General features: G+C 55.0%; 51 protein-coding genes and 2 tRNA genes (1 of these 53 running past the window's edge). 31 read left to right on the top strand and 22 right to left on the bottom strand.

Annotation, left to right across the window (positions count from 1 at the left end; genetic code table 11):
• Positions 1 to 656: 656 nt before the first annotated feature.
• A tRNA-Gly gene (locus ACFOWX_RS01500) sits at positions 657 to 731 on the bottom strand.
• 244 nt (positions 732 to 975) lie between these two features.
• Here ACFOWX_RS01500 and trxA point away from each other — a divergent pair.
• From trxA to cobA, 14 genes are all read left to right on the top strand, one after another.
• Positions 976 to 1,356 (top strand): thioredoxin, encoded by a 381-nt coding sequence (trxA, locus tag ACFOWX_RS01505; RefSeq protein ID WP_381420684.1) that lies wholly within the window; start codon positions 976 to 978, stop codon positions 1,354 to 1,356.
• A 70-nt stretch (positions 1,357 to 1,426) separates the two neighbouring features.
• A complete protein-coding gene (locus tag ACFOWX_RS01510) occupies positions 1,427 to 2,332 on the top strand; it encodes a tetratricopeptide repeat protein (protein ID WP_381421051.1) in 906 nt (301 codons plus the stop codon).
• Positions 2,329 to 2,940 (top strand): LON peptidase substrate-binding domain-containing protein, encoded by a 612-nt coding sequence (locus tag ACFOWX_RS01515; RefSeq protein WP_381421053.1) that lies wholly within the window; start codon positions 2,329 to 2,331, stop codon positions 2,938 to 2,940. Before ACFOWX_RS01510 ends, ACFOWX_RS01515 begins: the two co-directional genes overlap by 4 nt.
• Before the next feature lie 18 nt (positions 2,941 to 2,958).
• Positions 2,959 to 3,570 (top strand): molybdenum cofactor guanylyltransferase, encoded by a 612-nt coding sequence (mobA, locus tag ACFOWX_RS01520; RefSeq protein ID WP_381420685.1) that lies wholly within the window; start codon positions 2,959 to 2,961, stop codon positions 3,568 to 3,570.
• Between the two features lie 36 nt (positions 3,571 to 3,606).
• Positions 3,607 to 4,185, top strand: a complete 579-nt coding sequence (locus tag ACFOWX_RS01525; protein ID WP_381420686.1) for an ANTAR domain-containing response regulator — start codon at positions 3,607 to 3,609, stop codon at positions 4,183 to 4,185.
• Positions 4,186 to 4,187: 2 nt separating this feature from the next.
• A complete protein-coding gene (locus tag ACFOWX_RS01530) occupies positions 4,188 to 5,399 on the top strand; it encodes an ABC transporter substrate-binding protein (protein WP_381421055.1) in 1,212 nt (403 codons plus the stop codon).
• Positions 5,400 to 5,665: 266 nt separating this feature from the next.
• Positions 5,666 to 7,072 (top strand): CmpA/NrtA family ABC transporter substrate-binding protein, encoded by a 1,407-nt coding sequence (locus ACFOWX_RS01535; protein WP_381420687.1) that lies wholly within the window; start codon positions 5,666 to 5,668, stop codon positions 7,070 to 7,072.
• 27 nt (positions 7,073 to 7,099) lie between these two features.
• Positions 7,100 to 8,167, top strand: a complete 1,068-nt coding sequence (locus tag ACFOWX_RS01540) for an ABC transporter permease (RefSeq protein ID WP_381420688.1) — start codon at positions 7,100 to 7,102, stop codon at positions 8,165 to 8,167.
• 11 nt (positions 8,168 to 8,178) lie between these two features.
• Entirely contained in the window at positions 8,179 to 9,912 is a 1,734-nt protein-coding gene (locus ACFOWX_RS01545) for an ABC transporter ATP-binding protein (RefSeq protein ID WP_381420689.1), read from the top strand.
• A gap of 50 nt (positions 9,913 to 9,962) precedes the next feature.
• Positions 9,963 to 11,198 carry a porin gene (locus tag ACFOWX_RS01550; protein WP_381420690.1) on the top strand — a complete coding sequence of 412 codons (1,236 nt, stop codon included), beginning with the start codon at positions 9,963 to 9,965 and terminating at the stop codon, positions 11,196 to 11,198.
• Positions 11,199 to 11,217: 19 nt separating this feature from the next.
• Entirely contained in the window at positions 11,218 to 13,719 is a 2,502-nt protein-coding gene (gene nirB, locus ACFOWX_RS01555; protein WP_381420691.1) for a nitrite reductase large subunit NirB, read from the top strand.
• Positions 13,720 to 13,724: 5 nt separating this feature from the next.
• Positions 13,725 to 14,075 (top strand): nitrite reductase small subunit NirD, encoded by a 351-nt coding sequence (gene nirD, locus ACFOWX_RS01560; RefSeq protein ID WP_381420692.1) that lies wholly within the window; start codon positions 13,725 to 13,727, stop codon positions 14,073 to 14,075.
• Positions 14,072 to 16,666 (top strand): molybdopterin-dependent oxidoreductase, encoded by a 2,595-nt coding sequence (locus tag ACFOWX_RS01565; protein ID WP_381420693.1) that lies wholly within the window; start codon positions 14,072 to 14,074, stop codon positions 16,664 to 16,666. Before nirD ends, ACFOWX_RS01565 begins: the two co-directional genes overlap by 4 nt.
• Positions 16,667 to 16,671: 5 nt before the next feature.
• Positions 16,672 to 17,445 (top strand): uroporphyrinogen-III C-methyltransferase, encoded by a 774-nt coding sequence (gene cobA, locus ACFOWX_RS01570; protein WP_381421057.1) that lies wholly within the window; start codon positions 16,672 to 16,674, stop codon positions 17,443 to 17,445.
• Here cobA and ACFOWX_RS01575 read toward each other — a convergent pair.
• From ACFOWX_RS01575 to ACFOWX_RS01600, 6 genes are all read right to left on the bottom strand, one after another.
• On the bottom strand, positions 17,422 to 18,045 hold the full coding sequence (locus ACFOWX_RS01575) for a MarC family protein (RefSeq protein ID WP_381420694.1): 624 nt from the start codon (positions 18,043 to 18,045) through the stop codon (positions 17,422 to 17,424). The two genes, cobA and ACFOWX_RS01575, sit on opposite strands and share 24 nt — an antisense overlap.
• On the bottom strand, positions 18,042 to 18,725 hold the full coding sequence (locus tag ACFOWX_RS01580) for a hypothetical protein (RefSeq protein ID WP_381420695.1): 684 nt from the start codon (positions 18,723 to 18,725) through the stop codon (positions 18,042 to 18,044). Before ACFOWX_RS01580 ends, ACFOWX_RS01575 begins: the two co-directional genes overlap by 4 nt.
• Positions 18,726 to 19,622 (bottom strand): bifunctional methylenetetrahydrofolate dehydrogenase/methenyltetrahydrofolate cyclohydrolase FolD, encoded by an 897-nt coding sequence (folD, locus tag ACFOWX_RS01585; protein WP_381420696.1) that lies wholly within the window; start codon positions 19,620 to 19,622, stop codon positions 18,726 to 18,728.
• Positions 19,619 to 19,921 carry a YggT family protein gene (locus ACFOWX_RS01590; RefSeq protein ID WP_381420697.1) on the bottom strand — a complete coding sequence of 101 codons (303 nt, stop codon included), beginning with the start codon at positions 19,919 to 19,921 and terminating at the stop codon, positions 19,619 to 19,621. Before ACFOWX_RS01590 ends, folD begins: the two co-directional genes overlap by 4 nt.
• 96 nt (positions 19,922 to 20,017) lie before the next feature.
• Complete coding sequence (argB, locus tag ACFOWX_RS01595) at positions 20,018 to 20,917, bottom strand: acetylglutamate kinase (RefSeq protein WP_381420698.1); 900 nt, start codon at positions 20,915 to 20,917, stop codon at positions 20,018 to 20,020.
• A complete protein-coding gene (locus ACFOWX_RS01600) occupies positions 20,914 to 21,570 on the bottom strand; it encodes a queuosine precursor transporter (RefSeq protein WP_381420699.1) in 657 nt (218 codons plus the stop codon). Before ACFOWX_RS01600 ends, argB begins: the two co-directional genes overlap by 4 nt.
• Positions 21,571 to 21,662: 92 nt before the next feature.
• Here ACFOWX_RS01600 and ACFOWX_RS01605 point away from each other — a divergent pair, with 92 nt between their 5' ends.
• On the top strand, positions 21,663 to 22,931 hold the full coding sequence (locus ACFOWX_RS01605; protein WP_381420700.1) for a NupC/NupG family nucleoside CNT transporter: 1,269 nt from the start codon (positions 21,663 to 21,665) through the stop codon (positions 22,929 to 22,931).
• Between the two features lie 40 nt (positions 22,932 to 22,971).
• Here the strand turns inward: ACFOWX_RS01605 and ACFOWX_RS01610 are convergent, their stop codons facing one another.
• Genes ACFOWX_RS01610 through ACFOWX_RS01625 form a run of 4 tightly spaced genes read right to left on the bottom strand, consistent with a single transcriptional unit; the run spans position 22,972 to position 28,040 of the window.
• On the bottom strand, positions 22,972 to 24,057 hold the full coding sequence (locus tag ACFOWX_RS01610) for an LLM class flavin-dependent oxidoreductase (RefSeq protein WP_381420701.1): 1,086 nt from the start codon (positions 24,055 to 24,057) through the stop codon (positions 22,972 to 22,974).
• A complete protein-coding gene (locus tag ACFOWX_RS01615) occupies positions 24,054 to 24,959 on the bottom strand; it encodes an aldo/keto reductase (RefSeq protein ID WP_381420702.1) in 906 nt (301 codons plus the stop codon). Before ACFOWX_RS01615 ends, ACFOWX_RS01610 begins: the two co-directional genes overlap by 4 nt.
• A 19-nt stretch (positions 24,960 to 24,978) precedes the next feature.
• Complete coding sequence (locus ACFOWX_RS01620; protein ID WP_381420703.1) at positions 24,979 to 25,998, bottom strand: LacI family DNA-binding transcriptional regulator; 1,020 nt, start codon at positions 25,996 to 25,998, stop codon at positions 24,979 to 24,981.
• Positions 25,995 to 28,040, bottom strand: coding sequence for an alpha-glucosidase (locus ACFOWX_RS01625; RefSeq protein ID WP_381420704.1), 2,046 nt, complete (start codon positions 28,038 to 28,040; stop codon positions 25,995 to 25,997). Before ACFOWX_RS01625 ends, ACFOWX_RS01620 begins: the two co-directional genes overlap by 4 nt.
• A 159-nt stretch (positions 28,041 to 28,199) precedes the next feature.
• On the opposite strand from ACFOWX_RS01625, the gene ACFOWX_RS01630 reads away from it, so the two are divergent.
• Positions 28,200 to 30,509 carry a TonB-dependent receptor gene (locus tag ACFOWX_RS01630; protein ID WP_381420705.1) on the top strand — a complete coding sequence of 770 codons (2,310 nt, stop codon included), beginning with the start codon at positions 28,200 to 28,202 and terminating at the stop codon, positions 30,507 to 30,509.
• 127 nt (positions 30,510 to 30,636) lie between these two features.
• Here ACFOWX_RS01630 and ACFOWX_RS01635 read toward each other — a convergent pair whose 3' ends face one another.
• Complete coding sequence (locus ACFOWX_RS01635) at positions 30,637 to 31,905, bottom strand: MFS transporter (protein ID WP_381420706.1); 1,269 nt, start codon at positions 31,903 to 31,905, stop codon at positions 30,637 to 30,639.
• Positions 31,906 to 32,100: 195 nt separating this feature from the next.
• On the opposite strand from ACFOWX_RS01635, the gene ACFOWX_RS01640 reads away from it, so the two are divergent.
• Genes ACFOWX_RS01640 through ACFOWX_RS01650 form a run of 3 tightly spaced genes read left to right on the top strand, consistent with a single transcriptional unit; the run spans position 32,101 to position 34,368 of the window.
• A complete protein-coding gene (locus tag ACFOWX_RS01640) occupies positions 32,101 to 32,655 on the top strand; it encodes an NADPH-dependent FMN reductase (RefSeq protein WP_381420707.1) in 555 nt (184 codons plus the stop codon).
• Entirely contained in the window at positions 32,652 to 33,272 is a 621-nt protein-coding gene (locus ACFOWX_RS01645; protein WP_381420708.1) for a 3,4-dihydroxy-2-butanone-4-phosphate synthase, read from the top strand. Before ACFOWX_RS01640 ends, ACFOWX_RS01645 begins: the two co-directional genes overlap by 4 nt.
• Positions 33,265 to 34,368 (top strand): YeiH family protein, encoded by a 1,104-nt coding sequence (locus ACFOWX_RS01650; protein WP_381420709.1) that lies wholly within the window; start codon positions 33,265 to 33,267, stop codon positions 34,366 to 34,368. Before ACFOWX_RS01645 ends, ACFOWX_RS01650 begins: the two co-directional genes overlap by 8 nt.
• A gap of 221 nt (positions 34,369 to 34,589) precedes the next feature.
• Here ACFOWX_RS01650 and ACFOWX_RS01655 read toward each other — a convergent pair whose 3' ends face one another.
• The 3 genes from ACFOWX_RS01655 to ACFOWX_RS01665 all read right to left on the bottom strand — a co-directional run bounded on the left by ACFOWX_RS01655 (position 34,590) and on the right by ACFOWX_RS01665 (position 35,974).
• Positions 34,590 to 34,820 (bottom strand): hypothetical protein, encoded by a 231-nt coding sequence (locus tag ACFOWX_RS01655; RefSeq protein ID WP_381420710.1) that lies wholly within the window; start codon positions 34,818 to 34,820, stop codon positions 34,590 to 34,592.
• A tRNA-Val gene (locus tag ACFOWX_RS01660) sits at positions 34,820 to 34,895 on the bottom strand. Before ACFOWX_RS01660 ends, ACFOWX_RS01655 begins: the two co-directional genes overlap by 1 nt.
• 92 nt (positions 34,896 to 34,987) lie before the next feature.
• Positions 34,988 to 35,974: a hypothetical protein gene (locus tag ACFOWX_RS01665; protein WP_381420711.1), complete on the bottom strand. Its 987-nt coding sequence runs from the start codon at positions 35,972 to 35,974 to the stop codon at positions 34,988 to 34,990.
• Positions 35,975 to 36,206: 232 nt separating this feature from the next.
• Here ACFOWX_RS01665 and ACFOWX_RS01670 point away from each other — a divergent pair, with 232 nt between their 5' ends.
• A complete protein-coding gene (locus ACFOWX_RS01670) occupies positions 36,207 to 38,381 on the top strand; it encodes a M3 family metallopeptidase (protein WP_381421059.1) in 2,175 nt (724 codons plus the stop codon).
• A 138-nt stretch (positions 38,382 to 38,519) separates the two neighbouring features.
• Here the strand turns inward: ACFOWX_RS01670 and ACFOWX_RS01675 are convergent, their stop codons facing one another.
• Positions 38,520 to 38,756, bottom strand: coding sequence for a hypothetical protein (locus ACFOWX_RS01675; protein WP_381420712.1), 237 nt, complete (start codon positions 38,754 to 38,756; stop codon positions 38,520 to 38,522).
• 281 nt (positions 38,757 to 39,037) lie between these two features.
• Positions 39,038 to 42,058, bottom strand: a complete 3,021-nt coding sequence (uvrA, locus tag ACFOWX_RS01680; protein ID WP_381420713.1) for an excinuclease ABC subunit UvrA — start codon at positions 42,056 to 42,058, stop codon at positions 39,038 to 39,040.
• Positions 42,059 to 42,308: 250 nt separating this feature from the next.
• On the opposite strand from uvrA, the gene ACFOWX_RS01685 reads away from it, so the two are divergent.
• Positions 42,309 to 43,112 carry a hypothetical protein gene (locus ACFOWX_RS01685; protein ID WP_381420714.1) on the top strand — a complete coding sequence of 268 codons (804 nt, stop codon included), beginning with the start codon at positions 42,309 to 42,311 and terminating at the stop codon, positions 43,110 to 43,112.
• An 11-nt stretch (positions 43,113 to 43,123) separates the two neighbouring features.
• Here the strand turns inward: ACFOWX_RS01685 and ACFOWX_RS01690 are convergent, their stop codons facing one another.
• Positions 43,124 to 43,714 (bottom strand): DUF4126 domain-containing protein, encoded by a 591-nt coding sequence (locus ACFOWX_RS01690; protein WP_381420715.1) that lies wholly within the window; start codon positions 43,712 to 43,714, stop codon positions 43,124 to 43,126.
• A gap of 166 nt (positions 43,715 to 43,880) precedes the next feature.
• Between ACFOWX_RS01690 and ACFOWX_RS01695 the strand changes: the two genes are divergently transcribed.
• Together ACFOWX_RS01695 and ACFOWX_RS01700 are read left to right on the top strand one after the other, a co-directional pair.
• Entirely contained in the window at positions 43,881 to 44,609 is a 729-nt protein-coding gene (locus ACFOWX_RS01695; RefSeq protein ID WP_381420716.1) for a hypothetical protein, read from the top strand.
• Between the two features lie 136 nt (positions 44,610 to 44,745).
• Positions 44,746 to 45,573, top strand: coding sequence for an NUDIX hydrolase (locus ACFOWX_RS01700; protein WP_381420717.1), 828 nt, complete (start codon positions 44,746 to 44,748; stop codon positions 45,571 to 45,573).
• 3 nt (positions 45,574 to 45,576) lie between these two features.
• Here ACFOWX_RS01700 and ACFOWX_RS01705 read toward each other — a convergent pair whose 3' ends face one another.
• The gene (locus tag ACFOWX_RS01705; RefSeq protein WP_381421061.1) at positions 45,577 to 45,894 is read right to left on the bottom strand and encodes a 2Fe-2S iron-sulfur cluster-binding protein; all 318 of its coding nucleotides are present in this window, start codon (positions 45,892 to 45,894) and stop codon (positions 45,577 to 45,579) included.
• Positions 45,895 to 46,067: 173 nt separating this feature from the next.
• Here ACFOWX_RS01705 and trxB point away from each other — a divergent pair, with 173 nt between their 5' ends.
• A complete protein-coding gene (gene trxB, locus ACFOWX_RS01710) occupies positions 46,068 to 47,036 on the top strand; it encodes a thioredoxin-disulfide reductase (protein ID WP_381420718.1) in 969 nt (322 codons plus the stop codon).
• Positions 47,037 to 47,073: 37 nt separating this feature from the next.
• Positions 47,074 to 47,985: a DUF481 domain-containing protein gene (locus ACFOWX_RS01715; RefSeq protein ID WP_381420719.1), complete on the top strand. Its 912-nt coding sequence runs from the start codon at positions 47,074 to 47,076 to the stop codon at positions 47,983 to 47,985.
• 53 nt (positions 47,986 to 48,038) lie between these two features.
• Here the strand turns inward: ACFOWX_RS01715 and ACFOWX_RS01720 are convergent, their stop codons facing one another.
• A complete protein-coding gene (locus ACFOWX_RS01720; RefSeq protein ID WP_381420720.1) occupies positions 48,039 to 49,928 on the bottom strand; it encodes a DEAD/DEAH box helicase in 1,890 nt (629 codons plus the stop codon).
• Between the two features lie 119 nt (positions 49,929 to 50,047).
• Between ACFOWX_RS01720 and ACFOWX_RS01725 the strand changes: the two genes are divergently transcribed.
• Complete coding sequence (locus ACFOWX_RS01725; RefSeq protein WP_381420721.1) at positions 50,048 to 51,700, top strand: PHA/PHB synthase family protein; 1,653 nt, start codon at positions 50,048 to 50,050, stop codon at positions 51,698 to 51,700.
• A 13-nt stretch (positions 51,701 to 51,713) separates the two neighbouring features.
• On the opposite strand, the gene ACFOWX_RS01730 is transcribed toward ACFOWX_RS01725, so the two are convergent.
• The gene (locus ACFOWX_RS01730; protein ID WP_381420722.1) at positions 51,714 to 52,127 is read right to left on the bottom strand and encodes a hypothetical protein; all 414 of its coding nucleotides are present in this window, start codon (positions 52,125 to 52,127) and stop codon (positions 51,714 to 51,716) included.
• Positions 52,128 to 52,340: 213 nt separating this feature from the next.
• Between ACFOWX_RS01730 and ACFOWX_RS01735 the strand changes: the two genes are divergently transcribed.
• The 5 genes from ACFOWX_RS01735 to clpS all read left to right on the top strand — a co-directional run bounded on the left by ACFOWX_RS01735 (position 52,341) and on the right by clpS (position 56,752).
• On the top strand, positions 52,341 to 53,534 hold the full coding sequence (locus ACFOWX_RS01735; protein ID WP_381420723.1) for an acyl-CoA dehydrogenase family protein: 1,194 nt from the start codon (positions 52,341 to 52,343) through the stop codon (positions 53,532 to 53,534).
• Positions 53,535 to 53,641: 107 nt separating this feature from the next.
• On the top strand, positions 53,642 to 54,781 hold the full coding sequence (locus tag ACFOWX_RS01740) for an acyl-CoA dehydrogenase family protein (RefSeq protein ID WP_381420724.1): 1,140 nt from the start codon (positions 53,642 to 53,644) through the stop codon (positions 54,779 to 54,781).
• 31 nt (positions 54,782 to 54,812) lie between these two features.
• Positions 54,813 to 55,334, top strand: coding sequence for a GNAT family N-acetyltransferase (locus ACFOWX_RS01745; protein ID WP_381420725.1), 522 nt, complete (start codon positions 54,813 to 54,815; stop codon positions 55,332 to 55,334).
• Positions 55,335 to 55,593: 259 nt separating this feature from the next.
• Positions 55,594 to 56,169, top strand: coding sequence for a phasin family protein (locus ACFOWX_RS01750; protein ID WP_381420726.1), 576 nt, complete (start codon positions 55,594 to 55,596; stop codon positions 56,167 to 56,169).
• A gap of 241 nt (positions 56,170 to 56,410) precedes the next feature.
• Positions 56,411 to 56,752 carry an ATP-dependent Clp protease adapter ClpS gene (clpS, locus tag ACFOWX_RS01755; RefSeq protein WP_381421063.1) on the top strand — a complete coding sequence of 114 codons (342 nt, stop codon included), beginning with the start codon at positions 56,411 to 56,413 and terminating at the stop codon, positions 56,750 to 56,752.
• A gap of 44 nt (positions 56,753 to 56,796) precedes the next feature.
• On the opposite strand, the gene ACFOWX_RS01760 is transcribed toward clpS, so the two are convergent.
• A protein-coding gene (locus ACFOWX_RS01760; protein WP_381420727.1) for a glycoside hydrolase family 31 protein crosses the window boundary here: on the bottom strand, positions 56,797 to 57,671 show its end. The gene runs 1,597 nt beyond the window's last position; only the last 875 of its 2,472 coding nucleotides appear in the window; its start codon lies beyond the right edge, outside the window; the stop codon is at positions 56,797 to 56,799.

The following is a 57,671-nucleotide window of genomic DNA, read 5'->3' on the forward strand; positions in this document are numbered from 1 at the left end:
ACACCAAAGGCTCCAATGCCGTTCGCAGACCTCGAAGACAACCATCGGTAATCGGGCAAAAAAACGTCACGAAAGCAGAACAATGCGAATATCAATTAGACAACACAATACTAAATAGGATCGACGAGAACAGGTTTTCAACGGATGCCAACTGCCAGAATGATGTTATGCTTGGCATAAAACTTTGGCGATTGTATACTTTGCTACCCATCTCGTTAGCATTGTCGTCAATTGCATAACACTTTTCATTCTTGCTTTAGACAAATCAAACCCATCTTTTGTTTTGAAATTTTTCAATCTATAGCAGAGTCGAATGGGCTTGTGCAGCATTCTTCTTAAAGAAAATTTCCGACTTGAGTTATGACAGTCTTATGATCTACCGATGTCCCAGACCTCTGAAAAAATGATATTTTTCCAAAATTTTTACATCGCGTATGAGGCTGGTTTTAATAACGGTGAGTGACATAGCGATTTTACCCCCCCCTTCCCCCTAGGGGGTGGCCGCCTGAATTTTGCAAAAATCACCGTCGCCTCAACCCGCTGGGAGGTTTGTGCGGTAAGCGCTTAGGCTGGAAAATATAAGGTATTTAGTCAAGCATTCAGTCGGGTGCAAATTAGCACCCCTCTTGCAATCGACCTGTAAGTGCTTGAAAAACTGGAGCGGGCGAAGGGATTCGAACCCTCGACCCCAACCTTGGCAAGGTTGTGCTCTACCCCTGAGCTACGCCCGCTCTGGCGGTCGGGAGATGCTTGATTCCCGACAGGTGAGGCGCGCGGTTAGCATGGGTTTTTGGGGGCTGCAAGCGCAAATTACCGCGAACTGTGATATTGTGACGATAATCGTGCATTTCCCTTGTTTATCGCTTCATTGGCACAAGCACGGGCATGACAAATTGTAACCAGCGCGTTATCGAGGCCGAACCGCACTTTTATGATAACGAATATGATAACAGACCGATGGGAAAGAGGCACGATATGGCGAGCCCCGCATTGAATGATCAGCAAAAACACGAAGTGATGACGTTTCGGGAGCAGGTGGTTGCGCCGTCGATGGACAAAATTGTCATACTCGATTTTTTTGCCGAATGGTGCGGTCCGTGCAAGCAGCTTATGCCTGTGCTCGAAAAAACATCGCGGGCCTATGCGGCAAAGGGTGTTGAGCTCGTCAAAATAGATGTCGACAAAAATGAGTTTATCGCGTCCCAATTTCAGGTGCGATCCATTCCCACCGTTTATGCGGTGCATAAAGGAAAGCCTGTCGCCGATATGACCGGCGCGCGCACAGAATCGCAAATTGCCGAGTTGATCGAAAAACTAATCGCCCAATATCAGGTAAATCCGGTAGCGACTTCGTGAACCTATCGCGCTATCAAGGCTCCTTGATTCCTTTTATCCGGATTTTGACAGGAGAGTAATTTTGGCGACCATGGGTCTGACCACTGAAGAACAAAAGGCCGTAGACGCGTTTCGCAAGGATATTGTCGAACCGTCGATGGACAAGCTGGTTATCGTTGATTTCTGGGCCGATTGGTGCGGTCCGTGCAAGGAATTGACCCCTATCTTGGAAAAAGTGGCCGCCGACTATGCCGACAAGGGCGTATTGTTGGCCAAGGTCGATGTGGATGAGAATAAGTTTATCGCCTCTCAATTTCAGATCCGGTCGATCCCGACCGTCTATGCCATGTTTCAAGGGCAGCCGGTTGCCGATTTGTCGCCTGCACGGACCGAACCGCAAATCACCGAAATGCTCGACCGCCTGCTGGAACAATTTCCAGTCCAAGGGGCGCCTTTGGACCCGATGGCGGATGTGGAACCGTTAATTGCCGCCGGTGAGGAATTGCTGTCGGCTGACGGCGGGGCGGAAAAAGCCTATGCGTTGTTCACCGATGCGATTGCCGTGGTTCCCGAACATCCAGGGGCGCTATCCGGATTGATCCGCGCTTTGGTATTGCTGGACCGGTTGGAGGAAGCCGCGGCTATTTACGATCACCTGAGCGATGAAGTGAAACGCGAACCGGCGCTGGAACGTGCGCGCGCGGCGGTCACGATTGCGGCAGAAGCAGTTGACCCAAGCGAGCTTGCGGCGATGCAGCACGCGGTCGATACCAATCCCGATGACCATCAAGCGCGGTTTGATCTGGCCAATGCGCATATGGCGGCCGGTAACAGAGATGCCGCCGCTGATGGCCTGTTGCATATCATTGCGTCCGACCGCGAATGGAATGGCGGCGCGGCGCGGGCGAGATTGCTTGAAATATTCGAAATGATTGGCTTGTCCGATCCGTGGGTGTCGGCGACGCGGCGCAAATTATCGGCCATATTGTTCGGATGAGCGCGAAACGCATCTCGATCTTTCCGCTATCTGGCGCGATCCTTTTTCCCGGCATGCAATTGCCGCTGCATATATTTGAACCGCGATACCGCGCTTTGGTCAGCGACGCTATGGCACGGGACCGAAAAATCGGGATGATACAGCCGGTAACGGGCGGCCATGAGCTTTTCAAAATTGGCTGTTTGGGCCGGATAGATGAAGTCGAAGCATTGGAAGATGGCCGCTATAACCTGATATTGGAAGGTCTGCAGCGGTTTGAAATCATCCGTGAGCTGGAAGTGACAACAGAGTTTCGGCAAGTCGAGGCGAATTTGTGGGAAGAAGATGAGCTGGGCGAAGCTTTATCCATTGCAGAGCGCGCCTCATTGGAGATGGAAGCACGCAAATTCGCCGATGCGCAAGGCTATGCCGTTGATTGGAATTCGGTCAGCCAGCTGGATGATTATTCGCTGGTCAACGCCATCGCGCAAATCGCACCATTCGATTTTGCCGCCAAACAAGCCCTGTTAGAAGCAAAAGGTCTGGATCACAGAGCGGACCTGATCGTGCAGATGATGGCATTTTTCGGGCGGCATGACGGTGACGATAACCGGGTTACCTTGCAATAATATAGCAAGGGTGAGCGCATGACCTTTTTACCAGCAACCGCGATCATCGCCGGCGGAACCGGCAGCCGCTTGGGCGGTAATAAGCTGGCAACAAAGCTGGGCAATGTCACGTTATTTGACCATGCCGTCCATTTGGCGCGGGGCTATACGGATATTGTCATAGTGGTGGTTCGCGATGAACAGGCGGATATTCCCGTAAATCCGTTGGAGCGCGTTTATGATGACCCGGCAATTGCAGGACCGCTGGCCGGTATCGCTGCTGCGCTGAATTGGGGGCAGGCCAATGGCAGGACGCATATATTGGCGCTTGCCAGCGATACGCCTTTTTTGCCGGCAAATCTGCTGGACCGATTGCGTCACCATATCAACGGCGACAATATTATTTTCGGTGATTATGACGGCCGCCTGCAGCCTTTGGCCTCGCTATGGCCGGTATCGGCGCTCCGCCATTTGCCCGGCTATTTGGCGAGCGGTAAAAAGTCGGTCATCGGCTTTGGTGAATATATCGGCCTCGTTACCGTGTCATGGCCACTTGGCGAGATAAATCCCTTTTTCAACATCAACGATCCCGGCGACCTGTCTGAAGCGGAGCAGATGTTTATGTTGCACCTGCGAAATAAATCGGTTTAGACGAACAGGCATATACTCTCGTTTCGGAGTCGCCATTTGCGTATCGCTGTCATCGACGAAAATGCTGCTCGTGCGGCCATCATCGAGCAAGGCCTTGCCGAGGCCGGCGAAACCGAAGTCTTTGTGATTTCGGAGCGGCATGGTCTTGCCCGCGCAATCGAAGCGCTCGACCCGGATGTGGTGTTGATCGATCTGGGCAATCCGTCGCGCGATATGTTGGAAGAATATTTTGCGGTCAGCCGCGCCGTGGCCCGCCCGGTGGCGATGTTTGTCGACCAGTCGGATGACGAATCCATCGGTAATGCAATCGAAGCAGGCGTGTCGGCTTATATAGTGGATGGCATGACTTCGGCGCGGATCAAACCGATACTCAATCTGGCCGTTCGGCGTTTTAAGGCTTTTTCGCGACTGCAAAATGAACTGCAACAGGCGCGCAGCGCGCTGGCCGACCGCGATATTATCGAAAAGGCGAAACGGATATTGATGGAAAAACGCGGCATGAGCGAGCCCGATGCCCATAGCATGCTGCGCAAATATGCAATGAACAGTAACAAAAGGCTGGCCGATGTTGCCGATGCTATTGTGATGGCGGAAACCATGTTGGGGGGCGAATGACGATGAATGACCGGCTGACGATCGGATTTTTGCCGCTGGTTGATGCTGCCCTGCCAATATTGGCGCAGGAGCTGGGCTTTGCAGAAGAGCAAGGGCTGACTCTCGAATTTATCCGCGATGTCAGCTGGGCATCGGTACTGGACCGGTTGCTGTATGGGCATAGCGACTTGGCGCATATGCTGGCGCCGCTCGCTATTGCGACGACATTGGGCCGGGGACGTCCGGCAAAGCCGCTCGCTGTGCCCTTTGTGCTCGGGCTGAATGGCAATGCGGTTACGATGTCACTGTCGCTGGCCGATAAGGTGGTAACGGGGGATGGGCTGGGGCAACCCTATCCGGTCGGGGCGAAGCTGAAAGACGAAGCGCTCGCCCGTAAGGCTGCGGGACGCAAGCTGCGCTTTGGCGTGGTTCACCGCTATTCCAGTCATAATTACAAGCTGCGCTATTGGCTTGCCGAATGCGGTATTCACCCGGACGCGGACGTTGAAATAGTTACCATAGCGCCGCCCTTTGCCGCCGATGCGCTGGGCGGGGGAGAGGTGGATGCAATTTGCGTGGGCGAACCGTGGAACAGCGTGGCGGTTGAACGCGGTGCGGGACGAATTGTGCTGGTTACGGCGCAGATATGGCGGCGCGGCGTTGAAAAAGTGCTGGCGACCCCTGCGGAGAAACTAACGGAAAAGCAGGATCAGGTTGAACGGCTTATCCGTGCGTTGCATTATGCCGGGCGCGATTTTATCAATCCCGATCATTTCGACCGCAATGCCGCCATTCTGGCCCGCAGCGAATATTTGGACGGGTCCGGCGCGCTAATCCGCAGGGCCATTTCCGACCATATCATGCTGCGCAGCGCCACAGAGCCATTGCATATTCCCGATTTCATGTTCCAATATCGCGAGGCTGCGAATTTTCCCTGGGTGAGCCAAGCAGCATGGCTTTATTCGCAAATGCTGCGCTGGGATGATTTGCCCTATGATGCGCAGCAGCAAAAACAGGCGGAGGCGGTGTTCCGGCCCGATATATACCGCATGGCACTTGCCGGGCTCGATGCGCCCATGCCATCGGCCAATTCAAAGGTTGAGGGCGGTGTTGATGGCCCGTTGGCGGTTGGCGCATCGCAAGGGACTTTAACGCTAAGCTCCGATCCATTTTTCGACGGCCGGGCTTTTGATCCTGACCAGATGGAGCAATATCTGGTATCGCTGCCCGGTTAAATTGCCTAAAAAATAGGCATTGTGCGATGCAAAAAATCTCTTGCCTTATTTTTAAGCAAAGCTATATCTGATTCGGCAGGGGCAATAGCTCCTCAAATATATCACTGAACTGTCCAATGGGGGGCAGAGGCGGTGGAAAGCAATAGCATGAATAGGCAATGGCGCCGCCCGACAGGTCGATAAGACTGATTGTCGAGGCGGTTTTTTGCGTTTTCACTTGCCTTGTTCTTCCCCGCTTTTGTCACGGCAAAAAAGGAATTTGAGTCATGAAAAGCAACCGGCGTAATTTTCTACTTTTGGCAGCCTGCAGCTTGGCTATTGCAGCTTGCGGCAGCGGCAGTGACAAGCCCGCCGGTGAAAAAGTAACCGCGGCGAAAGTGGATGGTGCCATTGAAAAACCAGCTTTGAAGCTTGGTTTTATCAAACTGACCGATATGGCACCGCTTGCCATTGCCAAAGAAAAAGGATTTTTTGCCGAAGAAGGCTTGAATGTTACGCTGGAGCCGCAAGCCAACTGGAAAGTATTGCTCGACGGCGTGATCGGCGGACAGCTTGATGGCGCGCATATGCTTGCAGGACAGCCGCTGGCGGCGACCATTGGTTATGGCACAAAAGCGGATTTGATTGCACCTTTGTCGCTCGACCTGAACGGCAATGCGATCACGCTGTCTAACGCGGTTTATTCGAAAATTGAGCCGACTTTGAAAAAAGGTGCCGATGGGAAAGTCGAACATCCGATCAGCGCTGCCGCGCTGAAACCAGTCATCGCCGAGTATAAAGCGTCGGGCAAGACATTTAAAATGGGCATGGTATTTCCCGTTTCCACGCACAATTACGAACTGCGCTACTGGCTGGCGGCTGGCGGCGTTAACCCTGGCTATTATACCCCCGGCGATGTCGGCGGCACAGTGGGGGCAGAGGCGCAGTTGTCGGTAACGCCGCCGCCGCAAATGCCCGCCACGATGGAGGCGGGGACGATTGACGGCTACTGCGTGGGCGAACCATGGAATCAGGCCGCAGTGCAAAAGAAAATCGGTGTGCCAGTCATCACCGACGATCAAATCTGGAAGAAGAATCCGGAAAAAGTATTGGGCCTGAAAAAAGAATTTGCCGACAAATATCCGGCGACCACGGCTGCCTTGCTGCGCGCTATTATCAAGGCACAGCAATGGCTTGATGCGGATAACGGCAAAAACCGGGCCGAAGCGGTGAAGATATTGGCGCAGCCAAACTATGTTGGCGCTGATCCTGCAGTAATTGGCGCATCAATGACCGGCAAGTTCACCTTTGCCCCCGGCGATACCCGCGATGCACCGGATTTCAACATCTTCTTCCGCGATTTTGCGGGCTATCCTTACTATTCGGATGCTGTTTGGTATCTGACGCAAATGCGCCGCTGGGGCCAAATCGCCGAGGATAAGGACGATCAGTGGTATTTCGATACTGCAAAGTCAGTATATCGTCCGGACCTGTATCTCGCGGCTGCAAATAAGCTGGCGGCAGATGGCGTTATTCCCAAGGAATCAATCCCTGACACCGATGGATATAAGGGCGAACAGTCCGGCTTTATCGACGGCGTGACCTATAACGGCAAAGCCCCCAACGCCTATCTCGCCAAATTCACCATCGGCCTGAAAAAAGGCCAAACCGTCAGCGCCGCTGGCGTCAAGTAAGCATAAAGATTGAAAAGGAGCGATGGCATGGCAACGGCCATTTTGAAAAATATCGAAGACAGCACAGCGGCGACGTCCGAACCCAATTCGGCCAAAAGCATCGCTGCTGAAGCAGAAGCAAGCAGCAGCGATGCTGCCGAGCCTAGCAAACCATCGTTCCTTCAATCAAAATTTGTCGAAGAATTGGGCCCCCGCATGAAGGCATTTTTAGTGCCCGTGTTCGGGATACTCGCCTTCCTCGCGCTATGGGCAGCGCTTGCCCCTACTGTCGATACCTCGCTCGGCAATTTGCCGGGACCGGTGCAAGTGGGTGAGCAAGGCGTGGCGTTGTATCAGGAATGGTCCGCGACACAGGCCGATAAAGCGGCTTTCTACGAGGCGCAGGAAGCGCGCAATGCCGCCGCAATTGCCGCAGGAACGCCCGTTCAGGAATTTGAATATGCCGGCGCGCCGACTTTTCTGGATCAGATTTGGACATCGCTTAAAACCGTTGCTTTGGGCTTTTTCCTCGCGACATTATTCGCGGTGCCCATCGGCCTCATTTGCGGCCTGTCGAAAACTGTCAACGCAGCGATTAATCCGCTGGTTCAGATTATGAAGCCGGTGAGCCCGCTCGCTTGGCTGCCGATTGTGACGATGGTTATTTCCGCCACGATTACCAGTCCCGATCCCACCTTGCCCAAGGCTTTTGTGATCTCTGCCATCGTGGTGATGCTCTGCTCACTATGGCCAACGCTCATCAATACCACGGTGGGTGCGGCCTCCATCGACCGTGATTTGCTCAATGTCGGCCGCGTTCTTCGCCTTGGCTGGTTTGCGAAGTTGACCCGTTTGATCCTGCCATCGGCGCTACCCTATATTTTCACCGGCATGCGCCTGTCGCTGGGTGTGGGCTGGATGGTGTTGATCGCGGCAGAAATGTTGGCGCAAAATCCCGGCCTTGGCAAATTTGTCTGGGATGAATTTCAAAATGGATCTTCACAGTCGCTTGCCCGGATCATGTTTGCGGTGATCGTGATCGGCCTGATCGGCTTCATGCTCGACCGGATCATGATGTATCTGCAAACGCTGGTCGCCAAGAACCGCACGATTTGATGGAGGCGGCAATGGGTACGAATAACATCCTCTCCCTTTCCAATGTGTCGAAAAGCTTTAACGACGGCAAGTCGGTCAGCCATGTGCTTGACCGGGTGAGCCTTGATGTCGAAGAAGGCGAATTCATTGCGATACTCGGCTTTTCGGGCGCAGGCAAAACCACCTTGATCAATTGCATCGCCGGATTGGAAGAAGCGGACAGCGGAGAGGTGCGGGTGAAGGGTGAGGTCTGCACCGGGCCGGGCAAAGACCGGGGCCTAGTGTTCCAAAGCTATTCGTTATTCCCATGGCTATCGGTTGAGGCAAATGTCGCCATGGCGGTGGAATCTGTCCATAAGGATAAGAGCAAGGACGAACAGGCCGCGCTGATTAAGCAGAAGATTGAACTGGTAGGATTAAGCCATGCCATGGACCGCAAACCGGCACAGCTGTCGGGCGGAATGCGGCAACGTGTGTCTGTGGCACGGGCGCTTGCGATGGAACCCGAAATCCTGTTGATGGATGAGCCTTTGTCGGCATTGGATGCATTGACCCGCGCCAAATTGCAGGATGAGATTGATCGCATCCGGGAAGAGGAAAAACGCACAATCGTTCTGGTGACCAACGACGTCGATGAGGCGCTTTTGCTGGCGGACCGAGTGGCGGTGATGACACCAGCTCCGGCGGCCACAATAGGACAGATTTTTGATGTTAATCTGGCCCGGCCGCGCAGCCGTGCGATGTTCAACGAAAGCGAAGACTATAAAGCGCTGCGCAATAAGATTGTCGGTTATCTTGATGCGCTGAATCAGGGCCAAAAGGCCGAGGCGAGCGACTTTGGCGATTTGCCCAATGTTACCCCGCTGGACCTGTCCGCTGCGCGTAAGTCGAAGCCGAGCGAGAAGCAATTGCCGCAGGCCTATCTGGATGCAGCGCATAGCCCGATTGAGCGCCGCTATCTCGAATTTTTCAACCTGAAGAAAATATATCCCACCCCCAAAGGTCCGCTGACCGTGGTGGAAGACGTGAATATATTGATGGACCGGGGCGAGTTTATATCGCTGATCGGCCATTCGGGTTGCGGCAAATCCACGGTGCTGACGATGGCGGCGGGTTTGAACGAAATTTCCGGCGGCGGCATCGTATTGGATGGCCGTGAAATTGATGTCGCTGGTCCGGACAAAGCCGTTGTATTTCAGGCTCCCTCGCTGATGCCTTGGCTCACCGCACGGGAAAATGTAAGCTTGGGTGTGGAGCGGGTTTATCCGCATGCCAGCCGGGCCGAGCGGCGCGATATTGTCGAATATTATCTCGACCGCGTTGGCCTTGGCGATGCGATGGACAAGCGTGCGGCGGATATGTCGAATGGTATGCGGCAGCGTGTCGGCATCGCCCGCGCCTTTGCCCTATCGCCAAAGCTGCTGCTGCTTGATGAACCTTTTGGCATGCTCGACAGCCTGACCCGTTGGGATTTGCAGGATGTATTGATCGAGGTTTGGAACCGAACGAAGGTGACGGCGGTTATGGTCACGCATGACGTCGATGAGGCGATTTTGCTGGCCGATAAAGTGGTGATGATGACCAACGGCCCGCACGCCACGATTGGTAAAGTGCTGGAGGTCGATCTACCGCGTCCGCGCGACCGCAAGGCGTTGCTCGAACATCCGAAATTTTATGCATATCGGCAGGAAGTGCTCAATTTCCTTGAGGAATATGAACATGGCCATGCTGGCAAAAGCTCTCAAAAGGAGACCGAGGCGGCCTGATGATAATGGCATGAGGGAGGGGAACCACTGCCAAAATGAGGAATAAGCATATGAAAAAAGGGTTTCAGGGAAAAATTCGCGTCATGCTGCTGTCGGGCGTTGTTCTGCTAGTGCCGCAATTGGCTCATGCAAAAACAGGCGACCCGGTCACAATCGGTAAGGGCGTGACGCTGGACCCGATTTTTGACGCAACCTTGCGTTATGAAGCGGTGGACCAACCCACCGTTGATGCCGATGCGTTGACGATCCGCTTGCGGTCGGGATTAGAGATAGCAGCAAGCGGCTTTTCTTTCCTAGCGGAAGCTGAAGGCACGCTGGCTTTGGTGGATGACTATAATGACACCATCCCCGGCAATGGCACGGAACCTTTCGCGGTGGTGGCTGATCCGGAATCAATCGAACTCAACCGGATACAGGTGCAATATGCGAATAAGAATTTCGGCCGCATAACGGTTGGGCGTCAAAAGTTAAACTTGGACGATCAACGCTTTGTTGGCTCGGTCAGTTGGCGTCAGAATGAACAGACATTCGATGCGGTAACCGCGCAAATAACGGCGCTCAAGCCGGTCACATTGGAAGGCACCTATGCGATTTCGCAGCGCACTATTTTTGGCAGCGAAGCCGGACCGCGCGCCGCGTTTGACGGCGACTTTGTCTTTTTGGGCGCATCAGCGGATGTCGGCCCGATTAAGCTCAAGGGCTTTTCCTATCTGATCGATTATGATTTGAGCGAACCGGTGGCAACTTCATCGACGCAAACCTATGGCGCGATGGCATCAGGTAAGATTAAACTGGGCGGCAAAGCTTCACTCGACCTGCGTGCACGTTATGCGATCCAAAAAGATTATGGCGGCAACCCCGGCAACTATTCGGTAGACTATGTTGACGGCAGCATCGGCACCAGCATCGCTGGATTCAGCCTGAGCGTGAATTATGAAAATCTGGGATCGAATGGCGCAGGTGCGCGGTTCCAAACGCCGCTGGCAACGCTGCATAAATTCAATGGCTTTGCCGATTTGTTCCTGTCCACCCCGCCGCAGGGGCTGGAGGATAAATATGCAACCATCGGGTATAAAATCCCGCTGCTGGGCGGCATAACCACGGCAGTGACCTACCATAATTTTGACAGCGACAAAGGCGGCATTTCCTATGGCGACGAATGGAATGCCAGCGCCGCGTTCAAATTGGGGCCGCTAAACGCCCTCGTCAAATATGCCGATTACAATGCCGACCTGTTCGGCGTGGATACCAAGAAGCTGTGGCTGCAATTGGGCTATAGTTTCTAAAAGAAAGTGGACTGACAGCATGAATGCGATCGTAAACATTGATCCGAAAGCCGGTGACAGCAAGACCGAACATCTGGTGGTGATCGGCAATGGTATGGCCGGATGCCGCGCCGTGGAGGAAATCCTTGCGCGGAACCCGGATCGTTATCGGATCACCATTTTCGGGGCCGAACCCCGGGTCAATTATGACCGTATCATGCTGTCCCCCGTCCTTGCCGGGGAAAAGAAATTTGAAGACATCATTATCAATGATCAGGCCTGGTATGATGATAATCAAATCGAACTGGTCAGCGGCGATGCCATAATCGCGATTAAGCGCGGTGCCAAAGAGGTGGTTAGCGCATCGGGGCGCGTCACGCCTTACGATAAATTGTTAATTGCGACTGGATCTGATCCGTTCATCATTCCGGTGCCCGGCAAGGATTTGGATGGCGTGGTAACCTTCCGTGACCTGGACGACGTGGATAAAATGCTCGCTGCGGCCGATGCAGGACAGGCACGGGGCGGCGGACGCGCGGTGGTGATTGGTGGCGGTCTCTTGGGGCTGGAGGCGGCGCATGGATTGAACCTGCGCGGTATGGACGTCACCGTCATCCATTTGATGCCGACATTGATGGAGCGGCAGCTGGACGAAGCGGCTGGGTTCCTTTTGAAAAGCGAATTGGAAAGGCGCGGGCAGACGATCCTGACCGAGGCCAATACCGCTGCGATCATTGATGCAGGCGACGGCAGGGTGGAATCGGTGCAATTGTCCGATGGCCGCGTCATTGCCGCCGATATTGTCGTTATGGCGGTTGGTATCCGGCCCAATGTGCGGTTGGCGCAAGAGGCAGGGCTGGATGTCGAACGCGGTATTTTGGTTGATGATTACATGGTCACCAGCGACCCGTCGATTTTGGCGGTTGGCGAATGCGTACAGCATCGCGGGGCTTGCTATGGACTGGTCGCGCCGCTGTGGGATATGTGCCGGGCGCTGGCCGATGCGGCGACCGGAACCGAAACGGCGGGTTATCAGGGATCGGTAACCTCCACCAAGTTGAAAGTATCGGGCATAAACCTGTTTAGCGCCGGGGATTTTTCGGGCGGCGACGAATGCGAGGATATCGTCATGCGCGATGCGTCGCGCGGCGTCTATAAACGGGTGGTGGTGAAGGATAATAAGCTTATCGGCGCGGTGCTATATGGCGATGTCGCCGATGGTGGTTGGTATTTTGATTTGCTCAAAAAAGAAGAGGATGTTTCCGACATAAGGGAGGCGCTGATATTCGGGCAAGCCTTCGCGTCTGGGGGTGCGCTTGCGGACCCTAATATGGCCGTTGCGGCGCTTTCCGATGATGCGGAAATTTGCGGCTGCAACGGCGTATCCAAAGGACAGGTTGTAGCGTGCATCAATAGCGGCGCAGGAGACTTGGACGCCGTGCGCGCGGGATGCAAGGCATCGGCCAGCTGCGGCCAATGCACCAATTTGGTCGAAAGCCTGCTGGCGATCACGCTGGGCGATGAATTCGCCCGTGAGCGCAAGGTAAAAACCATGTGTAAATGCACCAGCTTTGGCCATAGTGATGTGCGCCGCTTGATCCTTGAAAAGCAGCTGACCAGCATTCCCCATGTGATGCAGGAGCTGCATTGGACGACGCCCGATGGCTGTTCCTCCTGCCGTCCGGCGCTCAATTATTATTTGCTCTGCGCGCTGCCCGGCAAATATGTCGACGATCAGCAAAGCCGGTTCGTGAATGAACGGCTCCACGCCAATATCCAAAAGGACGGCACCTATTCGGTAGTGCCGCGTATGTGGGGCGGCGTCACAAATCCGCGCGAGTTGCGCGCCATTGCCGATGCAGCCGAAAAATATAATGCTGGCATGGTGAAAGTAACCGGCGGACAGCGGCTTGATATATTCGGTATCAAGAAAGAGGATTTGCCCTCCATCTGGGCGGATTTGAATGCGGCTGGCATGGTATCGGGTCATGCCTATGGCAAGTCTTTGCGCACCGTCAAAACCTGTGTTGGTAGTGAATGGTGCCGCTTTGGCACGCAAGATTCAACAGGGCTCGGGATCAAGCTCGAACGGATGAGTTGGGGGAGCTGGATGCCGCATAAATTTAAGATGGCGGTATCGGGATGCCCGCGCAATTGTGCAGAGGCCACGATCAAGGATTTCGGAGTGATCTGCGTCGATAGCGGCTATGAACTGCATATTGGCGGCAATGGCGGCATCCATTTGCGCGGCACAGATTTGCTGTGCAAGGTGGAGACCGAGCGCGAGGCGCTGGAATATGCGGCGGCCTTTGTCCAATATTACCGCGAAGACGCATGGTATCTGGAACGCACCGCGCCCTGGGTCGAACGGGTCGGGCTCGACCTGATCAAACAGAAAATTGTTGAGGATGCGGATAACCGCGCTGATTTGGCGCAGCGTTTCTATTTCAGCCAAAATTATAGCCAGCATGATCCTTGGGAAAAACGGGCGAAAGGCGAAGACGCGCATCTCCATGCCCCCTTATTGGCCGAAGTGGATTGAGTATTATGGAAGATAATTGGATCGAAATCGGCCGGATCACCGATATCCCTCGCCAAGGTGCGCGTACGGTGGGCCGCAAAAATGGACCTGATATCGGCGTGTTCCGCACCTTGGATGACCGGATATTTGCGCTGGAAAACCGCTGCCCACATAAACATGGCCCGCTGAGCCAGGGTATCGTCCACGGCAATGCTGTGGCCTGTCCGCTGCATAATTGGCGGATCAGTCTGGAAACCGGACAGGCGCTGGGCGAAGATAAGGGCTGCACGCCTGTCATTCCTGTTAAAATCGTCGGCGACATCATCCACATCAACCTGCCCAAAGCGGATGCCGCCGGGGCGAAAGCCGCCGCATGACAGTTGTACGCACAACCTGCCCCTATTGCGGGGTCGGCTGTGGTATTAAGGCGCAGGTCACCGGCCCGCGCGATGTCACCATAAAAGGCGACGATGCGCATCCGGCTAATGCCGGGCGTCTGTGTTCCAAAGGCACACATTTGGGCGAAACGGTCGGGCTGGAGGGCCGCTTGCTCTATCCCCAAATTGGGAATGAACAGGCAGAATGGGATGAAGCGCTAACGCTTATCGCTTCTCGTTTTTCAGATGCGGTGCGGGACCACGGACCGGATAGCGTCGCTTTCTATGTGTCGGGGCAGATCCTGACTGAAGATTATTATGTCGCCAACAAGCTGATGAAAGGTTTCATCGGCAGCGCCAATATCGACACCAATAGCCGCCTGTGTATGGCGAGCGCCGTGGCCGCCCATAACAGAGCCTTTGGCGAAGATGTTGTGCCGGTAAGTTACGGCGACTTGGAACAGGCAGAGCTCATCCTTCTGGTCGGCTCCAACACCGCATGGTGCCATCCGGTGATTTGGCAGCGGATTGAGGCAGCGCGTACGAAAACAGGCGCGAAGCTGGTCGTTATCGATCCGCGCCGCACGGAAACGGCGGAGTGCGCGGACCTGCATGTGCCGGTGGCAGCGGACGGCGATGTGGCTTTGTTCAACGCGTTGCTGATGGATATGCAGACACGGGGTTTAGTGGATGCCAATTATCTGGCGCAGCATGTCGACGTCCCAGAGGGATTTTGGAATAGTTTGAGCGGAAGCGCAGCGGCTGCCGGGATTTCAGAAGCTGACTTCGCCGCCCTTACAGACTTAGTCGCCGCCCATCCTAAAATGGTCACGCTATTCTCTATGGGTGTGAACCAATCAACGTCTGGCACAGACAAAGCAAACGCCATCATTAACCTGCATCTCGCCACCGGACGCATTGGCAAGGTGGGTGCTGGTCCTTTCAGCATGACGGGGCAGCCCAATGCGATGGGTGGGCGCGAAGTGGGCGGGCTTGCCTCCATGCTCGCGGTCCATATGGGCTTCAGCGATGAAGAATGCGCCGCTGCGCAGCATTATTGGCAAAGCCCCACGATCGCGCGCGCGCCGGGTTTGAAAGCGGTCGATATGTTCCGCGCGGTGCATGATGGCCGGATCAAGGCGCTATGGGTGATGGGCACCAACCCCGCAGTATCAATGCCCGATGCAGGCTTTGTACGTGAGGCGCTGGATAAATGCGAATTTCTGGTGGTGAGCGAAGTGATGGCCGAAGGTGATACCGCAGCTTATGCCGATGTCAAACTCCCTGCTCTGGCCTGGGGCGAAAAAGCCGGGATGGTCACCAACAGCGAACGCTTGATGAGCCGCCAGCGCAGCCTGTTTGACGCGCCGGGTGAAGCAAAGCCCGATTGGTGGGCGCTGGCTGAAGTTGGGAAGCGTATGGGCTATCGCGCCGCCTTTGACTTTGATGGTCCCGCAGCGGTCTTTCGCGAATATGCCGGGCAAACCGCCTTTCGCAATGATGGACGGCGCAAATTGGATCTGGGCGCATGGGCAGAGATCAGCGATGGCGAATATCACGAGTGGCAACCTGCGCAATGGGGCGGTGCCTCCCCTTTTGCAGATGCCACGTTCACGCATAACGGCGGCAAGGCCAAATTGGTGGCTGTGCGCCCGCCAGAGACGCGGCCAATGAATGCAGCGCAGCCGCTCACCCTCAACACGGGACGTTACCGCGACCAATGGCATACGATGACGCGCACCGGCCTAAGCCCGCGTTTGTCGCAGCACCGGCGGGAGGCTCTGATCGAGATACATCCCGCTGACGCCGCGATTTACGGTGTTACTGATGGCGGTCTTGCCCGCGTCCATTCGGCGGCAGGAGAAGCGGTTTTCCGTGTCTATATTACGGACGCTCAGCGGCGCGGCGAGATATTTGCACCGATGCATTGGACCGACCAATTTGCAGGCGGCGGACGCTGCAACCGCATAGTGGACAGCGCCATTGACCCGGTATCGCACCAACCTGGTTTTAAAAATAATGCTGCGGCCATTGCGCCTGTGGCACCTGAATGGCGCGCTTTCCTCGTCAGCCGCGAAGCGCCGATTTTACCCGCCTTGCTCTATTGGAGCAAATCGCGCGTTGCCGGCGGCTGGCTTACCGAAATGGCGGGCGCAGACAATATCGATCTGGACCGGATGTTGCCAGTAGGTGAGCGAATGGAAGCGGTCGATATGAAGCGCGGGATGCGCCGGATCGCTGTTCAAGACGCCGACGGGCGGTTGAGCGCAGCGCTATTTTTGACGCGCAGCGGCAGCCTGCCGCCGCGTGACTGGATCGCAGCGCAATTGGTGAGCGGCGATGACAGCGATGCGCCCTCATTGCTTGCGGCGCGTCCGCGAACCCCCGCGCCGGACAAAGGCCCGATTGTCTGCGTATGTTTCGACGTCGGCACGAAACAGATTTTGCAGGCCGTGACGCAGCAGCAGGCTTGCACGGTCGAGGCCGTCGGCCGGGCGCTCAATGCCGGGACAAATTGCGGCAGCTGCCGTCCGGCAATCGCCAAGCTGATTGCCTCATGCGAGGCTGAGATTCAGGAGGCAGCTGAATGAGTGACATGACGATAGCGCCGGGAACCGTCTGGCTCGTAGGTGCTGGCCCCGGCGATCCTGATTTATTGACGCGCAAAGCCGAAAAGCTGATCCGCGCTGCCAGCGTGGTTTTTTACGATGCCTTGGTAGGCGAAGGCGTGCTGGATTTAATCCCGCCGCATATTGCTCGGATTAGCGTGGGCAAGCGTTCGGGCCGCCATAGCAAGGATCAAGGAAGCATCAACAATCTGCTGGTCGAAGCGGCGCTGGGAGGCGAGCGAGTGGTGCGGTTAAAGGGCGGCGATCCATCTATTTTTGGCCGTATGGCAGAGGAAATAGACAGCTGCCGTGAACAGGGTATACCGGTTTACATCTGTCCCGGCATTACCGCTGCATCGGCGGCGGCGGCCAGTATCGGCAAATCGCTGACCTTACGCGGCATGGCCCGCAAGCTCAGCCTCGTGACCGCCCACGCGAAGGCGAATGAGGCTCTGTCCATCGACTGGTCGGCGCTGGCCGATCCCGAGGCGACGTTGGCGGTCTATATGGGTAAATCCTCGGCAGATATGGTTGCCCGCAAATTGATCGCCGCTGGGCTGGCCGCTGACACGCCGGTATGCCTCGTGGAAAATGCCAGCTTGCCCAGCGAACAGCAATTTTTTACGCGGCTGGACCTGTTGCCGTTGACCGCCAAAACTGCTTTGGGAAGCGGCCCGGCATTGCTGCTGATCGGGCAAGCCATGGCCCACCGGGACGCGCAGCCGGCGCAGGCAAAGCTAGCCCGTAAAACTCGCGCGTAAGCCGTCGATCACAAATTGAGCGGCCAGCGCAGCGAGCAGCACGCCCAATACCCGGGTTATCACCGCCTCAATTTTTGCGCCCAGCAATTTCATCAGCGGTCCTGCAGCCAGCAACGCGGTGAGCGTCAATAACAATACCAATCCCAACGCGCCAAAAATGACCAACGACCGGTCGAGCCCGTCGTTTTTGCTCATCAACAGCATGAGCGTGGCGATGGACCCCGGACCTGCAATCATCGGCATCGCCATTGGAAAGACGGATACATCCTCAACCTCTGGCGTTTCGATAATCTCTTGCGCCCGCGCTTCACGCCGTTCGGTGCGTTTTTCAAATACCATTTCCAGCGCGATGAGGAACAGCATGATCCCGCCAGCGATACGGAAGCTGTCCAAACTAATCCCCAGCGCTTTCAGCAATTGTTCGCCGAACAAACCAAAAATCAGCAGGATAACCGTCGCCACGAAAACCGCGCGCAATGCCATGGACCGGCGCTGCGCCTTGTCCGCATCGCTGGTCAAGCTGGCATAAATCGGGGCGCAGCCAGGCGGGTCAATCACCACAAAAAAAGTGATAAAAGCAGAGAGAAATAGCTCCATCATTTTGCCGCGACTTCATCCTGCAAAACGGTGTTATTTTTCTCCCCGTCCCAAGTCGCGATAGTCAGGCTGCGTGATTTATCGGGCCGATATTGCCAGGTCCAGCTGAGCGACTGGTCACGCGACAGGCCTTGCTTCATCTGCACGCCTTCGGGCGGAGCGACCAGATTGGCGGGCGCTTTCCCCTTGCAGCTCGCGGTTTCGGTCTGGATAAAATCAGGCACCTTGCGCGGTTTTTTCAGCCGGTCATCATGTGTCAGAACCCAGCGCCATTCGCCGCTGCCATCGCGCTTTTCGTATCTTTGCCATACGGTGGTGAAATAGCCATAATGGTCATCCGAAGCCGTCCATGCCCCCGTTGTAACGCCGGTTTTACCGTCGCAGGACATAATCACGCGGTGCACGTCCCAGTCAATCGGGGGCAGGTTTTTGTTCGATTTCAACCAGACTGGCGCGACAACCAAATCGGGCACAAATAGCACTGCATCAGGCGCGGCATAATATCGCAGGCCTTCGCTTCGGCCTTTTTCATTGCCCAATTGTTCCATGGCAATTTCGAGGGCCAATAAGGCGCTTGGATTGGCATCGAGCTTTAACGGTCTTTTGGGTCCGCGTTGCTGCGGTCCGGCGCAGGCCGATAACATCATCGAAGACAGCAGTGCTACTACGAGCAGTTTTTTCATTCAAACCCCCTTGGGATCGGGCAGGCCCGCACGGCGGTGCGCCGCAACGAGTGTGTTGCGCAAAAGGCAGGCGATTGTCATCGGCCCGACGCCGCCGGGCACTGGCGTGATTGCACGGACATGGGGTTCAGCGCTGCCATAATCGACATCGCCGACCAACCGGCCCTTTGTTTCTTCCCCTGCAGGAGCCAGCCGGTTAATGCCGACGTCAATCACGACTGCGCCGGGTTTCAACCAATCACCCTTCACCATTTCTGCTCGGCCAACTGCCGCCACCACAATATCGGCGCGGCGCACAATATCGGGCAAATCGCGGGTCCGGCTATGCGCCAACGTCACCGTGCAATTGGCGCCAAGCAGCAGCTGCGCCATCGGTTTACCGACCAAGATTGACCGGCCAATCACCACGGCCTCCAGGCCCGACAAATCGCCAAGCTGGTCCTGAAGCAACATCAAGCTGCCGAGCGGGGTGCAGGGGACGAGCCCGTCGATGCCCAATGCCAGCCTGCCTGTGCTCACTGGCGTCAATCCGTCCACATCCTTATTGGGATCAATGGTGCCGACGGCGGCTTGTTCGTCCAAATGCGATGGCAAAGGCAATTGCAGCAATATGCCATCAACCTTTTCATCGGCATTTAATTGTTTCAGCAACGCTTCGACGTCCTCTTGGGCGGCATCAGCGGGCAAGCGATATTCGAAGCTTTCCATACCCGCCGCAATCGTTGCTTTGCCTTTTGACCCCACATAGACGGCGCTCGCCGGATCATCGCCGACAAGGACAACCGCAAGGCCGGGCGCACGTCCGGTCGCCGCTTGATAATCGGGGACCGCCGCCGCGATCCGGTCGCGCAAGGCCGCAGCAAAGGCTTTGCCGTCAATAACCGCAGCTGCTGTCATATGCCCGCCTGCGCCATATCCATTGCTAAACCGCTCAGCAGCATCTGTAGCACGCGCAAGGCGACGATCAGCACTATCGGCGAAAAGTCAATCATACCGGTATCGGGCAATATCTTGCGGATAGGATTCAACAGCGGGTCCAATATCATATTCAGACTTTGATATATGGCCGCAACATAGGGGTTTGTCATGCTTACAATGTTGAAGGTAATGGCCAGGCTGAGGACGAATTGAACGATCACTACCGTAACCACAATCATTGAAAGATAGCTGATAATATTGATGAGCGCGAAAAGCATTATATTCTCCAAATGAGCGTTGCCGTTGGATTAGCTTAGCTGCTAAGCTGTATCAACCCAATATAACAGTAAATGACCTGCTGCGTAAATGCCGCCTCATTTGTGGATCAGCGTGCCCGCGCCGCTATTCGTGAACATTTCGATCAGCATGGCATGCGGCACGCGCCCGTCCAAAATAACGGCGGCGTCGACCTTCGCCTGGACTGCCGCAACACAGGTCTCCAGCTTGGGGATCATCCCGCCGCTGATCGTGCCGTCATCTTGCAGCGCGGCGATCTTTGCCGGGTCCAAATCGGTGAGCAGCTGACCCGACTTGTCGAGTACCCCGGCCACATCGGTGAGCAGCAACAGCCGCGCCGCGCCAAGCGCCGCCGCAACCGCGCCTGCCATGGTATCGGCGTTGATATTATAGGTATGGCCATCCTCGCCCACGCCAATCGGTGCGATAACGGGGATCATTCCCGATGCGCTGATGGTGTCGATGATGGTGCGGTCAACGGTTTCGGGTTCGCCAACAAAGCCCAGATCGATGATCCGTTCGATATTGCTGTCGGGGTCTTTCTTTGTGCGGCGCAGTTTGGCTGCTTTGACAAAGCCGCCATCCTTACCCGAAATGCCCACGGCCCGTCCGCCCGCGGCATTGATCCATCCGACCAGTTCCTTGTTAATCGCGCCGGACAGGACCATTTCGGCTATCTCAGCGGTCTCTTTGGTGGTGACGCGCAGGCCGTCGATAAAATCGCTCTCCACGCCCACACGTTTCAACATCGCGCCAATTTGCGGGCCGCCGCCATGGACGACAACGGGATTGATGCCCACTGCTTTTAACAGCACAATATCAGCGGCAAAATCCCGCGCCAGTGCGGCATCCCCCATGGCATGACCGCCATATTTAACAACAAAGGTTTTGCCCGCGTAACGCTGCAAATAAGGCAAGGCTTCGGTTAGCGTTTCGGCTTTGGCGAGCATAGCGGGATCGATGGCATGGCCGGTCATGCGGTATCTCCATCCAGCCAGCGGCCGAGCTTTACGAAAATCACAATCATCAATGGCACGATAATGACTGCCAAGACGACCTTGGCCAGCATCTGCCCCAACAGCAGATCAGTGATCGGGAAAACGCCGTAAAAAGACACGGTGATGAAAATGAGCGTATCAACAATTTGCGAGAGTACCCCGGCAATCACGCCGCGAACTGCCACGAATTTGCCGGTCGCGGCGGTCAGTTTTGAAAAGATATAGACATTCAAAAACTGACCCACGCCGTAAGCTAATATGCCCGCGGCCCAGATACGCGGCGTAGCCCACATCATAATATTAAATGCATCCAACCGAGCCGCTTGTTCTGCGGGCATATTGGCAGGCGCTGGTAAGATCAGCACAAATAACGTCAAAAATATCGAAAAAATCAGCGGCGCAAAACCAAAAGCCACGAGCCGGTTCGCGACCGCCCGGCCATGCAATTCGGCCACCGCGCTTGATAGCATGACCAGCAGGATGAAGGCAAAAATCCCAGCCTCCACCTCCAGCCCGAAAAAGGCGACCTGTTTATTGGCGAGTATGCCAGCAAGGCATACCATGCCGCCATAAAAGACGGAAAAGGCGAATAGTGAGCGCGGAATGCGGGACGCAGGGCTGTTATCGGTCATGCCCATTCTGTTAGCGTCTATTTTTATTGGCGCAAGAGCCGCGATGACGCTACCAATGGCAAAAGCCGCAATTGCCCAGGGGAATCTAAACCATGTCTATCCTAATGAGCCTTTTGGGCATGGCGTTGATCGTCCTGATTGCCTTGGCGCTATCTTCGAACCGCCGCGCCATTCGGCCGCGCGTGGTGCTGGCCGCTTTTGGCTTACAAGCCGGTTTGGCCGCGCTTGTCCTGTATGTGCCCTGGGGCAAAGCGATATTGAACGGGGCGTCGCAGGGCGTCTCTAGCCTGCTGGGCTATAGCAAGGCGGGGACTGATTTCATCTTTGGCCCGCTGGCCAGTCCAGAGGTTGGCGGTAACAGTTTTGCCATCGCGGCCTTGCCGGTCATCATATTCTTCGCAGCGCTTATTTCGATCCTCTATTATCTCGGCATTATGCAATATGTGATCCGCTGGGTTGGCGGCGGATTGCAGAAAATCACCGGCATTTCAAAGGTGGAAAGCCTATGCGCGGCGGCGAATATTTTTGTCGGCCAATCGGAATCGCCTTTGGTGATCCGGCCTTATTTGGCGGCATTGAAGCCCTCGCAGCTATTTTGTGTGATGAGCGTTGGTATGGCGGGCGTCGCGGGTACAATATTGGCGGCTTATGCCAGCATGGGTATACGCATCGACTATCTGCTTGCTGCTGCTTTCATGTCGGCGCCGGGCGGGATATTGATGGCTAAGCTGATCATGCCCGACGATCCGCCACCCCCCGCCGGGGAGAGCGACCCCGCGCTCACCAACCCACATCCTGATAGCGGCGCAGGCGAGCCGGAATTGGCCTTTGAAGATGGCGAACGGCCAGCCAATGTCATTATGGCGGCGGCGCAAGGGGCGCAAACAGGTGTGAAGCTCGCGGTCATGGTCGGGGCGATGCTGCTGGCTTTTGTTGCATTGGTGGCCATGGCCAATGGCATATTGGGCGGCATTGGCGGTTGGCTTGGCGTGCCCGAGCTTAGCTTCCAACAAATTGTCGGCTATATTTTTGCGCCAGTTATGTTCTTGCTCGGTGTGCCATGGGATCAGGCATTGGAAGCAGGCGGTTTGTTCGGCACCAAAGTGGTACTCAACGAATTTGTCGCCTTCATCGGCTTGGGCGCATCGACGACATTATCGCCAGCGAGCGTTGCGATTGTCACCTTCGCACTATGCGGCTTTGCCAATTTTGCATCGATTGCCATCCAGTTAGCGGTAACGGGCAGCCTAGCCCCAAACCAAAAGCCAATGATTGCCAAATTGGGGTTGAAAGCATTGGCCGCCGGGTCACTCTCCAACCTCATGAGCGCGGCGCTAGCCGGACTGTTTTTGAGCATCTAGGTCCTGACTCTCTGTCCTGAGTCTGGGCCCAGCGCCACTTTTACAGCTGCAATGGCCCATGGTTGATATGCGGCAGGACATGACGTGCAAACAGGTCGCATTCTGCGGCATGCGGATATCCAGATAGGATGAATGCATCCATTCCCGCATCTTGATAGGCGCGGATTTTCGCCAGTACCTGATCGGGATCACCCACAATCGCTGCGCCGCATCCGGATCGTGCGCGGCCAATGCCCGTCCATAGATTATCCTCGACAAAACCGTCATCCTGCGCCGATGCGCGCAACTCATTTTGTCGGCCCACACCGGCTGTATTGGTATCAAGCGATTTGTTGCGGATCGCCTCGCCAGCGCCTTCGTCCAATTTCGACAATAGCCGCTGTGCGTAGGCGCGGGCCTCTGCCTCGGTTTCGCGGACGATCACATGGGCGCGATATCCGAACTTCAACTTGCGCCCCTTGGCCTCGGCGCGCGCGGTCAAATCGGATACCACCTCGCGCACCTTGTCCATTGTATCGGGCCACATCAGATAGACATCAGCGGCTTCCGCTGCCGCATCCCGCGCCGCCGGGCTCAATCCCCCGAAATATAGCGGCGGACATTTGCCCGACACGGTTTTCATGCGCGGCGGATCAAGCTGCAATTGATAAAACTCACCCTGATGGTCCAGCGGATCACCGTTCAGCATGGTCTTCAGTATCTTCATCACTTCGACCGTACGGGCATAGCGCGGTTCGCTGTCCATTTGCTGCCCAGGCAAATCAGAGGATATGATATTCACCGTCATTCGTCCGCCCAAAATCTGGTCCAGCGTGGCGATGCGCCGGGCAAGCTGTGGCGGCCAATCTTCGCCAATCCGCACAGCCATCAACAAACGCATCCGTTCCAAAAATGGCGCAATAGCGGCGGCGAAAACGGTGGTGTCTAATCCCAGCTGATACCCAGAGGGCAGGAGTATATTGTCAAATCCACCTTTTTCCGCAGTCAACACGATATTGCGGCAATGTTCCCAGCTGGATTGCAGCATCGGATCGGGCCGCCCCAAAAATTCGTAATCATCATCGCACAAAGCAGAAAACCAGCTCACCTCGCATGGTTTTCCAGCGGCGTTGGGGGCGTCGGTCATGGTAAATCCTCTCCTCTTGCCGCGACCAGAACGGCGTACCAATCCTGACGGCTCCATTTTATATTATAGACTTCGGCGGCTTCGGCGATGCGGGCCGGATTTTGCGTGCCGACGATCGGGATTGCGCCCGCCGGATGCGCCATGATCCAGCTATAAGCCGCCGATGCCCTTGCCACGCCCTGTTCCTGCGCCACTTTGTCTAGCGCTGCAGCAACGGCCTTGTCTCGCGCGCTTTCGGGCTTGGCAATGCGCCCTCCGCCCAGCGGCGACCATGCAAAGACGGTGCGGCGATGCTGTATCGCATGGTCCAGCTGTCCATCGTTAATTGTATCAATACATAGCGGCGAAAATTCTGGCTGAGTGCTGACAATCGGCACGGATAAATAACTTTGCAATGCGTCTATTTGCGCAGGAGTGAAATTGGATACGCCAATCGCACGCACCTTACCTGCGGCAATCGCTTTTTCCAGCGTCGCGGCTATTTCCTGCGGATGCGTCAAAATATCGGGACGGTGGATTTGCCACAGGTCCAGATGGTCCGTGTTCAAGCGCCGCAGCGACGCATCAATCGCGCCGGTCAGATATGCAGCGCTGCTGTCATACGGGGTTGGCGGGGTAATTCCGCCCTTGGATGCCAAAACAATTTTGCCGCGCAAGCCAGGTTCGGCGGCAAAAACCTGCCCCAATAAGCTTTCGGCATCACCAAAACCGTCAGGGCCGCTATATCCGTAAATATCCGCCGTATCGAGCAAGGTGATACCGCTATCAATTGCGGCATGCACAAGATCCGCATGACCATCGGTCACATCGGTAAAGCGCCACATTCCCCATGCGAGAGAGGAAATTTCGATGTCGGTCCCGCCCAATTTGCGGGAACGGGGAGGCTGGGGAAGAATGCTCATATTATTTCCAATATACAGGTTAATCAGTTTCCGATGCCGCGCCAATTTTGGCTACGGAATCGCGTTCAATCAATTTATGTTCCAACCGTTTATGAACCAGCGTTTGACCGCTCAGCAGCAGATCGGTCGCGGTTTTGGCAAGTTCAAATGTCGGTTGGCGGATGGTGGTGAGGGGCGGCCAAACCATCCGCGCCAATGTTGTATCGTCAAAACCAGCAACCGAAATTTCTTCCGGAATGTCGAGCCCCGCTTTATGTACGGCGGCCTGCACTCCGGCGGCCATATCGTCGTTGCTCGCAAAAATCGCTGTTGGCCGTTCAGGCAGCGCAAGAAATTTTTCGGCAGCGGCAAATCCGCTGTCAAAATCAAATTCCCCATCAGCATACCAGCGCGGGTCGAAAGGCAGGCCGGCCCGGTCCAAAGCGCGGCGGTATCCATATAAGCGCTCATCCGACGCCATATGATTGGGGTGCCCCTTAATGAAGGCGATGCGCCGGTGCCCGCAATTGATCAAATGGGTGGTCATGTCATCGGCGGCCTGTGCATCGTCCATATAAACTGACGAGGTCATTGCGTGATTGGTACCGGGCGAAATACGGACAAAGGGAATGCCCATACTTTCCAACGTCCGCAGGACCGGATCGCAATCGGTCACTGGAGAGGATAGCACGATACCGTCGACATGGGTTTCATTGATCAACCCGCGCACTTGCTCTCCAATATCGGGGTCCGCCACATCGACGGGCTGCCCCAATAAACGCACGCCATCTTGGTGGCAGCGCTCCCAACAACCTGATTGAATCAGGTTGATATAATAGGGAGAGTGATTGTCATAAATCAGGGCAATCTGAGCCGATTTGGTGCCTGCCAAAATCCGGGCCGCGACGCTGGGCCGGAAATCCAGCTCTTTCATGGCAGCGTTGACCTTTGCCCGCATGGCGTCGCTGACATAGGGGTGGTTGTTTAACACCCGGCTGACGGTCTTTACGGAAACGCCTGCGCGTTTGGACACATCGCTGATATTGCTCCTTTGGCTCATGGGGTTACGTTGCCCCTAATGCCCGGCGCAACGATATCGGGGCCAATGAAATCCGGCAATGTCCGGAATAATGGTGCGAAGGCGCTGTCTGCACGGAAGAATACCGGCGGCGCGCCAATGGGTGCGGCGATGTTGTTCATTCCGGGCGGCACCGGCATTCCTGTCCACATGTTAATCCAGTCATTGTCCTGCGGTATCATAACATGCCGGCTTATTGAACCTTCCTCTATCACTGGCGCGATAATCATGTCAGCGCCCAGCATATATTGGTCCTGACAATCGGCAAATTCAGGCTCAACGGGATAATGCAAGAACATGGGCCGTTGCAGGGGCAGGCCATTTTGCTGCGCCTCATCTGCGAGGCTGCGGAAATAAGGGGCGAGTGCGGCATGCAGCTGGCTCATGGCGGCGAAGTGGCGCAATATTTCGGGGCTGCTATCAACCTGTAAATTGTCATCAGGACGATTGCCTTCATGCGTCCGCATGACCGGCGAAAAAGCCGCCATTTCGGCCCAGCGCATGAACAGCTCCGATGTCCTGACCACGCCATGCAGCGACGTATATCCGCCGGTATCACTATGGCTGACGGCATTGCCCACAAGGCCGGCTGACAAAGCGGCGGTGATCACTGTGCCGATGCCGTCATGGCGCGAAAAATCGACGCATTGGTCGCCCGCCCATAATAACGGGCAATGCGCTTGGACGCCCGAAAAACCAGCGCGCATGAAGAACATGGCTTCATCGGTTTGGCCACGCCCCGCAATCGCGTCGGCATTTACCTTCGCCCACAGGACGGGCCATAAATTATGCGCATCCATACCATCTGTGCCGTCAGATAATCGCACATCGGTGGGCAGATATTCACCAAAATCCGCCATCCAGCCCGATAGGCCAAAATCCAGCATTTCCTGCCCAATGATCCGGTCGGCAAACCACCGTGCTGCGCCGGCGTTGGTGAAGTCAACAATGCCGCAGTCAAATTCGCCAAAATCCACCACATAGGGTTCATCACTATCGAGGCGTAATGCGAGATACCCTAGCTGCGCCGCTTCCTGATATTGACTGCCATCAACCGCCAAATAAGGGTTAACATAGCCCAAAAAGCGGATGCCTTTTTCTTTCAACGCAGTTATCTGTGCGGGCAAATTGGGGTAGCGATCGGCCGACCAGCGCCAGTCCCAGAATAATCGGCGGCCAAAGGTGGTCTGCCGGATGCCAACCCAATCTTCGCACCATAGGCCCGTGACCGCCGTGCCCGCCGCGAGGATGTTATTCAGCCTGTCAAAGCTGCGCTCCCCATCTTTTAACCCAATGATTGCGCCGTCAAAAACCCAATCGGGCAAGCGCGCAGGCTTGCCAAAATGATCCGATAATGTGCCAACAAGCTGGGGTAAATTATCGGCGAAAAAGAAATGGAAGCAGGCCTTGTTTTGCCATATTTCAAAGCCATGCTGCTGCGGGTCGGAAAAATCCATAACGCTATAGCATGTGCCATCAAAATGGCAGGCATAATGGTGGGAGGAGACAAAAGTGGGCTGCGGATAGTTGGTGGTCCAATAATCGCCGCCTGCCATGCCCTCTGCGTCCATAATTTGCGTCAATTTGCGGCTCTTGTCGCGGCCAACGCCTGGCTCGCTGGTCCATATGGGAAAACGGCGGCCATTGAGCTTCAAATAACTCATCTGCTCACCGCCGCCCCAAATATGCTCATCTACCTGCGCCGCAAGCTTTAGGAATATCCGGTCGCAGGGCGCGGATGCCGACAGCTTCAAGGTGAAGCCCTGCGGTGTATGCTCCAATTGGACGAGCAATTGAACTAAGCCATCATCGCCGCGAAACTCGATTCGGGTGGGCGTTATAATTGACGCGGCGGCAAGACTGATGGGCGTGCAACTGTCCTCAATCCGGTAATTTCCGCGGTACATTTCTATTGCCGGATCCCCCCGGCCAAGCGCAAACGCAGGCTGATCGGTGCGGTGGCGGATCAGTGCCAAGCCATTCACAATCAGATCAAATCCGTCTTTGCTGGCGGTAAATTGCACCTAAATCCCCAAGCTTATTGTCGATAATCCCATACAAAGAATGCTATATGACAGCGCTTGACAATGCAATTATTTTATTTAACTGTTGGGGAGATAATAGGCCGGAAAACGCGCGGAAAATGCCGCCACATGGTTTGTCTATTTTGGGAGGAAATCTTTATGAAACAATCTATTAAAGCAGTCATTTCAACGCGCCCTTTGCTCGCGGGAAGCAGCCTTGCCATGCTGGCTTTGGCGATGGCGACCCCGGCCCATGCGCAGGTTGAGGAAATTGTTGTTACCGCGCAAAAGGTTGAAGAAAATGTGCAGGATATTCCCATCGCGATAACCGCGATCACGGGTGATAAGCTTGCTGAAACCGGCACCGTCAGCCTTGAAAATATCGGCAAGCTGGTGCCATCAGTTACATTCCGTAAGGGTACGACCAGCGCAAACAGTGCCATTATCATGCGCGGCGTTGGCACCATCACTTTCTCCGTAGCAGCCGAGCCCAGCGTATCGACGGTGGTTGACGGTATCGTGCTGAGCCGTTCCGGGCAGGCTTTCTCCGATCTGCTCGATCTGGAACGCATTGAGGTGCTGCGCGGACCACAAGGCACATTGTTCGGCAAAAACGCGTCTGCAGGCCTAGTCAACATGGTGTCAAAGGGCGGCACAGACAGTTTGGAAGCAGACTTGCGCGCCGAATATTATGAAGGCGATGAATATCGTGCCAAGGCGTCGATTTCCGGACCAATCGCCCAGGACCTATCAGCGCGTTTGACCGGTTTTTATGGCAGCTATGATGGTAATATCAATAACACCTTCTTCGATACGCAGGTCAATGGCTATGAACATTATGGCGCACGCGGCATCGTGGATTATGACGGTGATGGCGCGCGGCTGCGGATCATCGCCGACTTTTTCAAAGCCAATGATGATTGCTGCGCCGACGTAACGGGTGTCAGCCGGGGTGCGGTGCTCGACGCTGAACTGGGCTTTCCAGTCGCATTGGGCATTGAACAGCGGACTGTGAACCACAATTTGATCACCGAAACCCGCGACCGGCAATGGAGCCTGACCAGCAATTTGGACGTGGATATTTTGAACGACCACGTGCTGAGCGTCATTTTGGGTTATCGCAATTGGCAAAATACCGAAATTCGGGAAGGCGATTTCCTGCCTCGGGCGATTGTCGGGACGGCACAGCTGCATGACGAAGGCTTTGTTACAACCGACCAAATGTCGGCAGAAATCCGCTTGGCATCGGATCAGGCAAAACCGTTTTTCTATCAGGTGGGCGCCTTTATCTGGCATTCCGATAACAAGCAGGATTTCACCCGCCGCGACATCGTTTGCGCCTCGTCTACGCTACCCCTTGCGGCATCGGGCGCACGGCCATGCAATTTAGCGGACAATGTGAACACGACCCGCCCAACCGCTACTTCGGCCAGCGATGTGAACAGCTCCAACCTCGCCTTTTTTGGTCAGGCGACTTATCGCTTCACCGATCAGCTTAGTGTAACAGGCGGCCTGCGCTGGACTCGTGATGTGCTCAGCTACACCCACACGCGGGCACCAGGCGTGAATGCTGTTACAGGCTTGCCGCTGTCTGGTCCCGGTGTTTCGGGCAACCCGGCGGGCGGCACTATCGCCAATGGCGGCAACGGCACCAACACTTCGTTTGGCAACAGCAGCAACAATAATATTTCCGGCAAAGTATCGGCGCAATTTGAACCCAATGATGACCTGCTATTCTATGGCAGCTTCACCCGGGGTTATAAGGGGCCGGCATTCAACGTATTCTTTAACCATACGGCGCCCAACAATGCCGTTCCGATTGATGAGGAGCTGTCCGACGCATTTGAGGTCGGCATGAAATCTCAATTTTGGGACCGTAAAATTCAAGTGAACACCGCGTTGTTCCAAGCGACATATGATGGTTTTCAGGCGAATAACTTTATCTTGTTGAACAATCAGCTCATCACCAATTTGACAAATGCTGGAACCGTGCGGACCAAAGGTTTTGAAGTCGACGCACTTTTTGCGCCGATCGAAGGGCTGAGCCTGAACGGCAGCGTCGCTTATGCTGATGCACGCGTGCTGCGTTTCAATCCTAATCCGCGCAATAACGATCCCGATGCCCGAAATGGAACGCGGCTACCGCTGGCGCCGAAATGGAGTTGGAATGTCGGCGGAGAATATGAGGCTGATCTCGGCGCATTGAAGCTATATCTGGCATCTGCGTTCAACCATGTGGGTTCGCAATTTTCCGACCTAGGTGAAGGCGGCCCGCTGCCCAGCTATGGCATTTGGAATGCCAGCGTGGGCGTCGGCGATGCTGACGACAAATATCGGCTGACCTTCCACGCACGGAACATTGGAGACACCAGCTATGCCTTGCTGAATGTCAGCAATGGGCAGCGGTATCAAATTCCCCGCGATGCCGACCGTTATTTCGGTGTCACGTTGAGCGCAAAAATTCGCTAATCCCCAAAGGGTCGCAAGCGGCAATGGGCGTGGGTGCTATACGGCACCTACGCCCCTTTTTTTGGGCCGCGCCCAATAGGCGGGGCAGGATGGCGCGTATGTTTGCCTCGCTCTGTCAAGGCGCGCCTTAATCCTCACCATCGGTGTTGACGACAACCAGCTGCGGCTGCATCGTATGTATCCATGCCAGCGCGAGCAGATAGGCGCTGGCGGACATCAGGAACATGGGCGTATAGCCAAGCCCGCTGTCGAGCGCCCATCCGGTAAATTCCAGCATGGCCGCGCCAGACAAATTACCTGCCAGCGCACCCATGGCGATCACACTGCCCACTTGGCGGGCGGGTACAATGTCGGCGGTCATGCCGAATATGTTGGTGGAAAAACCCTGATGCGCGAATAATGCCAAACCGATGACCAGCGCCGCCACCCATTGATCGGGCGCATAGAGCGCGAGCGGCAGCGGCAAAATCAGCAGGGCATAGGCAAACATCGAGGTTTTGCGGGCTTTGTTTGCGGTAAAGCCCCGGCCCAGCAGCGCCGGGAATAAAAATCCGCTGGATAATGCGCCGACCGCCGCCATCACATATACGATGGCGGTGGGGTAGCCAATATCGGCTTGGCCCAGATTATATTGCCGCGCGAAGAAATCCGGAGCCCAAAATAGCACAAACCACCAAACCAGATCGGTCAGCGTTTTTGCGCCAATGACCGCCAAGGTCCGCCGGTCCTTAATCAATTCCCCCCATGGCGGCGACCCTTCGGCCTTTTGTGCGCTTGCCGCCGCTTCAATGGATTTGACCGGCTCCAATTTGGCGGTCCCCCACCACCAGAAAGCGAGCCAAACAAAACCCAATGCACCGGTAATCAGAAAGGCCGCGTGCCAGCCGAGTGCCAGCGCGATCGCGGGCACGGCAAGCGGCGCCAATATTGCGCCAATATTGGATGCGCTGTTGATGACGCCCAGGCCAACCGAGCGTTCCTTCACCGGCAGATAGGTTGCCGCTGCCTTAATCGCAGCAGGCGTGTTGACCGCCTCGGCTACTGCTAAAGAGACGCGGGCCATGACAAATTGCTGCACCGTTGTTGCGGCGGCGTGGGCCATGCCGGCAAGGCTCCAAACCGCAACGGCGAGGCCATAGCCAAAGCGCACGCCCACCTTGTCGATGAACCAGCCAACACCCAGTAAGGCAAAGGCGGCGGCCAATTGAAACGAGCTGCCAAAATGAGCAAATTCTCGGTCGGTCCATTGGAAATCCGCCTGCAACATCGGTTTGAGCAGGGCCAGTACCTGCCGATCGAGATAATTGAGAGCGGTGCCAAAAAAGATCAGCGCGATCAACCCGTATCTGATCCATTTTTGCGAACGCGCTGCGCCGCTGCTTTCTGCCTGTGCCATGCTCCAACTCCCTCTCTCTCGCCTCTATCTGCCTTGCGCGATACGAATTGGCAATTGATTAGAATTTTGCCCTTGCCAATGGCGAAGCCGATCGCGTAATCATAATTATGACAGCGCTAGACATAAACCGTGCGAGATATAATGCAAGAGGTTGAAGCTTCTGCCTCGCTGATATTACTACTGGGAGAATGAGCAATGACATTGATCGTCGCATTGGGCGGCACGCCGCGACCCAATTCATCGACGGAAAAGGCGCTTGCTATTTCCTGCCGCTCCGCAGAAGAGCTGGGCGCAGAAATCCGCCGGTATGATGGAAGCTATATGGCAAACCTGCCTTTTTATGGCGGTCCAGGCCATAGCAAAGAGGCGGGGGCCGATATGGTGGAGGATCTGCGGCGGGCCGATGGGATATTGATTGCATCGCCCGGCTATCATGGCAGCATATCCGGTTTGGTCAAAAATGCGCTCGATTATGCCGAGGATTTGGCCAACGATGAACGCCCTTATTTCCATGGCCGTCCGGTCGGCTTGATCGCGACGGCATTCGGGCATCAAGCGACGATGAGCACATTATTGACGCTGCGCACAATTACCCATGCGCTGCGCGGATGGCCAACCCCTATTGGTGCGGCCATTCGCACGACGCCGGAAACCTTTGACGAGCAGGGCGAGATACGCGATGTTGGCGCGCGGATGCAATTGGAGCTCGTCGGTCAACAAGTGCTTGGCGCAGCAGGGATATTCAAATGACGGAAAATTCCGTGACCTCATCTTCCCCCAAATGGCGGGGTGATTTGGCGGCCCATTTGCGGGAGGGCGGCATGATTATCCTGTCGGGCGATCAATATCGGGACGGCGACCTTGATTTTGCCATGGCGGCGAGCAAGGTCACGCCCCAAGCGATAAATTTTATGGCGCAGCATGGTCGCGGGCTTATCTGTTTGGGGATCAGCCAACAGCGCGCTTGGCATTTGGGCATCGGTCGTCAGGATGCGGGCAGCCACGCCAGCAGCGGCCGCCCTTTCGGCGTATCCATCGAAGCGCGGCACGGTGTTGATACCGGCATTTCCGCTTATGACCGGGCGCACACAATTTCCGTCGCTGTTGCGCCCGATGCGCGCGCCGCTGATTTAGTTACCCCCGGCCATGTCTTTCCCTTGATCGCTGATCCCGGCGGGCTTGCGGCGCGTAAATCGACGCTAGAGGCAGGGCTGGAGCTTTGCCGCCGCTATGATCTGGGCGAGGGAATAATATTATGCGCGATCATGCGGAGCGATGGCAGCATGGCCCGGGCAGAGGATATGCAGGAATTTGCCGCCACTCATAATGTGCCGGTGATCGATATCGGCGATATTACAAATGGTTGAACGGGGGCCAAGCCTCAACGCCATTGTTCAGGGCGATTTATATGGCGAGATATGGCTTGCCGAACAGGATAAAAGCCCAGTTAAGGCGCGGACCCGGATCAGTGCCTACTTCCCCGGCCTTGCCATATGCGGTGTTGTCGCAGCCGCGGCGACATGGCTGTCAGAACATTATGGTATACCGGCCATTGTTGCCGGTCTGTTGCTTGGTCTTGCGCTCAACTTTATTTCGGCCAGTGACAAAACGGTAAAGGGTTTCCATCTCTGCAGCACCAGCTTGCTGCGGTGGGGTATCGTGCTGCTCGGAACGCAGATAACGCTGTGGCAGATAGCGGCCATGGGGCCAATTTCCCTGCTCGGATTGATCGGCATCATGGCGTTGGTGATAATGGCCGGGATATTGGCCGCGAAATGGAGCGGACAGGGCAGTCTGATCGGCCTGCTGGCGGGCGGCGCGACGGCGATATGCGGGGCGTCTGCGGCGCTGGCCATTTATGCTATTATCGGCCGGGAACGGCTGGAATATGACCGTTTCACATTCACTTTGGTGGGCATCACCGTGGCGAGCGCGACGGCGCTTTCCGTATATCCGATTATTGCCGACTATCTGCATTTCACCGACCGTCAGGCGGGGTTTTTGATGGGCGCAGCGATCCATGATGTGGCGCAATCGCTGGGCGCGGGCTTTGGCTATTCGCAGGAGGCGGGGCAAACGGCGACGATTGTGAAGCTGACGCGGGTGGCGTTGCTGGCCCCGGTGGTGGCGATTATCGGTATCACCATCAGCGCATCGGCATCAGCCGCCGACGGCGGTGCAGCTGGTAAAAAACGCATCCGTGACTATTTGCATTTCCCATGGTTCATCATCGCCTTTTTCGCGGTCGTTGCGGTCAATTCGCTATTCGCTGCGCCCACCATTATCGCGGAAACCGGGCTTATCATTTCAAAGACATTTTTGCTGCTGGCGGTGATTGCAACGGCGATGAATTCTAGACTCGATGCGATTATGTCCTATCGGTGGCGCGCATTGATGCCCGTCGCCGCTGCCACACTAACCGCATTTGCGGCGAGTATAAGCTTCGCCTATTTCATATTATAAGGGGTTAGCGGCTTACTCCCTAACAGTAGGTCGCCGATTCGTTAAAAGGCCTATCAATACGATCTTGCGGCAGATACCGATGGGTGGCGCGGCGGCGTAAACGCAAACTAGGTTACATCAAAATCCGGCAGCTGCGGCATGGTTCGCGCTTTGGTGTCGTTTTCGAATTTTGCTTTGTGGTGGTTTCTTTGCGTTTTTCAACAGGCTGACTATCGTCATCGCTATTGTTTTCGGTTGACGCTTTGGAATTCCCACTGGAAGTTATTGCAAATGCCGGCGCTGCGGAAATACCAAAACAAAATGCTGCTACGACAACAGATTTTTTCAACAAACGCATATACGGCCTCACCCTCTATCGCTCTCAACAGCGCCGCATAACGCTGCGCTTCATCCCCGACAAAGCACGCAATATCAGTAAAGTCAAGCAAAACAGGGATTTCGAGGGAGGTCATGGTGGGCGCTAACGGGCTCGAACCGCTGACCCTCTCGGTGTAAACGAGATGCTCTACCAACTGAGCTAAGCGCCCTAAAAAGGCCATGACGCGCAGAATCAATCTGCGATGCTGGGGCCAATGCCAAAGCCGTTCGGAATTGGCAAGCCTTTTCGCGTTTGTAACCGCTAAATAACCGAACCTCTCGCCAATTGAACCTCGTCAAAATATTTCATCATCTTATCTGCGGTGTCGTCTGATAGCTCGATGAAAACACGCCGCGCATCTTTGGGATCCATCCGGCGCAGCAAGAGCCCGGTTTCGGTCATCCCGGTAATCCACCTCAGCGCGGTTGTTGCAGGGACAGCAGCGGCGATACATAGGCTCGATACCGAAACCGATTTGCCTTCAATTCTTGCGACCAGCAAATCGAGCAATATGTCCCATGCCGGATCAGCAAATAGCTCGCTATCAAAATAAGCGTCGCGGCGCCGTCGATATCGGATGATTTCACGGATATAGGATGCCTTCACCGGCGAGGCGGTCTCATCAGCTGCCGCCCTTTTTGTTTCTATAAAAGGTTGGATGATGCTGCTGGGCGCGGGCCGGAATGACATCGGCTTTTCGGCCAACTGGTTGCTGCTTTTCACATCGCCTTGATCGGCCAATCGCGCCAGAGTGCGCGCAAAATCGGCAAGCTCATCGCTTATTTTATGCAGCGCGCCAATACCTGCATCGCGGCTGTTATCATGCAGCTGTTCCATCTTACTTCCCCGCCTGATTGCCCCAGACATAATGAGTAAAGCTTCAAGGTCGCTTCCTTGGATCAGGAAATGGCATTGGGAAATTGGCATATCGGCATATGCCCGGTCCAAACTCTCCATATCCGTCCAAATCAGCGCCTCCCCGCCATTGCTTGTTAAGTATCGAGATATGTTGGAGATTTCTTGCAAAGGCCGCTCCGAAATGGAGGTAAAATCTGCGATTAGCAGATCAAATTCTGGGAAATCATCGGGCTGGGGTCCGATTTGGGCGATATCGCAGCGGTCGATAATCAGACATCCTGCGCGCTGTGCTATCGCCGCCAGTTTCGCCCGTTCGGCTTGGTTTGGGCTGCAAATCGCGGCCGTGCGCTGCGGCAATTGTGCGCTTGTCAGGTCGTTGTAGGTCGGCATGCACCTCATCCTCTGTTTTTTAGGCGGGCATAAAAACCAGTGCCAGTTGTTCACGGCAAGTCTGGGCCCTTGGAGTGTTTTCAAATAGCCTCCAAAATGGATTCAACCATGCCCAGCGTTTCTTGTATGAGCCGCTAGTATATAAAATTTGGCTAGATGCTGGTCTTTTTGGTCAGCGCAACCTATCTATTGTCCATGATATTTAAGAGAGGAATGATAGGTCGTGCGAAAAATGAAGATGATATTGGCGTTAACCGCCTTGCCGATGATTGCGACGCCAATGGTTGAAATTGCTCAGGCTGCACCCGCGCCCAAAACAGTGCCTATGCTGCTACAAAAATGGCAGGGTCCCTATGATGGTGTGCCGGCATGGGATAAGGTGAAGCCAACGGATTTTCCCGCCGCTTTTGAAGCCGGTATGAAGGTGACGAAAGCCGAATATGAGCGCATATTAAACAATCCCGAACCAATCACCTTTGAAAATACTATCACCGCGACGGAACTGGCTGGTAAAGAATTGAGCCGCCTGTTTCCGGTTTGGGGCGTGCACACCTCCAATTTGTCGAATGATCAAATCCGTCAATATGAAGCAGAATATGGCCCAAAGCTGAGCCAGTTTTTCACCGAACTGACCTTGGACGCTCGCTATTTTCAGCGGATCCAATATCTGTATCAACAACGCGATAAGCTGGGGCTTGATGCGAAGCAGATGCGTCTTTTGACGCAAACCTACGATAACCTTGTTCGCGATGGTGCGTTGCTCAATGCCGAACAGCAGAAACGGGCGATTGCAATCGAATCTGAGCTTGCGAAAAGCTTTTCGACTTTTTCATCGAAAGTATTGGCCGACGAAGAAACCTATATTTTGATCGAAAATGAGGCTGATCTGGCGGGGCTTCCGGATAGTTACATTGCCTCGATTGCCGATGCGGCGAAGGATAAGGGCAAAAAAGGCTGGGCCGTGGCCAACACGCGCAGCGCCGTTCAACCTTTTTTGGAAAATAGCACCAACCGCGCCTTGCGGCAGAAAGTGTGGACCGCCTTCACTAAGCGCGGCGATAATGGCGATGGCAATGATACGAATGAAGTCATCGCACAAATATTGAAATTGCGGCAGGAGCGTGCGGAATTACTGGGCTTTGAAACTCATGCCCATTACCGGATGGCCAATACGATGGCGAAAGACCCGGAACGCGCGATGGATTTGATGATGAAAGTGTGGCCGGCCGCTGTTGCCCGCGTGGGTGAAGAGGTCGCCGATATGCAAGCCATAGCGGATGCCGACGGAATTACCATCGAGCCATGGGACTACCGTTTTTACGCCGAAAAAGTGCGGAAGGCTAAATATGATCTCGACCAGAATGAGATTAAACCTTATTTCCAACTTGATAATATGATGGCCGCCATGTTTGATGCGGCGGGCCGGTTATATGATTTTAAATTTATGGAAAACACAGGCACTGTTCCTGTCTTCCACCCCGATATCCGCACATTTGAAGTGACCCGCAATGGGCAGATTGTCGGCCTGTTTTATCTCGACAATTTTGCGCGGCCGGGCAAACGGTCGGGCGCGTGGATGACCACTTACCGCGATCAGCATAAGCTGGGCGGTGAGAATAACATTGTACTGGCGTCGAATAACAATAATTTTGTGAAGGGTGCGGGCGGTGAACCGACATTGATCAGCATTGATGATGCCTCGACGCTGTTCCACGAATTTGGCCATGCGCTGCATTATCTGAATTATGATATCACATGGCCTGGTCTGGCCGGAACGCCGCGCGATTTCGTGGAATATCCAAGCCAAGTGAATGAAAATTGGCTGCTGACCCCGTATATCCTGAACACCTATGCCAAGCATTATAAAACCGGCGAACCCATTCCCAAAGAGCTGGTAGAAAAGATAGAAAAGAGCAGCAGCTTTAACGAAGGTTTTGCCACGGTGGAATATCTGTCCAGCGCGATATTGGACATGAAACTGCATAACCGGACCGACCCAGTGGCAGACCCGGCGGCATTTGAAAAAGCCACGCTGGCGCAAATTGGGATGCCAAAGGAAATGGTGATGCGGCACCGGTTGCCGCAATTTAATCACCTCTTCTCCTCCGACGCTTATTCTGCAGGCTATTATAGCTATTTGTGGTCGGAAACGATGGATGCCGACACTTGGGCGGCGTTCGAAGAATCGGGTGATGTGTGGAATAAGGAAATAGCCGATAAATTCCGCAAGATATTGCTATCCACGGGCGGCGAAACCGACCGGATTGAGGCTTACCGCGAATTTCGTGGCCGCGATCCCGACGTGAATGCCTTGCTGAAACGGCGCGGATTTCCGGTTGCGTCCAAAGGTCCGGGCGACGCACCACCCATCATGGAGGAAGCTGCATCCGGCGGTATCGGTAATTAACACCCGGGGGCTGGGTCACGGCACGTTGCGGGTCAATGGCGGTGCGCCTATCACCGCCGGTTGATATGCGCGGTTTGCGCGATGATTGGTCCGCCGGTGGCCGCTTTCATGCTGCCGCCAATATCTGAGCCGTTCGATTTAGGCAGAGGCCAACGTCTCGCTGCCCCGGAACCAGAATAACGGTTCGGCGGGCTGCTGTGACGAGGACGCCAACGGCAGTGCGGTTTCGCAAAAGGCGCATTCCGCCGTTGTCCGTCCAATATGCCAATGGGTCCGGGTGCAGGACGGACAATGATTGACCGATTCGGCGTAATAAAGCGGGATAAATGTCCGCTGTTGCGCCGAACCCCGGAAATCCTTTATATTCATATACATCGACTTCTCCTTCGCTATCGTGAGCCCCCACATTTGCGACCAGCCGTTTTATACTATCGATAAACTGCATCCTATCATATGAATAGCTTATGAACAATGCGGCGAAGCGATTACGGCTCGTCGCGCCTCGTGCACGGGTCGGTTGACCTATTTTGGCACATGACTTTGCGGCCCACTTGGGCCCGCAAAATGGTCTCAAAACTCCAAGACGGATTGAATAGGTCCTGACCCTAAAACCGATACTCCTGCCGATCAACCAGTTGGCTTATCAGCTTTTATTCCTAACGGCCGAGCATCGGTTTCAAATACCCACCCGTGTAACTGGCCGCAACTTTTGCCACTTGTTCCGGTGTGCCTTGCGCCACGATCTCTCCGCCTTTTACACCGCCTTCGGGGCCGAGGTCGATGACCCAGTCGGCGGTTTTTATGACGTCGAGATTATGTTCGATCACCACCACGCTATTACCCTGTTCGACGAGCCGGTGGAGCACTTCGAGCAATTTTCGCACATCTTCAAAATGCAAGCCGGTCGTCGGTTCATCAAGGATATAGAGCGTTTGCCCGGTGGAACGTTTGCTCAGCTCCTTGGCGAGCTTTACCCGCTGCGCCTCCCCGCCCGACAGGGTGGTGGCCTGCTGCCCCACCTTGATATAGCCCAGACCCACTTCGGCCAGCATCGCCATTTTATCCCGGATCGGCGGCACGGCCTTAAATGTTTCGACTGCATCCTCTATTGTCATGTCCAGGACATCGGCGATCGACAGGCCTTTCCACTTCACCTCCAATGTCTCGCGGTTGTAACGCCGTCCATTGCACTCCTCACAGGTGACATAGACATCGGGCAGGAAATGCATTTCAATCTTGATCAGGCCATCACCGCTACATTTTTCGCAGCGCCCGCCCTTTACATTGAAACTGAAGCGCCCGGGCTTATATCCCCTTGCCTCGCTTTCGGGCAGGCCCGCGAACCAATCGCGGATATTGGTAAAGGCTCCGGTGTAAGTGGCGGGGTTGCTGCGCGGTGTCCGGCCAATCGGGCTTTGATCAATATCGATCACCTTGTCGCAATGTTGTAAGCCGGTAATTTTGTCATGCGGACCGGCGATCACGCGGGCACCATTCAATGACCGAGCGGCGGCGGCATAAAGCGTGTCGATAGTGAAGCTGGATTTGCCAGATCCCGAAACACCAGTGATGCAGGTGAAGGTGCCGAGCGGAATCGATGCGGTGACATCGCGCAAATTATTGGCCCGCGCCCCGTGCACGGTTAACTTCTTGCCATTGCCCTTGCGCCGTTTTTTGGGCACCGCGATTTCCCGCGTGCCGTTGAGATAATCGGCGGTCAGCGACCCTTTTGCCTTTATGATTTTTTTCAGCGGCCCTTCGGCCATCACGCGCCCGCCATGCACGCCCGCACCCGGACCAAGATCGACCACCCAATCTGCGGTGCGGATCGCATCTTCATCATGCTCGACAACGATCACCGTATTGCCCAAATCGCGCAGCCGCCGCAACGTAGCGAGCAGGCGGTCATTGTCTTTTTGATGCAGGCCGATGCTCGGTTCATCGAGCACGTAAAGCACACCGGACAGGCCGGAGCCAATTTGACTGGCAAGGCGGATACGCTGGCTTTCTCCGCCTGATAATGTGCCGGATGTACGGTCAAGGTTCAAATAATCGAGCCCGACATTGTTCAGGAAGCCCAGCCTTTCGTTGATTTCCTTCAATATCGCTTTGGCAATCTGACTCTGCTGCTTGGTCAGGCTTTGGTCTACTTCGGCAAACCAGACCAAGGCGTCGCTCACGCTCATCCGGGTCGGCGTGGCAATATCGGCGCCCGCAATTTTGACGCAGAGCGCCTCAGGCCGCAGCCGCGCCCCATGACAGGTTTCACAAGGCTGCGATGTTTGAAATTTGCCGAGCTCTTCGCGCATCCACGCACTGTCGGTTTGCAGCAGACGGCGGTGGAGATTGCCGACCACGCCTTCAAAGGCTTTGGTCACCGTATATTCTTTACGCCCATCCTTGAAAGTCAGCTGCACCGGCATCCCATTTGTGCCGTGCAGGATGATCATCCGCTGATCGGGCTCCAATTGATTCCAAGGAGTCTCCAGGCTGAAATCATACGCCCGCGCGAGGCTGGATAATACCTGCATATAATAAGGGCTCGGCGGGTTGGATTTGGCCCATGGCACGACCGCGCCTTGCTTCAAAGTCAAAGCCTCATTGGGTACCACCAGCTGTTCATCAAATTCCAACCGTTCGCCAAGGCCATCGCAATCGGGGCAAGCCCCTTGCGGCGCGTTGAACGAGAATAGCCGGGGCGCGATTTCGGCGATGGTAAAACCCGATACGGGACAGGCAAATTTTTCACTAAACACAATGCGATTGGGCGGCAGGCCAGTGCCCTTCATCGACCCACTGGTGATGTTTGCTAGAGCCCTCTCCCCTTCAGGGCGGAGGTTTGGGATGGGGGGCTGTATTTGAAACTCAGCCCTAACCTCGCGGACAGTCGGCTCCCCCTCTCGTAACTGCTCCCCTGAAGGGGAGAGGGACTGAGCCATCGCTTCTGCCACCGTCCCATCCGCCAAATCCACGAAGGCCAGCCCATCGGCCAGCTTCAGCGCGGTTTCGAAACTATCGGCCAGCCTTGTTTCAATGCCCGGTTTGATGACGATACGGTCGACCACAACCTCAATGTCATGCTTATATTTTTTATCCAGCGCTGGCGCTTCTTCAATCGGGTAAAAATCGCCATCGATGCGCACGCGGGTAAATCCATCCTTTTGCCATTGCGCGAGTTCTTTGCGATATTCGCCCTTGCGCCCCTGCACCACCGGCGCGAGCAGATAGGCCCGCGTCCCTTCTGCCAAGGCCATGGTTCGGTCCACCATTTGCGTGACCGTCTGCGCAGTGATGGGCAAGCCGGTTGCGGGCGAATAAGGCACGCCCACCCGCGCCCATAATAACCGCATATAATCATAAATTTCGGTGACCGTCGCCACGGTGGAGCGCGGATTGCGTGACGTGGTTTTCTGCTCAATGGAAATGGCGGGCGATAGACCTTCGATATGTTCCACATCCGGCTTTTGCATCATCTCCAAAAACTGCCGCGCATAGGCCGACAGGCTTTCCACATACCGCCTTTGTCCCTCGGCATAGATGGTGTCAAAGGCGAGCGACGATTTGCCGCTGCCCGACAAGCCGGTGATAACGATCAGCTTGTCACGCGGCAGGTCGATATCAATGCCCTGCAAATTATGTTCGCGCGCACCGCGCACCTTGATGTGGGTCAGGCTCATGAGAATAATTGTTCCATTTTTGTTCTATATACGCAAGTGCGAATTTTCACTCAGACCGGCGATGCGGCACCGCAGACCGAATTGAAATACAGGCTTTACAAGGCATATTTTTTCCTGTCATCTGCCCAAGTGGGTCAAAACTAAATCTATTCGTATAGATGGGAAATTTATGTCCAAATGTTTTGTCCGCGCGCGCCCGGCCCGCATCGCTGCCACTGCGTCCGGATGGCGCGCTTCTCTTTCAAATCACATGCGTGTTGTTAAAACCGCTTCTGCGCTGATCGGGGTTGCCATCGCCTCTACTTATGGCGGTGCCCCGGTATGGGCGCAGGGCGCTTCAAACGAAGCAATGGCTTGCACCGCACAGAAGACATTCAGCGGGCAAGAGCTTGGCATCGCGGATCCGGCCCAAATGCAAATGATGATGAGCGCGTCAGCCATTGGCGACAAAAATAGCAAGCTGCTGCGTACCAGCGGGCGAATGAATTTCTCTCGGCCAGTGGACCCGTCGCTGGGCAGTGCCAGCCCAATATTCCGCTTCGTCATTGAATATTTTGATGCAGGCTATGGTGCGTCCTCAGAATATTACCAACCGCCGCTCGTTGAAAATATCATTGCCGCGCTGCAGGTTAAAACCCCCGAACTTCCCAATGAAGAACGGCCCGTCAAAATGCTGTTCAAAACACAAAATTCGGATGGCAGCGGAAGGGTGTTCCAAATGCCCGGGAAATTGCAGAAACAATATGGCGAAAATCCGCTGCGAACGGCGTTTTTCAATCCGAAATTCACGCCCTTACCCGGTAAAAATGGAGATCAGACGATCGATTATTTGGAATCGCTGTCAAACGCCATTCGCGAAGCAGAGAAAATTGAGGTGAGCTTCATTGACGAGAAAAGCGGTCTAACTATCGGCTATTCATCAATGCCAATCCCGCTGATGGTGGTCGAGAATTTCAATCTCTCCCCCATGGCGGATCAGCTGCGCGAACAATTGGCGGCGCGTAAATGCCCCCCATTGGTCCCGGTTTCGCCGCTATGGATGCTCGGCGGATAGCCTGCCTGACCCTAAGCCTGTTTTTTCGGAAAAAATTTGCGATATTTGCGGTAGGCCCAGCTCAGCAGCCATATCGTAAGCAGCAGCAAGATGACCGCGATCACCGCCGCCGCGACCGGATTGGCAAAGATCAGGAATAACAACCCGCCCGCCGCGACATCCTCGCCCGTGGACAGCATGATGTTGCTGACCGGTTCGGGTGATGTGTTCACCACCGCCCGCGCCGACGCCTTCGTCGCATGGCTGGCAAAGGCCGCGCCGCCGCCCAATAGGAAGATGATAACCTGCCACGCCGGATCACCGCTGTCGACGAGCGCGAGCGCAAGCATCGCCCCGCCCAGCGGCCGGATGATGGTATGCAGCCCATCCCATATGCTATCGAGCCACATTACCTTGTCAGCGAAAAATTCGGCCAGCGCGCCCAATGCTGCAATCCCGATCACCCACGGATTGCCCAGCGCCTCCAACATGACAAGATTTTCCGGCAGCGGCACAATGTCAAAACGCATGGCAAGCCCGGTTGCAAATATCGTCAAATAAAGCCGCCATCCCGACAGCAGGCTGACACTGGCCGCAAGGCCCAACAATTCCACAATCCCCATACCCGCCTCTCCCCGCCTGCAATGGGCGAAACATGGCACGAAAAGCCCGGTGGCGCAATTGCGCGGATTTGCGGCGGTGTCGCTTAACTGATTTTTAGTTATACTTGCGCCAATGGATATTATGATAAGATATATTTGACCGGTTGGCTGATATAGGGGGTAATATATGTTGCATTTTATGATGTCGTTGATGATGGTTTGCGCGCTAGCCAGCTGCAAGACCGCTGATCGCAGTGATGACGGTGCAGGGGCTGCGGGGACACGGCAAAGCAGCAGCATCTATTACAAATCGCAATCCGCCGCCGATGCCGCGCTAGCGGCCTTTGATAAGGATAACCCCACGTGCCAGCTCTGGACCAACTGGCAGAAAATGTGCTCGCGTGCAAATCCCGATGCTCGTTCATTGTGTGTTACGCAAAAGCATAATTCGGTTGCTCCTTCTGCGCCGTTTTGCGTAGCCTCTGTTTACAAGGATAGTAAAGTAACAAATATATCGTCATCAGACACTCGGACGCTTTTATCGATAGCGAGATTCTGCGACGGAAAGACGTCGCTTGAGACCAACCCCGAATGGGATATTCATACCGCTGTTGGGTTTTGTGCGTATCAAGAAAATCGTCCGTTCGTATTGAAACAACCATTCACGATGAATGAATTAGCGAGCCAATGGATAATTGACAACTTCGATGAAAGTCAGATGTCTGAACATTCTATATTGGAAAGTTACGATGAACATAGAAGTAACTGGTGTAATGATTTTGACGTTCTAGGAATGTACGAGCAGGAAGAGTTCGGGGGAGATGGTGTCATTATGCCCACGCTCCGTATAAAAAACATTGAACCCGTATTTGGAATTTTCTGTAGATCACAGAAACGCATTTCAGCAGCACCATAATAATTGGTAATGCCTTCGAATATTTTGCCGTCATTCGAAATAACCCGTTCCAGTTGCAAAAACCCATCATCCCCTTCTGTCCATCGCCAGTGATTTAGCGGTGGCGCTTTACGCTTATCCATGCTTGATATAGCGCATGACATCCGATCAGAATGAGCGCGTTTCTGAACGCGGGGGCGGGAGTGAAAATCCGCTTGCTGTGCCTGCGGCGACTATGGTGATTATGCACCGCGATCCGGCGGGCGGTGCGCCGAAAATATTGATGATGGAGCGGGTCAAAAGCATGGCTTTTGCCGGCGGTGCAGCGGTTTTCCCCGGCGGCAAGGTGGATCAGGCGGATTTTGACTTTGCCGCCGCATTGCCGCGCGATGTGACATTGGGGCTGGACGTGCCAGAGGTGGCGGCGCGGCTGGCGGTGATCCGCGAAACGATTGAGGAGGCGGGGTTGGCGCTCGGCCTGCATGGTGTGGAGGATCCCGCCAATTGCGATGAAGCGCGCCGCGCGCTGCATGATGGCGAGATATTGGGGGAGGTTCTGTCGGCGCAGGGTTGGACCCCCGACCTTCAAAAACTGGTCCCTTGGGCGCGGTGGCGTCCGCCCACGTTTGAGCGCGTGTCGCGGGTATTTGATACGCGTTTCTATCTGGTTGATGCCGGCGGGGCGCAGTTAAATGCAGTCGTTGATGCGACCGAGAATAAACGGTTATTCTGGGCCAGCGCCGCCGAAACGCTGCGGCTGGCGGATGAGGGTAAGGTAAAAATCATATTCCCCACCCGCCGCAATTTGGAACGGCTGGCGCAATTTGACAGCTTTGACCGCGCCGCCGCCCATGCCGCCGAATATCCCGTCGAAACCGTCCTCACATTTATCGACGAACGGCCCGATGGGCGCTATTTATGTATCGAAGGTCGGCATGGCTATCCGGTAACCGAAGAAGCGCTTGATACCGCTCTTCGGGGATAGGTATCAATCCTCTTGCGCGATGGTGACAATCAATCCGTCGAGATCATCGGTAACCGGTATCTGACACGATAGCCGCGATTGGGCGGTGCGGTGGTCGGTGCTTTCGAGCAGGTCATTTTCATCTTCGCCCATTGCGGGCAATTTATCGGCATAGGCCGGGTCGATATGGACATGGCAAGTCGCGCAGGAACAGCATCCACCGCATAGCGCCAGCAATTCGTCAAAGCCATTGTCACGGATCACCTCCATCAGGCTTAGGTCATTATCCGCGTCAACATCGCGGGATTCGCCAGTGCGGGTGATAACGGTAATCTTCGGCATGAACGGCTCCAATAGTAGGATATATTTGGCCTGTGACATAATCGGCGCCTGACGGGGAAGGCAAGCCCCTATTTTGACTGTATGTTTATACGGGTAAAGACAAGATGCTTGGACATCGGCTTGTTGGTCCTTATGTCACCATCCAACAGATTCGTTCATTTACAGGAATTACCATGCCGCACGATCGCCACGCCCCCGTCATCATCATCGGTTCCGGCCCCGCTGGTTACAGCGCCGCTGTCTATGCCGCGCGCGCCAATTTGTCGCCAATGATCGTGACTGGCGTTGAAATTGGCGGGCAGTTGATGACCACCACCGATGTTGATAATTGGCCCGGCGATGATCAAGGTGTGCTTGGCCCCGAGCTGATGGACCGGATGCGCAAACATGCCGAACGGTTCGGCACGCGTATCGAAAATGACCATATTGAGCGCGTCGATTTCAGACAGCGTCCGTTCCGCCTGTATGGCGGCGCGGGTGAATATAGCGCCGATGCGGTGATTATCGCAACCGGTGCCAGCGCACAATATCTGGGCCTGCCGTCGGAACAGGCTTTTATGGGAAAGGGCGTATCGGCCTGCGCCACATGTGACGGCTTTTTCTACCGCAATAAACCGGTCGCAGTGATTGGCGGCGGCAATACAGCGGTGGAGGAGGCGCTTTACCTCGCCAATATCGCCAGCCACGTGACGCTGGTTCACCGCCGCGACAGCCTGCGCGCGGAAAAGATTTTGCAGGACCGATTATTCGCCAAGGAAAAAGAAGGCAAGATCACGATCAAATGGCATCATACGCTGGATGAAGTGCTGGGCGATGCCACGGGCGTCACGGGAATGCGGATCAAGGCCACGGACAATTCCCCCAATCCCGGCGCGACCGAGGATATTGAGCTGCACGGGGTATTCATTGCGATTGGCCACAAACCCAATACTGGCCTGTTTGAAGGCCATTTGGACATGGCAGGCGGCTATATCAAAGTCCGCTCCGGCCTAGAAGGACAAGCGACAGAGACCAGCGTGCCCGGCGTCTTTGCCTGCGGCGATGTTATGGACCATATTTACCGGCAGGCAATAACGAGCGCAGGCACAGGCTGTATGGCGGCGCTGGACGCGGAACGCTTTATCGATGCGGGCGGCGCATAACGCCCGCCTGCGACCTTAACCGACCAAAGGGGTTACCATGAATAATTTCGCAAAAGCCGCCATATTGGCGGGCCTTTCGGCCGCGTCACCCGCGCTTGCCCAAGCTTCGGCAGAACAGGCGCTAGACGCCGCCATCGCGGCCGATGATACCGCCGCCGTCGAAGCGATTGCCAAATATGCGCTGCAAGCAGATCCGGAAAATGCCGCGAATATCACCCGAAAAACGGAGGCCTATAAAACCAAAATTGCCGCCGCCGATGCTGCTGCAAAGGCTGCACAGATCGAGGAGCAGCGCAACGCGAGTCTCTTTGATAATTGGTCCGGCCGGGGGGAATTGGGCGCATTTCGGTCAAGCGGGAATAGCAGCAATACGGGATTGACCGCTGGCTTGGCTCTCGAACGGGACGGGATTAAATGGCGGTATAAACTCAGCGCCTTGGCCGATTATCAACGCAGCGGCGGGACCACCACGCGCGAACAATTTACAGGCGGGTTCGAGGCCAATTATAAAATCAATAAACGGCTCTTTGGCTATGGCCTCGGCCAATATGAGCGCGACCGGTTTCAAGGCTATTCGGCGCGATATTCCGTGTCCGCTGGCCTGGGCTATCAGGTGATTGATACCGATAAGATGAAGCTGGATGTTAAGGGCGGGCCAGCGTGGCGGCAAACCGAATTTGTGGCTGGCGGATCGCAGTCCAGTTTGGCTGGTCTCACCAATGCCAATTTCGCTTGGAATATATCGCCCACCATCACATTGCGCCAAAATGCATCGGCCTATCTGGAATCGGCCAACAGCAGCCTGACGTCGCTTACCGCGCTTGAGGCGAAGATAAACAGCGCTCTGACCGCACGGCTTTCGTATCAGGTGGAACGCGACAGCAATCCACCAGCGGGCCTTGAAAATACTGATACGCTGTCACGCGTCACGATCATTTATGACTTTTAAGTCAATGATTTTTCGACATATTTAGCCAAAAACACTTACCTAGATCAAGATTATTACCGCGGGCGGTTGCCTTTCGCTTTATGCTTTACGCCATGTTTGGAAGGTACGCCTTCTTTTTTGCGAAAGGGACGCTTGCCGTCTTTCTTGAAATCGCCTTGCGGTTTGTCACCGCCAAAGTTGGCGCCCAGCGTTGGGCGGGCCTTGTTGCCGCCTTCGCCTGAAGCACCCTCTTTTTTGCCGCGATATCCGCCGCCTTTTCCGCCGCGATATTCGCCACCTTTTCCGCCGCCGCCTCGGCCCTGATAACCCGATTTGCCGCGCTTCTTATTCTCTCGCGCCATATCACGAGGCGGGCCATCGGACGGAACAATTTCGACATCGGCATCTTCATCGCGGCCCGGTTTTTGGGCCGCTTTGGCAAATGCTTTAGCACTATTTGCGGCGATACCGACAAAGCTTTCATTGGCGGCAATACGGATCGCGCCGACATCATTTTTGGTTACCCCGCCCCGGCGGCAGATCAGCGGCAGCAGCCATTTGGGATCGGCGTTATTCTTGCGCCCGACATTGATCCGGAACCAGACGGCATCGTCAAATCCATCACGGTGGGATTCCTGCGCCCGTTCGGCTCGTTGTCCATCGTCCAGCAATTCTTCGGCCACTGGCATTTCGGCGCGGTGCATCGCCACCAGCTTTGCCGCAATATCTTCGGGGCTCATTGTTTCGAGCAAGGTCGCACCCAGCACGCGGTCGCCATCGTCAATATCGGTTGGCGCAAGCAGCTTTTCGAGCAGCCGTTCATGGTCCTTCGCCTTAATTTCTTCGGCGGTCGGGACCTTCATCCACTCGGCGTTGATCTTCGCACCGCGCAGCATGGATTCGACCCGCTTGCGCCGTTGATAGGGAACAACCAGAACCGCCGTGCCCTTTTTACCTGCCCGTCCGGTCCGGCCGGAACGATGCTGCAATGCTTCGGCATCGCGGGGAATTTCGACATGGATAACCAGCGTCACGGTGGGCAAGTCAATGCCCCGCGCCGCGACATCGGTGGCAACACAAATGCGGGCGCGTTTGTTACGCAGCGATTGCAGCGCGGCATTGCGTTCCTGTTGGCTATGCTCACCCGACAGGGCCACGGCGTTAAATCCGCGATTATTCAGCTTTGCGTGCAAATGGCGCACGCTTTCCCGCGTCGCGCAAAATAGGATCGCGGTTTCCGCTTCATGCAGGCGGAGCAAATTCACGACGGCATTTTCAATGTCCGGCGGCGCGACGGTTACCGCCTGATAGGCAATATCGCCGTGACCGCGATCTTCGCCCACCGTGCTGATCCGCAGCGCATCATTTTGATAGCGTTTGGCGAGCGCGACAATCTGTTTCGGCATGGTCGCCGAAAACATCAATGTCCGGCGTTCTTTGGGGCTAGCGTTCAGCAATTCTTCCAGCTCTTCACGAAAGCCCATGTCGAGCATTTCATCGGCTTCATCCAGAATAGCGACTTTCAGTTCCGACAGATCGAGCGCGCCGCGTTCCAAATGGTCGCGCAAACGGCCCGGCGTGCCGACAACAATCTGCGCCCCGTTTTTTAGGTTCCGGCGTTCTTTACTGGCATCCATACCGCCGACGCAGGTGGCTATACGCACCTGCGCTCCGGCATAGAGCCAGCTAAGTTCGCGTGCGACCTGTAGCGCCAATTCGCGGGTCGGCGCGATAATCAGCGCAGCCGGAAGCCCGGCCAGGCTGACCAATCCGCCGTCCAAAATTTGCGGTGCCATGGCAAGACCAAAAGCAACGGTCTTGCCCGATCCGGTTTGCGCCGAAACCACGAGGTCACGTCCTGCCGCTTCGGGAACGATAACTGCCGATTGAACAGGGGTAAGCGTGCTATATTCACGCGCGGTAAGCGCCTCGCCAAGCAGCGGAGGGATATTGTCAAATGCCATGATGATTCCTTGGATAAGCGCGCCCTTTGCGCCTTATTTGCGGCAATGTCCATGCTGCGCCGCAAAATAGTGATTTTTGCCCTTCGACATCAGCGCCGCTTAACGCTATTCGTGGGGCTATGACCGACTCTCCAAAATTTCCGCCCTTCCTCGATCCTGAAGTGATGAAAGCCTTTACGGCGCAAATGGATGGCGGCGGCCTTCCCGATGGGGCCGATCCTATGACGGGGTATAAGCATGCAATGGATGCATGGGGTCAAGTGCTGGAACCGCTGGCCAAGGCGGGGCGCAGCAAGGTAGACCCTGCCGACCGCCGGTTTAAGGGCGAGCAATGGGACCATCCGGTTTTTGACCTGATGCGTCAGGGTTATAGCGTGATGAGCGAATATATGACCCAAGCCGCGCAGCAGGTTGCCGGCATTGACGACGCGCAAAAGGCAAAGCTGAATTTCGCGGTCAAACAAGTGGTCGATGCGATGAGCCCGGCCAATAATGCCTTCACCAATCCCATGGCATTGGAAAAAGCGATTGAGACAAAGGGTGCCAGCCTGATGAAGGGTATGGCCCATATGATGGCCGATTTACAGCGCGGACAAATGACGCATACCGACCCGGCGGCATTCCGGCTCGGCGAAAATATTGCCGCCACGCCTGGTAAAGTGGTGCATGAAACGCCGCTTTATCAACTTGTTCAATATGCGCCGACGACCGACAAGGTCCTAAAAACGCCGCTGGTGATATTCCCGCCCTGGATCAACCGTTTCTATATACTCGACCTAACCGCCGAAAAAAGCTTTATCAAATGGTGCGCGGATCAGGGTATTACCGTTTTCATCGCCAGCTGGAAATCAGCCGACAGCAGCATGAAAAATGTGGTGTGGGATGATTATATCGCCGCCGAAATTGATGCGATCGACACCATCCGCGACCTGCTGGACGTAAAATCGGTCCACGCCATCGGCTATTGCGTTGCCGGCACCACGCTTGCTGCGGCGCTTGCCGTGTTGGCGGCGAAAGGCGAGGCAGCGAAAGTCAAGTCCGCCACCTTCTTCACCGCGCAAGTGGATTTTAGCGAGGCTGGCGAATTGCTCAGCTTCATCGACGATCATCAGCTCAAAATGATTGAGGCGCTGTCGGGTGAAGGATATTTGGATGGCCGTTTCCTTGCGCTGACCTTCAACCTGCTGCGCGGCAATGACCTGATTTGGTCAACGGTGGTGAAAAACTATCTGCTCGGCGATGATTATCCGGCCTTTGACCTGCTGCATTGGAATGGCGATGTCACCAACCTGCCGGCGCGCTGGCACAAGGATTATCTATGCGATCTGTACCGTGACAATATGCTGGTAGAACCGGGCCGCTTATCGGCGCTGGGCGTACCGATTGATCTGAGCAAAGTTGAAACGCCAAGCTATATTCAGGCCGGGCGAGAAGATCATATTGCGCCTGCCAAAAGTGTATGGAAAATCCGCGATCATTTTAAAGGGCCTTTGAAATTTGTCCTCGCCGGAAGCGGGCATATAGCGGGCGTAGTGAATCCGCCGGTCCTGCAAAAATATCAATATTGGCTGAATAACGACCCACAAGTGAATACGCTGGAAGCGTTTATCGAAGGCGCGACAGAGATTAAGGGTAGCTGGTGGCCGGACTGGATAGAGTGGCTGCAAACTCATGGCGACAAAATGGTGAAAGCCGAAGGCGCGCGTATTCCGGGCGAGGGCAAGCTGAAAGCCATAGAGGATGCGCCGGGCCGTTATGTGAAGTCACGATAACAGGTTCGGGGTTCTACCGGACACCATCTTCGCGGCGCTCCGCAAACCATTCGCGTAGCGCCTTTGCCTGACATCCGGTAAAGCCATTACTGCCGACCGCAGAACAGCTGCTGGGGCGGGCCAGACGTGCTACGTCGTCCAAGCTCTCGGTCGCAGCGGCAAGGCTTCTGTCGCCGGTATGCGGCAATTTTGGCTTCTGATAGACATTGGCCGGTATGCGGTAGCGTTCGGCTTCGGGCCGCTCTGCGCAGACAACAATTTCGTCGTCGGCTGCTTGCGGGCAATTTTCATCGCCATAAGTGATTAAAAAGGACCAGCGCTCTGTCGCCCTTTCTGGCTCTGCTTTTGACTTTGCATCCGCCTGCGCCGCGATTGCCGATATAGCGCATAACCCCGATAGCGCGGAAAGCTTCAATAATCTGGTCATATGCTGTCCTTCGTCATTTAAGGCCATGGGGTTACACTGGTCCGCGATTACCGCCTATCGGCGCCGTCTATCGTCCACATACACTGTCTAGCGACAAAAGATGGAGCAAAAATCGATGCGGATATTTTTTCACGGGGTTAGGGAAAAAACCTACCCTTTACGTAAACGTAAACTATCGCTATAACCAAGTGATACAATTTGAGGAGAATCGCCATGGATATGGAATTTAGCGCCGAAAACATTGCTTTCCGCGAAGAAGTGCGCAGCTTCATTCAGGACAATTACCCCGACTCGCTGCGCGCCGCGCAAGAAGAAGGAGAGGAAATGTCGAAGGAGAATTTCCTCACTTGGCACCGTATATTGGCGAAAAAAGGTTGGGTCGCGCCCGCATGGCCGGTGGAATATGGCGGCCCCGGCTGGACTCCGACACAGCGCTTCATCTTTTCAGAAGAGATCGCTGCGGCTGATTGCGTAGCGATCATGCCCTTTGGCATCAATATGGTCGGTCCCGTGATTTATACCTTCGGCACGCCGGAGCAGAAAGCGCAATTCCTACCCCGGATATTATCGGGCGAGGATTGGTGGTGTCAGGGTTATTCCGAACCAGGCGCGGGCAGCGACCTTGCATCGCTGCGCACCACGGCGGTTCGCGACGGCGATGATTATATTGTCAACGGGCAAAAAACATGGACCACCATGGCGCAGCATGCCGATTGGGGTTTCTTCCTCGTCAAAACCGATAAGGAAGCAAAGGCGCAGGAGTCTATTTCCTTTCTGCTAATTGATATGAAGTCGCCCGGCGTCACCGTGCGCCCCATCATCACGTTGGGCGGCGAGCATGAAGTGAATGAAGTTTGGCTGGAGGATGTCCGCGTTCCCGTATCAAACCGGGTTTATGAGGAAAATAAAGGCTGGACCTGCGCCAAATTTCTGCTTGCACATGAACGCACGGGGATTGCGGGTGTCGCCCGTTCAAAGCGCGGCGTGGAGAAGATCAAGTCGATCGCGCGCAGCGAAGTGGACGGCGACCGGCCCTTGCTGCAAAATCCCTTTTTCAAACGCAAAGTGTCGGAGCTGGAGATTGACCTCACGGCGCTCGAATTTACCGAACTACGCTCGCTGGCGGGCGAAGCAGCGGGCAAAGGGCCGGGGCCCGAATCCAGCCTCCTGAAAATTAAAGGGTCGGAAATACAGCAGCGGATCACCGAGCTCGCGCTGGAAGCGGTTGGCCATTATGGCGCGCCTTATTTCCGGGGATTTGGTGAAGGCGACAATGCCCATCCCATCGGCCCTGATTATGCACACCGCGCCGCGCCAACTTACTTCAACACGCGCAAGACCACCATTTATGGCGGATCGAATGAAATACAGCGCAACATTATCGCCAAAATGGTGCTGGGACTATAACATAAAATATAACGTCAAACGGGCGGCCAATGGCAAGCGGAGCAGCAACTAGCCGCAACCGATACCGCCGCCGCCATATTGACGGATAAGAGGGTAAGGAACAACAGATGGATTTCACCTATACTGAAACGCAGGACATGATCCGCGATACGCTGGCCCGCTTTTTGGCCGATACATATGATTTCGACAAACGCCGTGCGATGATCGACAGCGATTTGGGCCGCGATCCTGGCATCTGGACCGCATTGGCACAGGAGCTGGGGATGCTGGGCGCAGCCTTTAGCGAGGATCATGGCGGTTTGGGCGGCGGCCATTTGGAAAATGCCATCATTATGGAAGAATTGGGCAAGGTCATGGCGATCGAGCCCTATTTGCAAACTGTGGTGCTCGGCGGCGGCGCATTGAAAGCGGTGGGCGGCGCGGCCGCTGATGCAGTTATCCCCGAAATTATCGGCGGCAATGTGATTATCGGATTTGCCTATGCCGAACCGCAAGGGCGCTATAACCTCGCCAATTTGCAGACGAGCGCGAAAAAAGATGGCGCCGGCTATGTGCTGAACGGTCATAAATCGGTCGTCTATGCCGCGCCATGGGCCACTCATTTGCTGGTCACAGCACGCACCGGCGGCGGGCAGAGCGAGCGCGAGGGCATCTCCTTATTCCTGATCGAGGCGAACACGCCGGGCGTCGTACGCCGCGATTATCCCACGGTGGACGGTTTTCGCGCGTCGGAAATCTATTTTGAAAATGCCAGCATCCCAGCCGATGCGCTGCTCGGTGAAGAGGGCGGCGCATTGCCGGTCATCGAACAGATAGTCGATGAAGCAACCGTCGCCATATGTTCAGAAGCCGTTGGCGTGACGGCCAAGCTGCATGAAGGCACGCTGGATTATGCGAAACAACGCAAACAATTTGGTCAGGAAATTGCCCGGTTCCAAGTGCTGCAACACCGCATGGTGGATATGTTCATGGAAGTGGAGCAGGCCAAATCAATGACGATTATGGCGACGCTGCATCTCGATAAACCAGCTGAGCAGCGGATGGCAGCGGTCAGCGCGGCCAAGGCGCGGATTAGCCGGGGCGCAAATTTCGTAGGCCAAAATGCGATCCAGACACATGGCGGTATCGGTATCACGCAGGAGCTTGCCATCGGCCATTATTTCAAACGCGCGACCATGATTGAAAATCAATTTGGTAGTGCGGATCATCATTTTGATCGTTATGAGGCATTGACCCTGGCCGCGTAAAAACGGCGCAGATAGCCCTGAAGAGACGTTCATGCCGATATTTTACCGATCACCTGTTGCCGCCGATGTGGAAGCTTTGGCGGCGCTGGGCCGTGAAACATTTTGCGATACATTCGCCCATCTTTATGCCGCCGAAGATTTGACCGCTTTCTTGGAGCAGGCTTATTCTGTGCCTTCGGTGCAAGCGGATTTTGACAATCCCCGGCTCTATTATCAAGTGGCAGAGGATAATGGGCAGCTGGTTGGCTATTGCAAAATTGGCGACGGTGTCACGCTTGACTATGATCCGCAGGGCCGCCGCGTGGTGGAGTTGAAACAGCTCTATCTGCGGGCCGATTATTTTGGCCAGGCAGTGGCCGGTCGCCTGATGGATTGGGCGCTGGAAAAAGCAGCCGCGCTCAATGCAGATGATATGTTGTTAAGCGTATTTAGCGAAAATCCCCGGGCGCAGCGCTTCTATCAAAAATATGGCTTCGCACATGTAGCAGACACTATTTTCATGGTTGGCAACCATGAGGACCATGAATTTCTGTATCTTAAAAAATTGAAATAAAGCGATAAATTTGAAATCCCTAAAAATTATTGTGCGCCGCACAAAAAACCCTTGACGCTGCGCTGCAGCATATATATATTGCACTGCAACACAACAATGATGGTGCAATTTAATGACTGACGTAAAAACCACAGCAGCAAAGCCGGTAGCCAAAACAGCCGCCCCTAAAACTGCGAAAGGTGCAAAGCCAGCTGTTAAAGCAAAATCGGCCCCGAAAAAGCCTGCTCCTGCAAAAGTAGCGGTTGAAGCCCCGGCGGCTGTGGTTCCTGCAAAAGCTGTTGAGGCAGCTCCTAAGGCCGCAGTAGCTCAGGTGGCGAAGGATCAGCTGGTTAGCAAAATTGTCACTGTTGAAGAAACATCGATTATCAAGAGTGGAGTAGAAAAAATGACTAAGACCGCAGAAACAACAGCCGAAAAAGTAACCGCAACCGCGAAAGGCTTTTTTGCCGACATGCAAGTTCGTGCCGCTGAAGCAGCCGAAAAAGGTAAGAAATTGGCAATGGACACTGTTGAGTTCCAAAAAGCCAACTTTGCCGCAATCGTGGAAGCTGGCAAGATTGTTGCCAAGGGCGCACAAGACATGGGCAAAACCAATGTTGAATTTGCCAAAGCGAATTTCGCCGACATGCAAGCAGCTGTAAAAGAAATGATTGCTGTTCGCACGCCAACCGATTTCGTAAAAGTTCAAACCGAACTGACGAAAAAAGCTTTCGACACTGCCGTATCGCAGGGTTCGAAGAACACCGAAGCTGTCGTTAAACTCGCCAGCGAAATGTTCCAGCCGATTTCGAACCGCATCGCGGTTACGACTGACCTTTTCAAAAAAGCCGCCTAAGCCGCTTTTTTTGAACACGCTGACCGGCGTGTAGCTAGCACCTGCCGCCTCTCTCTCTCCTCCTCCCAGCGGCAGGAAGCAGTGGCACCCCGGTTATGCTGATAGAGAAGCCGTCCTTTTGCATCATGCGAAAGGGCGGCTTTCCTTTTTGTCCGCGAAGTGAATTTCACGTTGCGGGGCGTTCGCCGATTTTATGTTATACGCTCTTGCGGGGCGGCACGGCTTATCCTATTTTGGACAGATGATCGTTCCAACCAATCAGAATGAAGATGACGGCAATAGCGGCCGCCCCGGCGTTGGCCTTGCCACGCGCACCCGGCCCAAAACGAAAAAGCCGAGCCTGTATAAAGTATTGCTGCTCAACGACGATTATACGCCCATGGAATTTGTCGTTCATGTGCTGAAAGCTTTCTTTCAGATGGATACCGATCAAGCGACCCAGGTGATGCTGCATGTGCATCAAAAGGGCGTCGGGGTCTGCGGCATATTCCCCTATGAGGTCGCCGAGACAAAAGTGACGCAGGTAATGGATTTCGCCAAAAAGGCGCAGCATCCGCTGCAATGCACATTGGAAAAAGCGTAGCCGTTATGCCGGGCTGTGATCCGGCCGGTTCAATCGTTGCCGCACTAGTTAGCGGCTGAACCCGACCGGACCGCTATATTCGCTTTGTCTCCGCGCCAGGGGAAGTTGATGGTCAATGTCCTACCGGATGCTGAGTAAGCAACACCCGCCTTGTCCCCGCCATTCAAACCGCCTTTGTTCACGACCATTTTTTTGCCATCGACCATAACCCGGCGCGGCGCTTTATCGATATTGTGAACAATCACCTGCATCTGGCGCTGTGCAGGCTGCCCGGCATAGGCTTTATGGCGTTCGCGGGTCAGGCCGATCAGCAAGGTGTCTTTGACATAGGCCGATTGGAAATTGAGCAATTCATACAAGCCCTTTTCCTGCGAAGCGGGCGTTATGCCATCATCATCATATATTTGGCTGGTCGACGCGGTCACGCTGCCATCATGATAATAATGAAGCTTCAGCCTATCGGTCCGATAATCGCGCAATGTATCAATATCGCCGATGGCCGGGATGAAGGCACCGGCGCGAACGAAGACCGGTATGTCTTTGATTGCAACGGGCACAGATACGGTTTGCCCTCCGAAAAATTTCGCGCCCGTCCAATAATCAAACCATATCCCGGCGGGTAAGGGCACCGATTTACTGGTCGCGGCTTTTTGCGTTACCGGCGCAACCAACAGGTCATTGCCCCACAAAAAAGCAGACTGGTCGGTAAACATCGCCGGATCGTCGCTGGCAAAGGCGAGCGGGCGGGTCATTGGCATGCCCGTGCGGCTATTTTGCCAAGCGGCGGTGTAGAGATATGGCATCAAGCGGTAGCGGGTGCGAATATAGCGGCGGACAATATCCTTTGTCTGCTCATCCTGAAACACCGGTTCAGCCGGAATTTGCTCTTGGCTATGCGGACGGAAAACGGGCTGAAAAG

The organism is Sphingorhabdus arenilitoris, assembly GCF_042651485.1.
Taxonomy (GTDB): Bacteria; Pseudomonadota; Alphaproteobacteria; order Sphingomonadales; family Sphingomonadaceae; genus Sphingorhabdus_B; species Sphingorhabdus_B arenilitoris.

Excerpts from the sequence above, each read along its gene's own strand:
- ACFOWX_RS01550 (WP_381420690.1), top strand. The coding sequence starts at position 9,963 with ATGAAAAAAGGGTTTCAGGGAAAAATTCGCGTCATGCTGCTGTCGGGC.
- nirB (WP_381420691.1), top strand. The coding sequence starts at position 11,218 with ATGAATGCGATCGTAAACATTGATCCGAAAGCCGGTGACAGCAAGACC.
- trxB (WP_381420718.1), top strand. The coding sequence starts at position 46,068 with ATGCCGCACGATCGCCACGCCCCCGTCATCATCATCGGTTCCGGCCCC.
- ACFOWX_RS01670 (WP_381421059.1), top strand. The coding sequence starts at position 36,207 with ATGAAGATGATATTGGCGTTAACCGCCTTGCCGATGATTGCGACGCCA.
- ACFOWX_RS01640 (WP_381420707.1), top strand. The coding sequence starts at position 32,101 with ATGACATTGATCGTCGCATTGGGCGGCACGCCGCGACCCAATTCATCG.
- ACFOWX_RS01665 (WP_381420711.1), bottom strand. The coding sequence starts at position 35,974 with ATGCCGACCTACAACGACCTGACAAGCGCACAATTGCCGCAGCGCACG.
- ACFOWX_RS01565 (WP_381420693.1), top strand. The coding sequence starts at position 14,072 with ATGACAGTTGTACGCACAACCTGCCCCTATTGCGGGGTCGGCTGTGGT.
- cobA (WP_381421057.1), top strand. The coding sequence starts at position 16,672 with ATGACGATAGCGCCGGGAACCGTCTGGCTCGTAGGTGCTGGCCCCGGC.
- ACFOWX_RS01540 (WP_381420688.1), top strand. The coding sequence starts at position 7,100 with ATGGCAACGGCCATTTTGAAAAATATCGAAGACAGCACAGCGGCGACG.
- ACFOWX_RS01700 (WP_381420717.1), top strand. The coding sequence starts at position 44,746 with ATGACATCCGATCAGAATGAGCGCGTTTCTGAACGCGGGGGCGGGAGT.
- ACFOWX_RS01675 (WP_381420712.1), bottom strand. The coding sequence starts at position 38,756 with ATGTATATGAATATAAAGGATTTCCGGGGTTCGGCGCAACAGCGGACA.
- ACFOWX_RS01620 (WP_381420703.1), bottom strand. The coding sequence starts at position 25,998 with ATGAGCCAAAGGAGCAATATCAGCGATGTGTCCAAACGCGCAGGCGTT.
- ACFOWX_RS01645 (WP_381420708.1), top strand. The coding sequence starts at position 32,652 with ATGACGGAAAATTCCGTGACCTCATCTTCCCCCAAATGGCGGGGTGAT.
- ACFOWX_RS01730 (WP_381420722.1), bottom strand. The coding sequence starts at position 52,127 with ATGACCAGATTATTGAAGCTTTCCGCGCTATCGGGGTTATGCGCTATA.
- ACFOWX_RS01535 (WP_381420687.1), top strand. The coding sequence starts at position 5,666 with ATGAAAAGCAACCGGCGTAATTTTCTACTTTTGGCAGCCTGCAGCTTG.
- ACFOWX_RS01530 (WP_381421055.1), top strand. The coding sequence starts at position 4,188 with ATGAATGACCGGCTGACGATCGGATTTTTGCCGCTGGTTGATGCTGCC.
- ACFOWX_RS01705 (WP_381421061.1), bottom strand. The coding sequence starts at position 45,894 with ATGCCGAAGATTACCGTTATCACCCGCACTGGCGAATCCCGCGATGTT.
- ACFOWX_RS01600 (WP_381420699.1), bottom strand. The coding sequence starts at position 21,570 with ATGACCGATAACAGCCCTGCGTCCCGCATTCCGCGCTCACTATTCGCC.
- ACFOWX_RS01685 (WP_381420714.1), top strand. The coding sequence starts at position 42,309 with ATGCGTGTTGTTAAAACCGCTTCTGCGCTGATCGGGGTTGCCATCGCC.
- trxA (WP_381420684.1), top strand. The coding sequence starts at position 976 with ATGGCGAGCCCCGCATTGAATGATCAGCAAAAACACGAAGTGATGACG.
- ACFOWX_RS01650 (WP_381420709.1), top strand. The coding sequence starts at position 33,265 with ATGGTTGAACGGGGGCCAAGCCTCAACGCCATTGTTCAGGGCGATTTA.
- ACFOWX_RS01545 (WP_381420689.1), top strand. The coding sequence starts at position 8,179 with ATGGGTACGAATAACATCCTCTCCCTTTCCAATGTGTCGAAAAGCTTT.
- ACFOWX_RS01690 (WP_381420715.1), bottom strand. The coding sequence starts at position 43,714 with ATGGGGATTGTGGAATTGTTGGGCCTTGCGGCCAGTGTCAGCCTGCTG.
- mobA (WP_381420685.1), top strand. The coding sequence starts at position 2,959 with ATGACCTTTTTACCAGCAACCGCGATCATCGCCGGCGGAACCGGCAGC.
- ACFOWX_RS01605 (WP_381420700.1), top strand. The coding sequence starts at position 21,663 with ATGTCTATCCTAATGAGCCTTTTGGGCATGGCGTTGATCGTCCTGATT.
- folD (WP_381420696.1), bottom strand. The coding sequence starts at position 19,622 with ATGACAGCAGCTGCGGTTATTGACGGCAAAGCCTTTGCTGCGGCCTTG.
- ACFOWX_RS01735 (WP_381420723.1), top strand. The coding sequence starts at position 52,341 with ATGGATATGGAATTTAGCGCCGAAAACATTGCTTTCCGCGAAGAAGTG.
- ACFOWX_RS01695 (WP_381420716.1), top strand. The coding sequence starts at position 43,881 with ATGTTGCATTTTATGATGTCGTTGATGATGGTTTGCGCGCTAGCCAGC.
- argB (WP_381420698.1), bottom strand. The coding sequence starts at position 20,917 with ATGACCGGCCATGCCATCGATCCCGCTATGCTCGCCAAAGCCGAAACG.
- ACFOWX_RS01510 (WP_381421051.1), top strand. The coding sequence starts at position 1,427 with ATGGGTCTGACCACTGAAGAACAAAAGGCCGTAGACGCGTTTCGCAAG.
- uvrA (WP_381420713.1), bottom strand. The coding sequence starts at position 42,058 with ATGAGCCTGACCCACATCAAGGTGCGCGGTGCGCGCGAACATAATTTG.
- ACFOWX_RS01515 (WP_381421053.1), top strand. The coding sequence starts at position 2,329 with ATGAGCGCGAAACGCATCTCGATCTTTCCGCTATCTGGCGCGATCCTT.
- ACFOWX_RS01630 (WP_381420705.1), top strand. The coding sequence starts at position 28,200 with ATGAAACAATCTATTAAAGCAGTCATTTCAACGCGCCCTTTGCTCGCG.
- ACFOWX_RS01610 (WP_381420701.1), bottom strand. The coding sequence starts at position 24,057 with ATGACCGACGCCCCCAACGCCGCTGGAAAACCATGCGAGGTGAGCTGG.
- ACFOWX_RS01635 (WP_381420706.1), bottom strand. The coding sequence starts at position 31,905 with ATGGCACAGGCAGAAAGCAGCGGCGCAGCGCGTTCGCAAAAATGGATC.
- ACFOWX_RS01580 (WP_381420695.1), bottom strand. The coding sequence starts at position 18,725 with ATGAAAAAACTGCTCGTAGTAGCACTGCTGTCTTCGATGATGTTATCG.
- ACFOWX_RS01740 (WP_381420724.1), top strand. The coding sequence starts at position 53,642 with ATGGATTTCACCTATACTGAAACGCAGGACATGATCCGCGATACGCTG.
- clpS (WP_381421063.1), top strand. The coding sequence starts at position 56,411 with ATGATCGTTCCAACCAATCAGAATGAAGATGACGGCAATAGCGGCCGC.
- ACFOWX_RS01655 (WP_381420710.1), bottom strand. The coding sequence starts at position 34,820 with ATGACCTCCCTCGAAATCCCTGTTTTGCTTGACTTTACTGATATTGCG.
- ACFOWX_RS01575 (WP_381420694.1), bottom strand. The coding sequence starts at position 18,045 with ATGATGGAGCTATTTCTCTCTGCTTTTATCACTTTTTTTGTGGTGATT.
- ACFOWX_RS01725 (WP_381420721.1), top strand. The coding sequence starts at position 50,048 with ATGACCGACTCTCCAAAATTTCCGCCCTTCCTCGATCCTGAAGTGATG.
- ACFOWX_RS01715 (WP_381420719.1), top strand. The coding sequence starts at position 47,074 with ATGAATAATTTCGCAAAAGCCGCCATATTGGCGGGCCTTTCGGCCGCG.
- ACFOWX_RS01745 (WP_381420725.1), top strand. The coding sequence starts at position 54,813 with ATGCCGATATTTTACCGATCACCTGTTGCCGCCGATGTGGAAGCTTTG.
- ACFOWX_RS01615 (WP_381420702.1), bottom strand. The coding sequence starts at position 24,959 with ATGAGCATTCTTCCCCAGCCTCCCCGTTCCCGCAAATTGGGCGGGACC.
- nirD (WP_381420692.1), top strand. The coding sequence starts at position 13,725 with ATGGAAGATAATTGGATCGAAATCGGCCGGATCACCGATATCCCTCGC.
- ACFOWX_RS01720 (WP_381420720.1), bottom strand. The coding sequence starts at position 49,928 with ATGGCATTTGACAATATCCCTCCGCTGCTTGGCGAGGCGCTTACCGCG.
- ACFOWX_RS01590 (WP_381420697.1), bottom strand. The coding sequence starts at position 19,921 with ATGCTTTTCGCGCTCATCAATATTATCAGCTATCTTTCAATGATTGTG.